Here is a 57,671-nt window from a genome sequence, read left to right as displayed (position 1 = left end):
AACCTTCCATATCGGTGTGCTGACCGCGCTGCCGAGCATTGCCGCGCTACTGGGCATGCTGTTTATCGGCGCCAGTTCGGACCGGCATCGGGAACGGCGCTGGCACATCATTGTGCCGTACCTGATTGGCGCGGCGGCCATGGCCGGCAGCACCTTTTTCACCCACGACGTAGTGGCAACCGTGCTGCTGTTCGCGATCGCCTCAGCAGGAATATTCGGCGCGTTGCCAGCGTTCTTCAGCCTGCCGGCGACCTTTCTCAAAGGCCGCGCCGCCGCAACCGGGTTTGCCCTGGCCTGCTCATTGGCGAACATCGCCGGCCTGGTGAGTAATTCACTGATGGGCATCGCCATGGACGTCACTGGCAGCAGCGCTGGTGTGATGTGGTTTTTCGCTGTGTGCCTGGTTCTGAGCAGCTTGCTGGTGGTGGCGTTGCCGGCGAAGGTGGTGAATCGCTAGAGGTTGTGGGAGCCAACAAATTGGCTCTCATCAACAACACACAACCGTCGAATTGAAATGCTCGTTGGAGCGAGGCTTGCCCGCGAAGAACGATAACGCGGTAGAACAGGGTCACCGAGGCGTCTGGTTCGCGGGCAAGCCTCGCTCCAACGGGTGCCGGACGATGGGGGTCTCCTACAGAGCATCTATGCGCCCACCAACGCAATCAACTGCTGCCGCTGGGCATCGGTCAGCATCGGGCCGAATCCGGCACCGGCGTTTTCCGCCATATAACGCGGATTGCCAGTGCCCGGAATGACGCAGGTAACCGCCAAATGGGCGAGCAGAAACTTGAGTGCCAACTGCGCCCAACTCGTCACTTCAACCTGCGCCGCCCAGCCCGGTAACGGTTTGTCCTTGAGTCGGCCCAGCAAACCTCCGCCGCCGAACGGCCGATTGCAGATCACCGCGACGCCGCGCTCCCGGCAAAGGGGCAATAGACGCGTCTCGGCGGCCCGGTCGTCCAGCGCGTAGTTGATCTGCAGAAAATCCAGTTGTTCAGCCTTGAGCACCGCTTCGACATCGGCATACGCCGACGACGTGTAATGGGTGATGCCGATGTAGCGAATGCGGCCTTCTTCTTTCCACTGACGCAGGGTCGGTAGATGGGTTTTCCAGTCGAGCAGGTTGTGAATCTGCATCAAGTCGATGCGCTCGGTGCGCAGCAACCTGAACGACTCCTCCATCTGCGCGATCCCCTCCTTGCGACCGCGCGTCCAGACCTTGGTGGCGAGAAATGCAGGCGAGCGAGGTTGATGAATGGACAATAGCTCGCCAGTGGACTGTTCTGCGCGACCGTACATGGGCGAGCTGTCGATCAGCGTGCCGCCAGCGGCGAACAGCGCATCAATCACGGCCGGCAGGCTTTTATAGGCCGCGCTCAAAGTGGCCACATCAAAACCGCGATACGTGCCCAAACCGACGATAGGCAGCGGCTCGTTGCTGGAGGGAATGGCTCGGGTCAGCATTTTTCTGGCTCCTGTCGGCAAGGTCGAAGGTGAAGTCGGCGAAGGCATGGTCGGTGGCCTGGACTCGCCAGCTGCCGTATCGAACGCGAAAGCCGCCGATAGGCCAGCCGCCAGCGTGAGAATTCTTCGGCGTGTGAAAACAGCAGGGTCGGACATGCGTTTCCCCTTATCTGTCGTTCGTCGTCGCCCGTTGCGCCTGTTGCTTTGCCAGCCTGAAACACAGCCAGGCCCAAAGCCCGACAAAGGGCACGATAACCAATAGCCCGAAACACGCACCCAGCGCCGTCAATCCAACGGACAGCCAGCCACTCGCGGCATCTCCGCCCCGGTACACCACGGTTTCGATGACATTCTTGGCCTTGTACTTTTCCTCCCGGCTCACGCAACGCCCAATAACACTGCACTGCCGCTTTGAGCAGTGCAAAGATCCGTGGATCGGCATCGCGACGCTCCTGCGCGGCTATTGATTGATCGACCGTGCCTGGCCGGGTCGGTTCAAAAGGCGTTCGTCCGGAACGGGCCAGGCGGTTTGAACGACTGCCGGACACACACGTCAGACCTGCATCAGTCATCAAGAGCCAATACCCTATGGGCACCGTCATTTCCCCCGAGCAACTGGCCACTGTTGATCTGCGCATGATCAACGAAATCTGGCTTTCGTCATCGCCAGCGCCGCTGGAAAACGATCCTCTGCAAGCCAGGCTGTGCCTGTGGCGCGGCGAGCAGCTGTTTACCCACGACATGATGAGCGAAGGCACCCATGGTCAGAACGTCAATCGTTTATGGCTGAGTGTGGACGATATCGAGGACCAGGCCACGATCCGCAGCGTCGAAGACGCCGTGCGCCAGCGCCTGGCGCAAATGGACATGCAGGGTGAGTTCTATCCAGCGGAGCAGACCGATACTCACCAGCTGCATAGCCCGCTCAGGTAAGGAAGGCCTGGCAGACGCGTATTGGCTAGGGCTTGTGCCCCAGCAGCGCCCACATTTTCCTGGTGATGCGCTGACGATTCTGGTAACCGGCCCACGGGTCGGACTTCAGGGTACTCAGACGTTCCTGCAGGTTGCTGACATTCCATAGCCCCAGCGATGCAGTTCGATCATGCCCATCTGCGCTGCGCCCACCAGAGCCTGCACCGTGTCGATTTCCATCAACTGCGCATGACCGGGGTCCAGCCCAGGCTTGAGCTGTTTGATATTCGGAATTTTCAGGCGCTCGGAGTGTTTCTGGAAAAACTGTTCACCCTCCACACCTTCGGGGCAGCGCAGCAAGGCCACCGGCCGCTTTTTCAAATGCAGCAGGATCCAGTCGGCGACGGTTTCGTAATAATAGGCCAGGTCCGCTTTGTGGATGCCGCTTTCGGCGTCGATCACCCGGTCTGGATGATTGATGCTGACGCCCGCCACATCGATGCGGTTTTTGCTGATTTAGCTGGTTTTGCATTGGCTGCCTTATTCGGCGAAGCAGTGGACGTTTTGCGCTTGGCTTTGGCTGGCTGTCCGGGTGGATGTTCGGCTGATTTTTCCGTGCCCACCAACGCGCCGCTCACCACACTTTGCGGCTGATCCTGAACGATGTCGTATTCATCACCAGAGCGGGCAACCCGATCCTTTTCCTTGATCAGCAGCCACTGCGGCTTGTCGCTGCTGCCCTTGAGCCGGGTGCGGACCAGCGTCCAGTCGCCGGTCAGCTTTTCCCCGATCAGCGTGAACTTGAGCTTGCCCTGCTTGTAGGTGTCACGAGGATCGCCGTGCGGTTGCCAGATCCCCCGATCCCAGACGATCACATCTCCTGCGCCGTATTGTCCTTCGGGAATGCGGCCTTCGAAACTGGCGTAACCCAACGGATGATCTTCAACCTGCACCGCCAGGCGCTTGTTGGCCGGATCGAGGCTCGGGCCTTTTCGGGACGGCCCAGCTTTTGAGCGTGCCGCCCAGCTCAAGGCGAAAATCGTAATGCAGACTGCGTGCATCGTGCTTGTGAATGACAAAGCTCAACGCCTTCGCGGCGTTCCTGCCCTTTTCCTTGCTATTGCCGCGGGCAGGCGACTCCCTTGGCTCGGAAGTGATGTCGAAGTCGCGCTTGCGTGCGTATTCACTCACCGGCTTGGCCATGGTCGATCCTCCAGCTTGCTGTCAGGAAGCCTTGGTGGTTTTCTTGCGCGCCGGGGCACGGCGCTTGGCGGGCGCCTCGGCGGCTGTTTTGGAGGTCGCTTTGCCGGCCGGTTTGGCGGCGCTTTTATTGCCCGCGCTTTTACCCGCCAGACTGCGCTTGAGCAGCTCGGTAAGATCGATGACGTCAGCGCTTTTGCGTTCGGTGTCTTCGGTATCGGTTTCCACGGTTTCGAGTTTGCCTTCGCGCGCCTTGGTTTCCACCAGATGCATGATCTGGTCCTGGAAGGTGTCGCGATAATCCTCTGGCTGCCAGTCAGCACTCATGTCTTCCACAAGACGCTTGGCCATGTTCAGCTCCGCCTTGCTGAGTTTGACGTCAGTCACCGCATCGGTCAGTTCGAGCGTGTCCAGGCCACGCACTTCCGAGGGCCAGCGCAGGATCACCAGAACCATCGCCGACTCAAGCGGCATCACTGCCGCCAGATGCTGACGGGTGTGCAGCACCACATTGGCCAGGGCGACTTTCTTGGTTTCATTCAGGGTTTCGCGAAGCAACGCATAGACCTTTTCGCCGCGCTTGTCCGGCGCGAGAAAATACGGGGTTTCGATGTGTTGCAGAGGGATCTGCTCGCTGTCGACGAAACCGAAGATTTCGATGGTCTGGGTCGACTTGGGATGCGCCGCGCGAATTTCTTCTTCGCTCAGGACCACGTATTGGCCCTTCTCGTACTGCACGCCCTTGACGATGTCTTCCTTGGTCATCTCCTTGCCGGTGACCTTGTTGATGCGTTTGTAGCCCACCGGCTCCATGCTGCGCTTGTCGAGCCAGTCAAAATCAACGCCTTGCGAAGAAGTCGCCGACACCAGCGCGACGGGAATATGCACCAGCCCAAAACTGATCGCGCCTTTCCAGATTGCCCTTGCCATCGCCTGATTCCCTGTCTGAGGTGTTTAAAAGTGACAGGAGCGGCGCGGCAAAAGTTTCGCAGGGACGACGGGCGTCGCAGACAAGAAAAAACCCGCCGGAGCGGGTTTGGTCTTTATAACTCGAATCGCTAGCCCTCACTCTTATCCAGCGTCCGCAACTTCGCTGGCAACCCCCACAGCAATAGCGCGGCGGCGAGCAGGCTGGAGACGCCGATGACGTAGAGCGCTGGCGTGGTGCTGCCGGTCAGGTCTTTGATGCGCCCGACCATCACCGGACTGACGATGCCGCCGAACTGGCCCAGGGTGTTGATCAGGGCGATGCCCCCGGCAGCACCGGCACCCGCGCCAGCCAGCAGTTTTGGAGGCAAGGTCCAGAACGCCGGGATCGAGGCGACGATGCCTGCGCCGAGCATAGCCAGGGAGATGATCAGGAACACCGTATGCTGGGCGAAAATGCCGGCGCTGAAGAAACCCACGGCACCGAGGACGACCAGCCCGCACACATATTTGCGCCGTTCGCCGCTGGAGTCGGACAGACGACCGACCACCACCATGCTGATCGCGCCGAAGATGTACGGAATTGCGGTCAGCAAGCCGATCACCACCGGGCTTTCCGTGCCTGCGCTGCGGATCAGCTGCGGTGCCCAGAAATTCAGGCCGTAGGACGCCACCTGAATCAGGAAGTAAATCAGCCCCAGCATGAGGAAGCCGGGCATCTTCAGCGCGCTCAGCAGCGAGCCGCCATGTTTGTGCGGTTCATGCTGGGCGATGCGGCTGGAGAGGTAGGTTTTTTCTGCAGAAGTCAGCCAATGGGCATCGGCGATTTTGTCCTTGAGCACCAGCAGTACCAACAAGCCCAGGCCGATGCACGGCAAGCCGCCCAACAGAAACAGCCAATGCCAGCCGCGCATGTCGAGCAGGCCGTCCATGTGCCCCAGTACCAGTCCGGAGACCGGCGCGCCGACCAATCCGGCGAACGCCGAAGCCAGGAACAGGATCGAGGTGATCCGCCCACGGTAGGTCTGCGGGAACCACAAGGTCAGGTAATACAAAACGCCGGGGGCGAAACCGGCTTCCATGGCGCCGATCACAAAACGCAGCGCGTAGAACTGCCATTCAGTGTTGACGAACACCATCAAGGCCGTCGCGACACCCCACGACATCATGATCCGGGCGATCCAGCGCCGCGCGCCGACCTTGTAGAGCATGATGTTGCTCGGCACTTCGAACAGCACATAACCGACCACGAACAGCCCGGCGCCCAGACCATAAGCGGTATCGCTGAGGCTGAGGTCCGCCTGCAACTGAAACTTGGCGAAGCTGATATTGATGCGATCGAAAAATGCGAACAGGTAGCACACCATGATCAGCGGCATCAGTCGCCATGCCACTTTGCGAACCAGCGATTTCTCGGCGTCGGCGATCTGCGCGGGCGTACTGCCCGCGTTCAAAACAGAAACGGTCATGTGCGTGTCTCCAGGCGGCCCCTTCAAAGGAGGCCGTTTGTTTTTGTTGTCTGGTAGGAAGGGGTATTAGCCCCGTTCAAGCGGTATTGCGTCGACTCAACCCGGCAGGTTGGTCGGCGCTGGATGCAGGTCGCTGTTGCGCCCTGCCTTGGCGACCTGACCGGGCATTTCATGGCCCAGCAGGTCCGGCAACTGCCGGGAAAGTTTCAAGAGGTGCGGCAAATCGATCCCGGTCTTGATACCCATTTCCTCACACATGTTCACCAGGTCCTCGGTGCATATATTTCCGGATGCACCGGGCGCGAACGGGCAACCGCCGAGGCCGCCGAGGGATGCATCGAATCGTCGCGCGCCAGTCTCATACGCGGCCAGGACATTGCTCAGGCCAAGACCTCGAGTGTTATGAAAGTGCAAGGTCAACGCCGCCGCCGGAACCCGGGTCAAAACCCGCTGGACCAGGCGATGGACCTGACGTGGATTGGCCATGCCGGTGGTGTCCGCCAGGCTGATGCCTTGCATGCCCAGTTCCAGGTACGCGTCGACGATTTGCAGCACCCGGTCTTCGTTGATCGGCCCTTCGAACGGGCAACCAAAGGTGGTGGCGATCGAGCCATTGAGGCTCAGCGCCGTACCGCGAGTTATCGCCACCACATCGCCAAATGCTGCAAGGGATTGCTCGCAACGCATCCGCATGTTCGCCAGGTTGTGCGTCTGGCTGGCGGACATCACCAGATTGAGCTCATCGGCGCCCGCATCCAGCGCACGTTGCGCGCCCTTGAGGTTGGGAATCAGCGCCACGTAGGTGACGCCCGCCTGACGACGAATGCCACGAAACACTTCATCGCCGTCGCGCAGGGCCGGAATCGCCTTGGGAGAAACGAAAGATCCTGCTTCGATCCGGGAAAACCCTGCCAGCGACAGCTGATCAATCAACGCGATCTTGTCGGCGGTTTCGACCCACTTCGGCTCAATCTGCAAGCCGTCCCGTGGGGCAACTTCCTGGACGATCAGACGCTCGGAAAAGTCAGTGATCATTGCACCACTCCTTCCTGCTTGAGACGTTGGATGTCGGCAGCGGTGATGCCCAGGCTGTCGAGCACGCTGTCGGTGTGCTGGCCCAGGCTCGGGCCTTGCCAATTCACTGCGCCGGGGGTTTCCGAAAGTTTGGGTACGATGCCGGGCATTTTCACTGCGGCACCGCCAGGCAACTCGGCGTCGAGGATCATGCCCCGCGCCTGATAATGCGGATCGGCCACGATGTCGGCGACGTTGTAGATCCGCCCGGCAGGCACTTCAGCCTGCTCCAACACGCGCAGCACCTCTTCAATGGGCAGGCTGGAAGACCAGACGCTGATTGCCTCGTCGAGCAGCGCACACTGTGCGGCACGCCCGTCGTTGTGGGCGAATTCCGGGTTTTCTCCCAAATCGCCGCGTCCGATAGCCAGCATCAGGCGCTTGAAGATCGGGTCGCTGTTGCCGGCGATGACCACATAAGCGCCATCGGCGGTGGGATAGGTGTTGGACGGCGCAATGCCAGGCAAGGCGCCGCCGCTGCGCTCCCGAATGTGACCGAGCATGTCGTACTCCGGCACCAGACTTTCCATCACGTTGAATACGCTTTCGGCCAGGGACACATCGACAATTTGCCCATCGCCCTGCCCGGTCTTGACCCGCAGCAAGGCCATCAATGCGCCCATCACCGCATGCATCGACGCCAGAGAATCGCCGAGGCTGACGCCGACCCGCGCCGGTGGCGTGCCCGGCGTGCCGGTGGTGTAGCGAATCCCGCCCATGGCCTCGCCGATTGCACCGAAGCCCGGGCGATCACGATAAGGGCCGGTCTGGCCGTAACCGGAAATACGCACCAGGGTCAGTTTGGGGTTCAGGGCATGCAGCACGTCCCAGCCCAGACCGAGCTTTTCCAGGGCACCGGGGCGCAGGTTCTCGATCAGCACGTCGGTGCTTTCGGCCAGCTGCTTGACGATGGCGATGCCTTCGGGGGATTTCAGGTTCAGCGCGAGGGATTTCTTGTTGCGCGACTGCAGGTACCACCACAAGGACGTGCCTTCATGGAGTTTTCGCCATTTGCGAAGAGGATCACCCTGCCCCATGGCCTCGATCTTGATTACCTCGGCACCGAATTCGGCCATCAGCCGCGCGGCAAACGGCGCGGCGATCAAGGTGCCGATTTCAATGACGCGGATGCCATTCAGAGGGGCAGTCATGGTAGTTACCTCTTTTGTTCTTGGAATATGGGCCCAGCGTAGAGGACCGGGCGCGGATAAATCCAACCTTCAGTTGGCAAAGGTCGTTCGCGAAACGCGAACGGCCAGCTCGGTTGACTGACATTGCGGCCTGAAATGCAATTCGTTGGAGCGAGGATTGGTGTAGGACCGGCTTTAGCCGGGAGGGCAATTGACGCTCTCGCGACTAAAGTCGCTCCTACGGTCGCTCCTACAGCCGATTCGCGGGCAAGCCTCGCTCCAACAGGACAGCAGCGGCACCATCAGTTTTCAAGACCACGCAAATGCTCAAACAGCATTCGGCTCACCGGGGCCAGCGCGTCATGCTCACGAGTGACCAAGACCAGCGTGCGCTCGGACCAGTCGTCGTTCAGCGCGACGGCTGTGAGGCCAAGTGCGCGACCAAACAATTCAAAAGCCTTGAGCGGCAGAATGCCGATGCCCATGTCGGCCTGAACCATGCGGCACACGGCGTCGAAACCGGGCACATGGATACGCAGGCGCAGCACACGACCCGCTGACCGGGCCGCTGCCTGGGTACGCATATGGATCGAACTGGCGGCGTGCAGGCCGATATGATCGCTGTCCAGGGTATCGACGAATGCCACTTGATCCAGCTGTGCCAACGGATGATCGGGCCGCATCACGACCACGAGTTTGTCGCGGCGATACGGCACGCTGTACAGGTCGTGAGTGTCGGTGTCGGCAGAACAGATGCCGATGTCTGCGATGCCATCGATCACACCCTGAACCACGCCGGTGCTGGGCCGCTCTTCCAGATCGACCTTGACCTGAGCGTGGCAGGCGATGAACTCATGCAGGTCCTCGGGCAGAAACTGAATAATCGCCGAGAGATTGGCCTGCATGCGCACGTAACCACGCAGCCCTTGCACGTGTTCGCCCAGTTCCATGCCCATCTTTTCCACGTCGAACAACATGCGGCGGGCGTGATGCAGCAAGGTTTCCCCGGCAGCCGTGAGGGTCATGCCCTTGGCGTTGCGCACAAACAATCCGATTCCCAGCGCATCCTCCAGCTCCATCAGACGCTTGCTCGCCGCCGAAACCGCAATCGCCTCCCGCGCCGCAGCTCGGGTCAAGGTGCCTTCTTCATGCACCGCGACAAACACTTGCAGGGTAATCAGGTCCAGACGGCGGATAAGGTTTTTGTGCAGCATGAGCGCAAGTCTCAAAAAGTAGATCGGAGTAGATCGAGCGAGGATATAGGCAAACAGCGGTGCACAGGGCCTTCAACCCGCAGCGCTCCAGGCCCGGCGGCCAACCGTTATACCTTTGAGGTCTAAAAATATGGATATACGTTATTTTGCGGAATAAACCAGGCCCTTTATAACTGGACCCCTACTGCTGCCTGAGCAACAGCTGTTCAACAGGTACAGCACCCGCCCGAACACTTGAAGGATTTGTCATGGATGTTTTCTGGTTTCTTCCAACCCACGGCGACGGCCACTACCTGGGCACCAGCAAAGGCGCGCGACCGGTCACGTTGAATTACCTGAAACAGGTGGCCCAAGCCGCTGACGACCTCGGTTACCACGGCGTGTTGATTCCCACCGGGCGCTCCTGCGAAGACTCGTGGGTGATCGCTTCGGCACTGGTGCCGCTGACCGAACGCTTGAAATACCTGGTGGCGATCCGCCCGGGGATCATTTCCCCAACGGTATCGGCGCGTATGGCGGCGACCCTGGATCGCTTGTCGGGCGGTCGTCTGTTGATCAACGTCGTGACCGGCGGTGATCCGGACGAAAACCGTGGCGACGGCAGCTTCCTCGATCACAGCGAGCGCTACGAAGTCACTGACGAATTCCTGCAGATCTGGCGTCGGGTGCTGCAAGGCGAAGCCGTGGATTTCGAAGGCAAGCACCTGCGCGTGCAGAACGCCAAGGCGCTGTATCCGCCGATCCAGAAACCCTACCCGCCGTTGTACTTCGGCGGTTCTTCCGAGGCCGCCCACGATCTGGCCGCCGAGCAAGTGGACGTTTACCTGACCTGGGGCGAACCGCCGGCTGCGGTTGCGGAAAAACTGGCCGATGTCCGTGAACGCGCGGCACGCAAAGGTCGCACCGTGAAGTTCGGCATTCGCCTGCACGTGATCGTACGCGAGACCAGCGCCGAAGCCTGGCAAGCCGCCAGCAAACTGATCGAGCACATCAGCGACGAAACCATCGCCGCTGCGCAGAAGTCTTTCTCGCGCTTTGATTCCGAAGGCCAACGGCGCATGGCGGCCTTGCACGACGGCCGTCGCGACAACCTGGAAATCGCCCCGAACCTGTGGGCCGGGGTCGGTCTGGTGCGTGGCGGTGCGGGCACGGCGTTGGTGGGCAACCCTCAGGAAGTGGCCGAGCGCATCAAGGAATACGCCGACCTGGGCATCGAGAGCTTCATTTTCTCGGGTTATCCGCATCTGGAAGAAGCCTATCGCTTCGCCGAACTGGTCTTCCCGTTGTTGCCGGAACCGTACCGCAGCCTGGCCGGACGCGGCATCACCAACCTGACTGGACCGTTCGGCGAAATGATCGCCAACGATCTGCCACCGCAGAAGTGAACCCTATGCAGTTACTGACGTTGCCCCCCAACCCGGCACTGGCCACCTCGATTCGCGCCACCGCGCAGGTGTTCGAAGACCCGAAATCCAAAGCCTTGCTCGCGCATTTGCAGCAAGTGGCGCCGAGTGATGCCAGCGTGTTGATCATTGGCGAAACCGGCACCGGCAAGGAATTGGTGGCGCGGCATATCCATAATCTGAGCGAGCGGCGCAATCAGCCTTTCGTTGCGGTGAATTGCGGGGCTTTTTCCGAATCGCTGGTCGAGGCCGAGCTGTTCGGCCATGAAAAAGGTGCCTTCACCGGCGCCCTCAGTGCCAAGGCGGGCTGGTTCGAAGAAGCCAATGGCGGCACCTTGTTCCTCGATGAAATCGGCGATTTGCCGATGCCGATCCAGGTCAAGTTGCTGCGCGTGCTGCAAGAACGCGAAGTGGTGCGTCTGGGGTCGCGCAAGAGCATTCCGATCAACGTTCGGGTGCTGGCCGCCACCAATGTGCAGTTGGAAAAGGCCATCAACGCCGGGCATTTCCGCGAGGACCTGTATTACCGGCTGGATGTGGTCAATCTGGAACTGCAACCGTTGCGCGAACGTCCCGGCGATATCCTGCCCCTGACCCGGCATTTCATCGAGGCTTACAGCCGCCGCCTTGGCTACGGTTCAATTCGTCTGAGCAGCGAAGCCGAGCAAAAACTCAAAAGCTACAGCTGGCCGGGCAACATTCGCGAACTGGAAAACGTCATCCATCACACTTTGCTGGTGTGTCGCGATGGCGTGATTCAGCGTGACGATCTGCGCTTGTCCAACCTGCGTATCGAACGTCAGGAAGACTCACCTACCTTTGACGACTCGGCTGACGCCCTGCTGAACCGGGCGTTCCAGAAGCTGTTCGAAGAACAGGCCGGCGCGCTGCATGAAAAGGTCGAGGACGCGTTACTGCGCGCGGCCTATCGTTTCAGCCACTGCAATCAGGTGCACACCGCCGCGTTGTTGGGCCTGAGCCGCAACGTCACCCGCACCCGCCTGATCAATATCGGCGAATTGGCCGTCAACAAACGCCGCCCCGGTGAAAACCTGCAGGGTGACCGGTTGATGCAGCTCTCGGTCTGACCCGCGCCCTGGCCTAGCGGGTCGGGGTGACACGGCCCAGCACTTGATAGGCGTTGAAGTTGACTGCGGTTACTCGGTGTTCGCGCAGGAACGCCGTGAAGTCCTGCTCGGCATTGCGCAGGGCTTCTTCACTGGCCGTCCTTGATTGCCACAACACCTGATTGAGCACGCGCTGGCCGTCGTCGCTGGCCTGAACAGTGGCGCTGATAAAACCCGGGTAGGTGCAGGTGAAACGCTCGACCTGATCGAGCAGCGCCGCGACCAACGCCGACTGCTGGCGCGAGTCGGTGGTGAACTCGATAAGCTGATTGACCAGGCGGTGACTCACAGGTTGCGTCATGTCATTTCTCCACTGTCTTGACCAAAGTCGATTGCGAACTCAGGCCTCGAAGGGTAAAACCTCTAGTTAACTAGAGGTCAAGCAGCAAATCGCCATGAACGATGCCAAACCGAAAAACCCGAATCGACAGCTCACCGTCGGCCAACTGGCGACCCGCAGCGGCGTGGCCGTGACTGCGTTGCACTTTTACGAAAGCAAGGGCCTGATCAGCAGTCAGCGCAACGCCGGCAACCAGCGGCGCTATCCCCGGGAAATGCTGCGGCGCGTGGCGTTGATCAAGGTGGCCCAGCGTTTGGGGCTGCCGTTGGCGAGCATCCACGCGGCCTTGCAAACCTTGCCCGAAGGCCGCACACCCACTGCCGCCGACTGGCAAAAGCTGTCCGCGCAATGGAAAACCGAACTGGATGACCGGATCAATCGACTCACCGCCCTGCGCGACCAGCTCACCGGGTGCATCGGTTGCGGTTGCCTGTCGATGGACGCCTGCCCGCTGCGCAACTGGGGGGATAAGCTGGGCGAGCAAGGGTCAGGGCCGCAGTTGCTTTAAATCTGTGGGAGCCAACCTGTTGGCGAAGGGTTAATCCTGCGTCCCGGTAAATATCGTCTCGCGAACGAGTTCGCTCCTTGTATGTTGCCAGCGCGAATCAGTCAGGCATCACTTGTTTTAGCGCCGCGCTTCGAATCGAGTGGCACCAACAGTATTTGCGGCGCGGCTTAATCAGGTTTCGCCCTGACGGTCGACCCCCTTTGTTTCGGCAAAGGGGGGAAACCATTTTGCGCTGACGTCCGGCCCCCGCTTCGCGGCGGTTCCTTCGCTCCGGTGCCGTGGTGGGGCGACGCGCCGACGGGCCATCCTTGGCCCAACGGCGCTCGCTCGGCATCCATGCCGAGCGCACCCCACCACGACACCTCCACTCAGCCTCCCGACGCGCGTTTGGCGGTGTCTGCCAAATCGCGGCACGGAAAAGCGAAAATCAACAGCTAAAGGCTCGGTTTCGTTGGAGCGAGGCTTGCCCGCGAAGGCGTCAACTCAGCCAGCGAAAATGTCGGCCGACAGACCCATTCGCGGGCAAGCCTCCAGCAGAACCGGGATAAATCCGGTTCACTGAATACCGCAGAACCCCTGTGGGAGCGGACTTGTCCGCGAATCAATGTTTCAGGCGCTAAATCTATTTTGGATGTACCGACCCTTCGCAAATCGATTCGTCCAAAAGGGTCGTGCTACTCCTAGGCTCCAATACCTTGCAACAGAGTATCTACAGAGCGATATTCGTCCCCACGTTAAAACCCCGCCAATCGCGCGGCCAGGGCTTTGGCTTGAAGGGCGACGTCGGTGACTGCGGTGCTTTCCCACCACATGCCGCGCAATGGCGGGCCCATGGCGAACAGCCGCGAGGAGATTCGCCCTTGCGCATCGAGCACCGCGCCACCCGGGTCCGCAGCGATGCCCAATGCCAGCGGCCCCGGCTGAATCAGCCCGCGCGCCAGCAACTGTCGGGGCAGCGGACGGTCGACGCGGCGCCAGTCGTATTCGATGCCCGTGGAGTTGATCAGCGCATCCCCGGTCACCAGCGACGTTTCCTGCTCACCGCGCCGACGAATGCGAATCTGCAGCTGGCCTGAAGGCAATGTTTCAAAGCCCTGCAACGAAGCAGCCTGGATGGTCACTCGCCCCTGTTTGATCAATTGGCTGAGCAATGCAGCGCCAGGCGGCGGTGAACGGTGATGATGGCTTTCCCACCATGGCCGCACATGGCGTACGAATTGGCGACGCTGCACGTCGGTAGCCTGATTCCAAAGCCGTCCGATATTGGCTCGCACCGTGTCCAGCGGCGCTTGCCAGTCGATACCGTTCTCGATGGCCAACTCACATTGCTCGCGCAACTTGCGAACCAGTTGCCGGGTACTGCGAATGCTCGGGTCCTCGGCGAGAAAATCCACCCAGATCGGCGGCTGACGGCGCACATGGGGCAGCAGCCCGTGGCGCGAAAAAATTTCGACAGGCCCACGATGGCCGGCCTGCTGCAACGACACCACCGCATCGACCATGGTCAGACCCGAACCGATGATCAATACCCGCGATTGAGGATCGAGCTGGCGCATGGCACTGACATCCCATGGGTCGACGGCCGCTGCGTTGAGCCCGCTGGATTGACGTTGCGGCGTGCGCGCGGCGGCATACATACCGGTCGCCAGCACGGCATGGCGACCGGAGAGTTGCTGACCGTCGGCGAGGTTGATTGTCACCCCGGTTTCACTGACGTGCAGATCCACCACTTCGCCGCGCACATGTTCCGCCGAAGAACCTCGGGTCGCGCCAAGCACGCGGGCCTCAGCCAGGCGCTGCTGCACATACAGGCCAAACACGCCCCGTGGCGGAAACAACTCGGCAATGGGCACGTGCTGCTGATCGGATTCAGGCCAACCACCACCAGCGATGAAATCGGTCAGCCATTGAGTCAAGTCATCGGCATTGTCCGGATCGACGCTCATCCGTGCCGCATTGCCGTTGAGCGTATGGCCCAGTTCCGTGGCGCTGTAGGCCTCGCCTCGGCCCAACTCTTCCCGTGGTTCGACAATCAGGATGCGTCGCGTACCGGGCAGGCGCAGCAGTTGCACGGCGAGCATGCTGCCGCTCAAGCCGCCGCCGACCACCAGAATGTCGGCACTGCGAGAAGGGTCAACGGCTTGCTGAATCGGGGAGATCATTGGGTTTCACCTTGAAAGGCCGCGCTCGGGCTGGCGTCGATCCAGATGACAGTGCACAGGCCGTGCCCGTCCCTGAAGCTGGAGTTGAACGCCGCTATTAACGCAAGAATCAACGCAAGAATAACCCCGCGTCAGGATTTGCAAAGTAGTCATTGGTACACAAACTGTTGATCTGCTGTAGCGGGGCAAACAGTTGATACATCTGGCTATAGCACGACGTTGCGCACAAAGCGCACGGTAACCTCGCCTTCATTTCGATAGCTGTGGGCCTGGTTGCTGGCAAACATGAAGAACTCACCCGGCCCGACTTGTCGCACCTCGTCGGTCAGATTGATGGTCAAGTGGCCATGCACGACATACACCTGTTCGCTCCAGCCATCCGGGTCCGCTTCGGACGCATAGACTTCGCCGGGCTCCAGGGAGAACTCCCACAGCTCCACTTCACGCCGGGCGGTGGCCTTGGCCAATAACACCGCACGACTGCCGGGAATCGAACCTGCCCAGGCGACTTCGTTGATGCGACTGGGATCACGTCCTTCCGGCGCCTGAATCAAATCGCTGAACGCGACATCCAGCGCTTCGGCGACCCGGTCCAGCGTCGCGAGGCTGACGTTTTTCTCTCCCGCTTCAATCGCCACCAACATGCGTCGACTGACGCCGGATTTTTCCGCCAGCGCGGTCTGGCTGAAGTCCAGGGCATTACGCAGGCGGCGCACATTCTGACTGACGTGTTGCAGCACGGGTGCGCGTTGGGAATGGTCGTCATTCACTATCATTTGCTCTCTTGACCTGATTGCGCAGTATACTGCGCACCTTTTGACGCATAATGCGTTGTGCCTTTGCGATACGCAAGGCGATCAAGCCCGGTGAAAGCATGAAGTCTACCCTGATGAAGCCACGATTCAGCAAAGCAGAACTGGTATTGGTGCTGATCACCTTGATCTGGGGCGGGACGTTCCTGCTCGTGCAACATGCCATGACTGTCAGTGGACCGATGTTTTTCGTCGGCCTGCGCTTTGCTGCTGCCGCCTTGATCGTCGCGGCGTTCTCATTGAATGTCATGCGCGAGCTGACCCTGGTCGAACTCAAGGCGGGCATCGCCATCGGTGCGGCGATCATGCTCGGTTACGGCTTGCAGACCATGGGCCTGCAGACCATTCCCAGCAGTCAATCCGCGTTCATCACGGCGCTGTACGTGCCATTCGTACCGCTGTTGCAGTGGCTGGTACTCGGGCGGCGACCGGGATTGATGCCCAGCATCGGCATCGCCCTGGCATTTGCCGGCCTGATGCTGCTGTCAGGCCCCGACGGTGCGTCGTTGCAGTTCAGCTCCGGCGAGATCGCCACGGTGGTGAGCGCCATCGCCATCGCAGCCGAGATTATTCTGATCAGCGCTTATGGCGGCAAGGTTGATGTACGCCGGGTCACCGTGGTGCAACTGGCTACCGCGTCGCTGCTGTCGTTTCTGATGGTGGTGCCCACCGGTGAACGCCTGCCGGATTTCTCCTGGCTGTTGGTGATCAGCGCCATAGGCCTGGGCGCGATGAGCGCGGTGATTCAAGTGGCGATGAACTGGGCGCAACGCACCGTCTCGCCAACCCGCGCGACGGTGATTTATGCAGGCGAACCGGTCTGGGCCGGCATCTTCGGCCGTCTGGCCGGTGAGCGTTTGCCAGGCATCGCCTTGCTCGGCGCGGCTTTGATCGTCGCAGGGGTAATCGTCAGCGAAATGAAAGGCCGTGGCAAACCGGCCATCCAGCAGCAACCCGACGAGGAACGTCTGAACGAAGCGGATTGATGGGATTACCGGCCTTCAGGACTTGCGAAAATGTTTAATTTATTCGCCACAATGAGTTGCAGCCTACAAAGCTTGTAGGATTCTGCGACACCTTGGCGGTTGGTGGCGCCGGGTCCAGCACTTATGATCCTTGACATTTCCCCGCAGATTAGAAGCCTATGTCCCTGATAGTTCTACTGCTTCTGCCGTTCATTGGCAGCTGTCTGGCGGCACTTTTGCCGCACAATGCGCGCAACGCTGAATCGATTCTTGCCGGAGTGGTTGCACTGACCGGCGCAATTCAGGTGGCCTTGTGGTACCCGCAAATCGTTGATGGCGGCGTAATACGCGAAGAATTTTTCTGGCTGCCAAGCCTGGGCCTGAATTTCGCCCTGCGCATGGACGGCTTCGCCTGGCTGTTCTCGATGCTGGTGCTGGGCATCGGTACGCTGGTTTCCCTGTACGCCCGTTACTACATGTCGCCGGATGATCCGGTGCCGCGCTTCTTCGCGTTTTTCCTGGCATTCATGGGCGCCATGCTCGGTCTGGTGATGTCGGGCAACCTGATTCAGATCGTGTTTTTCTGGGAGCTGACCAGCGTTTTCTCATTCCTGCTGATCGGTTACTGGCATCACCGCGCCGACGCACGCCGCGGCGCTTATATGGCGTTGATGGTCACCGGCGCCGGCGGCCTGGCGTTACTGGTCGGCATGATGCTGCTCGGTCATGTGGTGGGCAGCTACGACCTGGACCGGGTGCTGGCCTCCGGCGAAATGATTCGCGCCCATGCGTTGTATCCCGTACTGCTGACGCTGATCCTGATTGGCGCCTTGAGCAAGAGCGCGCAATTTCCGTTTCACTTCTGGCTGCCCCATGCCATGGCAGCGCCGACACCGGTTTCTGCATACCTACACTCGGCAACCATGGTCAAGGCCGGGGTCTTCCTGCTGGCACGGTTCTGGCCGGCGTTGTCCGGTAGCGAACAATGGTTCTGGATCGTCAGTGGCGCGGGTGCCTGCACGCTGATTCTTGGTGCGTATTCGGCGATCTTCCAGAACGACCTCAAGGGCTTGCTCGCCTATTCGACCATCAGTCATCTGGGTCTGATCACCTTACTGCTGGGTCTCAACAGCCCATTGGCCGCAGTGGCGGCGGTGTTCCACATTCTCAACCACGCCACGTTCAAGGCCTCGCTGTTCATGGCGGCGGGGATTATCGACCACGAAAGCGGCACCCGGGATATACGCCGCCTTAGCGGCCTGATCACACTGATTCCCTATACCGCGACGCTGGCGATGGTCGCCAGTGCGTCCATGGCAGGGGTTCCGCTACTCAACGGTTTTCTGTCCAAGGAGATGTTCTTCGCCGAAACCGTGTTCATTTCCTCTTCCGCCTGGGTCGAGATGGCGCTGCCAATAATCGCGACCATCGCGGGTGTGTTCAGTGTCGCGTACTCACTGCGCTTTACCGTGGATGTCTTTTTCGGCCCCAAGGCCACCGATTTGCCACATACGCCCCATGAGCCACCGCGCTGGATGCGGGCGCCGGTCGAGTTTCTGGTTCTGGCCTGCCTGATTGTCGGGATCTTTCCGACGCATTCTGTCGGCCCATTGCTGGCGGCAGCCGCGCAACCGGTAGTGGGCGGCACGCTGCCTGAATACAGCCTGGCGATCTGGCACGGCTGGAACGCACCGATGATCATGAGCCTGATCGCCATGGCTGGCGGTATCGCCTTGTATCTGCTGTTGCGGCCGTCATTCAAACAGCACCGCTTCGCCGGCCCGCCGCTGGTCAATCGCCTCAATGGCAAGCGCCTGTTCGAGCGTGCGCTGGTGATACTGACCCGCTGGGCACGGCGCTTCGAGCGGCAGATCAGCACCCGTCGCCTGCAACCGCAGCTTTTCCTGCTGGTATTGGCAGCCTTGGTCGGCGGCTTCATTCCCATGTATTTCAGCGGCCTGAGCTGGGGTGATCGACCAAGAATCCCCGGCTCCGGGGTGTTTGTCACGTTATGGCTGATCGCAATTGCCTGCGCCCTCGGCGCTGCATGGCAGGGTAAATATCACCGCCTGGCTGCGGTGATCATGGTCAGCGTCTGCGGCTTGATGACGTGCATTACGTTTGTCTGGTTCTCTGCGCCGGATCTGGCCCTGACCCAACTGGTGGTAGAAGTGGTCACCTCGGTGCTGATTCTGCTCGGCCTGCGCTGGCTGCCACGGCGTAACGAGGATGTGGCGCCACTGGTCAGCACGCGCACGCGAGCCAGAGCGCGTCGGGTTCGCGACCTGATTCTCTCGACCATGGTCGGCGGCGGCATGGCGCTGCTGTCCTACGCCATGCTGACCCGCGCCACGCCGAATGTGATTTCGTCGTTCTACCTCAGCCGGGCGATTCCGGAAGGCGGTGGCAGCAACGTGGTCAACGTGATGCTGGTGGATTTCCGCGGTTTCGACACCTTCGGCGAAATCACCGTGCTGGCCGCCGTGGCGCTGACTGTGTTTGCCCTGCTGCGCCGCTTCCGTCCGCCGAAAGAAAGCATTCCCTTGCCTGCCCAGCAGCGTCAGTTGGCGCGGGATGTGGTCACCGATCTGGTCAACCCGCGCAGCGCCAGCGATACCGCGCTGGGTTTCATGATGGTGCCCGCCGTGCTGGTGCGCCTGTTGCTGCCGATCGCCTTCGTGGTGTCGATGTACCTGTTCATGCGCGGGCACAATCAGCCAGGCGGCGGTTTTGTCGCCGGGCTGGTGATGTCGGTGGCGTTCATTCTGCAATACATGGTTGCCGGTACGCAGTGGGTCGAAGCGCAGATGCGCCTGCGCCCGTTGCGCTGGATGGGCACGGGTTTCCTGTTCGCAATCATGACCGGTCTGGGCTCGATGCTGCTGGGTTATCCATTCATGACCACCCACACGGCGCACCTGAGTCTGCCGTGGCTGGGCGATATTCACGTGGCCAGCGCGCTGTTTTTCGACATCGGGGTGTATGCCGTGGTGGTGGGCTCAACGCTGTTGATTCTGACCGCCCTGGCGCACCAATCGGTGCGTAGCCATCGCCCGACGTCGCTGCCCAAGCCCGTCCCATCCCCCGTCGCCGAACAAGGAACCGTCTGATGGAAGAAGTCATCGCAATTGCCATCGGCGTCCTGGTTGCCTCCGGCGTCTGGCTGATCCTGCGGCCCCGAACCTTTCAGGTGGTGATGGGCCTGTGTCTGCTGTCGTATGGCGTCAATCTGTTCATTTTCAGTATGGGCAGCCTGTTTATCGGCCGTGAGCCGATCATCAAGGACGGCGTGCCGCAAGACTTGTTGCATTACACCGATCCATTGCCGCAGGCGTTGGTGTTGACCGCCATCGTCATCAGCTTCGCCATGACCGCATTGTTCCTGGTGCTGCTGCTGGCGTCGCGCGGCTTGACCGGCACCGACCATGTGGACGGCCGGGAGCCTAAAGAATGACGTGGATGAATCAACTGATCGTCGCGCCGATCCTGCTGCCGTTGCTGACGGCGGCGATCATGCTCTGGCTCGGCGAAAAGCACCGTCCGCTCAAAGGCTGGATCAATCTGTTCTCCAGCGTGCTGGGCCTGGGCATCTCCATCGCGCTGTTCATCTGGGTCCAGAAAAGCGGCACCACCGGCTCAATCGGCGTGTACCTGCCGGGTAACTGGGAAGTACCGTTCGGCATCGTCCTGGTGGTGGATCACCTGTCGGCGCTGATGCTGGTCTTGACCGGCATCGTCGGTGTCTGCGCCCTGCTGTTTGCCCTCGCCCGCTGGGATCGGGCCGGCGCCAGCTTCCATGCGTTATTTCAGATCCAGTTGATGGGGCTGTACGGTGCGTTTCTGACCGCCGACCTGTTCAACCTGTTCGTATTCTTCGAGGTCTTGCTCGCTGCATCCTACGGTTTGATGTTGCATGGTTCGGGGCGCGCGCGGGTTTCGGCGGGCCTGCATTACATCGCGATCAACCTGCTGGCGTCGTCGTTGTTCCTGATTGGCGCCGCATTGATTTACGGCGTGACCGGGACGCTGAACATGGCTGACCTGGCCATGAAAATCCCGCAGGTTCCGGAAGCGGACCTTGGATTACTGCACGCTGGTGCGGCGATTCTTGCGGTGGCGTTTCTGGCCAAGGCGGGCATGTGGCCGCTCAATTTCTGGCTGGTTCCGGCCTACTCGGCGGCCAGCGCGCCGGTCGCAGCGATGTTCGCGATCATGACCAAGGTCGGCATCTATACCTTGCTGCGCCTGTGGACTCTGCTGTTTTCCGGGCAGGCCGGAGCCTCGGCCTTGTTCGGCGGTGACTGGCTGATCTACGGCGGCATGGCGACCATTTTCACCGCCGCCGTATCGATCATCGCTGCCCAGCGCTTGGAGCGCATGGCCGGTCTGAGCATTCTGGTGTCGGCGGGCATTCTGCTGGCGGCCATCGGCTTCGCCCAGCCAAGCCTGACCGCCGGGGCGCTGTTCTATCTGGTCAGCTCGACCCTGGCCTTGAGCGCGCTGTTCCTGCTGGCCGAATTGATCGAGCGTTCCCGCTCGGCCAACGAAATCCCGCTGGACGATGACGCCGACCAGTTGCCGCGAACCATGGAATCCCTACATCCGCCGCCAGGCACCAACCTGGATGACCAACAAAAGGCCGTGATCGGCCAGGTCATCCCCATGACCGTGGCGTTTCTGGGTTTGAGTTTCATCGTGTCGGCGCTGCTGATTATCGGCATGCCACCGCTGTCAGGCTTCATCGGCAAGCTGGCACTGCTCAGCGCCCTGCTCAATCCGTTCGGGCTCGATGTTGCCCAGAACGAAGCGATTGCCACGCGGACCTGGGTGTTCACCGGCCTGCTGATTTTCTCCGGGCTGGCATCGTTGCTGGCGTTTTCCCGGATCGGCATTCAGCGCTTCTGGACCCCGCAAGAGCAACCGGCACCGCTGCTGCGGCGCTTCGAATGCTTGCCTATCGTGATTTTGCTGGGCCTCTGCGTGGCCCTGACGTTCCAGGCCGAGCCGCTGCTGCGCTACACCCAGGACACGGCCGCGGCGCTGCATGAGCCCAAGCAATATATCCAGTCAGTCATGGCCACTCGCCCGCTGCCGGGTCCGGTCAGTGACTCGGCAATATCGGCGGTGCAACCATGAAGCGCCTGTTTCCGGCTCCGTTGTTTTCCGTGGCATTGGCCGTGTTGTGGCTGGTTCTGAGCCTGTCGATCAGCCCTGGCAATTTATTGCTGGCGATTCTGTTCGGCGTGCTTGCCCCACTATTGATGGCCCCGCTACGACCGCTGCCCGTGCGGGTTCGCAAGCCAGGCACAATCCTCAAGCTGATTGTTCTGGTGGGTCGTGATGTGCTGGTCTCCAACGTCCAGGTGGGCTGGACGGTCTGGAACGCCAAGCGCAGGCCGCCGCGTTCCGCCTTCGTCAAGGTGCCGCTGGACCTGCGCGATGCCAACGGGTTGGCTGCGTTGTCGATGATCACCACCGTGGTTCCCGGCACCGTGTGGTCCGAGTTGGCGCTGGACCGTAGCGTGCTACTGATGCACGTTTTCGACCTGGACGATGAAGCCCGCTTCATCGAGCATTTCAAGACCGCTTACGAGCGCCCGTTGATGGAGATTTTCCAATGAGTGCCGTGCTCGGCAATGCCATTCTGGCCAGCCTGCTGATCTTTGCGCTGGCCATGGTTCTGACGCTGGTTCGTCTGTTCAAAGGCCCGTCGGCGCAGGATCGGGTTCTGGCCCTGGACTACCTGTACATCATCGCCATGCTGATGATGCTGGTGCTGGGCATTCGCTACGCCAGCGACACCTATTTCGAAGCAGCGCTGTTGATTGCCCTGTTCGGCTTTGTCGGTTCGTTCGCCCTGGCGAAATTCCTGCTGCGCGGCGAGGTGATCGAATGAATTCCCCTGTGGTTCTACCGTTTTGGGTCGAAGTCCTGACCGCCGTGTTGTTGATCGTCAGCAGTCTGTTTGCGCTGACCGGCGCACTTGGGTTGCTGCGCATGAAGGACTTTTTCCAGCGCATGCACCCGCCCGCGCTGGCCTCGACGCTGGGCACCTGGTGCGTGGCGCTGGCCTCGATCGTCTATTTTTCGGCGCTCAACTCCGGGCCGGTGATCCATGCCTGGCTGATTCCGGTACTGCTGGCAATCACGGTGCCGGTGACGACCCTGCTGCTGGCGCGCACGGCACTGTTCCGCAAGCGCATGGCCAGGGAAGATGTGCCACCGGAAGTCAGCAGCGGTCAGTCAGGGGATTCGGGCGGTAGCTGAGCGGCCATCGAAGCGGCCGCCGTTTTTCCAGCCCTTCAGCGATTTACTCGCTTGCCTTGAAAACCAGTTCGCCCTTGCGCCATTTGGCGGCCTTGGAGACTGCGGCTTTCAGGGTCTTGGTGAGCGCGCCCTGCAACTGTTCGTTGGCGGCGAAAACCATCATCACACCATGACCTTCCTTGAACACGATGCCATGGCCTTCGGGGGTATCCACGTAGGCGTATTCACCCAGACCGTAGACGGTCAACTTGATGTCGCGGAACTTCAATTCAAACTTGCCGCCTTCGCGACTGGGCAATACCGCGGCACGGAAATGATCGCCGACCTTGAGTTCCAGGCGGGGTTTGTCATCCACCACCAGAGCGCTCTCGGTATCGATCTCGGCAATGTAAATCCCTTCAGCGGATTGCTCGGTGACATACACAAATCGAGATTGGAACTGCTTGACCAACTTCGCGCGTAGGTCACCCAGTACGAATAGAGCGTGCGTATCCAGACTAGTTACTGCCAATGTGTAAACCCCCAACATGAAAATGATCCCGCCCGAGCAGAATCGGGCGATCAAAAAAGTACTTCTTTTCCTTTCTACCGCATTGAGCGGGCAAGTCCTTTGCCTGGCGTAGAGCATTCGCAGCCACGGTGCGACGCAAGGAAGCCATCGCTGGCGCTATGGGTAGAAGGAAATCGACAATGCCGACGCGCTTTCAGCGCTGGCACGAAGGGGATTCTACCGGCTCCGGATGCCCGGCGGATATATCCCTTTCACCTGCAACAGCATCATGGGCGGTTTCCGACGCAATCAAGACCGAAATAACCCATCCGGTGAAGACAAATCCTACTTTTCATTCTCAATCCGCGACCGGTCATTCGTCATTGCCACTACTTAAAGACGCCCGCACGAGCCAACAACTGCCATACTCGCGCAAATCAAAAAAAATCAGACCTTGCGTCCATTCACCTTGGTCGCAAGCGACTCGTCATCCATGGGAAGGTAATAAGTGACTGAATTTGATATTGGCGAGTTCTTTATCTGGGGTGAATCCAGAGAAGTAGAAGGTGAGTTTCAGGCCGTCATTGTCATGCGCGCAAAAGAAGGCAAGCAGGCGATTACCTCGCACCAGGTTGAAAAGGACCGTTGGTTCAAGACGGCCGAGGTCGCCGCCATCGCCGCCAGGGAAGCAGCGCAAGAGCTGAAAACTGCTGTTGATCAAGGTGCCTTGAGCGTTTAGTCGCTATCTGCAGCAGCCCGGACTCGCCGCCTCATCGGTTCGAACTCTTGCGCCGCGTCAGCACTCTGATACATGACGAAGGCTCAAGAGAGCACTGACCAACAGGGTTTTGTACCCGCCGAGGAGATGACATGGAACTGACCACACCGACACTGGAGACACTTTTCGAACAACTGGGTCTGGATTCCGACCAGGCGAGTATCGACGCGTTCGTGCTAGCCCATCAGTTGCCCGAAGACGTGAAGCTGTCCGAGGCTGACTTCTGGACGCCGCAGCAGGCACGCTTCCTCAAGGAAGAGTTGCGTGAGGACGCTGACTGGGCGCCTGTCGTCGACGAGCTGAATGTGTTGCTGCACACACCCGCGTAACTACGCCGGACCCGTAGGACCGGCTTCAGCCGGGAGGGCGCAAGGTCTTACGGCACAACTGCTGCCAATGTACCGGCCTCCTCCCGGCTAAAGCCGGTCTTACGTTCCAATTCAGATGGTTGTGTGACAAGGATCGAGACGATGTTTGCAGATCCTTAACCCGGCATTTCGACATTGGGATGCAGCACCCGACCGCCCTGTGCCGGGGCATGCACGAATAACGCCTCGTTCAGTTGGCCGGTGCCGCGAATGGCTGCCTCCCAATGTGCTGAACGATGTATGTAGCGTCGACGCAATAACTGTTCCTCTCGTTTATCCAGCGTATAAATTCCGTCTTTTGCATAGTCCATCAGTTTTTGCGCAATGCGTTGCAGCTCCGGCGGCAGATTGAATGCATCGCTGACCGGAATCGGTTCCAGCGGAACACCCTCGGCGCAGGCCAGCCCGTGCATGAGGCGCAGATGCACCAGGGAAAGATGCCCGAATACCTTGCGCTGCAAACACACTGCGGCCATGACCGACTTGACGTTGAGCTTGTTGCAGGACCTCATCAGCGTCGTCTGCTCGCACACCACTGATAGCGAAGCCTCACTGTCCAGCGGATCGACCAGTTCGCTGGCGTCCAGTGCCTGCAGGTCCCTGTACGCCTTGCGCCAGGCGCCGGTCAATCCGGACGGCGGGTCACAGCCCACCACACTCCAGCGCGGGCGAGTCAGTAGCACTCGCTCCTGCATTTGCGAGTGATAACCACCACCAATATCTGAATGCGCTCCCGGCAGCAGAATCTCCCGTGGCCAATGAGGTGCGACGCTATTGAGGGCGAAATTACGCCGCAATTCATCGCGCGCCACCAGATGCACGACATGTTCCACAGAGCCCGGCGGCAGGTACAAATTGACGTTTCGATTGCTGGCATCCCTGACATTGCCCAGATCCTTGAAGCCGCCGATGGCCGCCACCGTGTCGAACAAGCCGACAAATCTTATTCTCACGCTGCCGCTGCTCCAGGAGAATTCCGGGTTCAGTGGAACCTTGCGCTGATTGAGCACCGGTTCAAGGCTGCCCTTGTCCCGTTTAAGTACCTCATTGATGAAGTGCCGGGCGGCCGCCGCGCCGCGACTGAAGCCAAATACATCGAATTCCAGTGCACCGATAACGCAGTCGGGGTTATCCCGGGAAAAACCCTTGAGCCGCTCACCTATTTTTTGCATGGCGCGAGCGACCTTTGCCACGACACCGGTCGGCCCGCGACCGAATGTCTGTCCCGGCCAGAAAGAATCGCGACCGCCGGAAACTGTCCCTGCGCCGCTGATATAGACCGGCCAATAAACATTCAGGCCTGCGCCGTTATTAATGGCTTTGGCCTGCAGGCGATAAAGCCCTGCAAGCCTGGCAATATTACTCAAATCATTGGCGTAACTACTGCCCGGCTCATCGTGACGCCCTTTACATTCGCGAATATGAACATTGTTGTTTATTTCAGCCATCGCCCGACAATCCGCGCCGACCTGGCTGTTTACCCGGTTATTACCTGTTCCATCAAAGAAAACCCCAATACGGACAGTGACACTGAGCATTGCTGTACCGGGCGTATCGGACGATTTATTTACATTCCATGTATTTATCATCGGAGCATCCGTTTCTAACGCGACTGAATCAAGCCGCATGAATCAATGACAAACATTGATACATTCAGCTTGCTCAGCGATACCCGCTCGTCAAGGCTTACACACAAACTCAGACTTATCCCACACACTCGATTGGTAAAGATAAACAACTTGAAGATATAAATCCGACATAAAAAAAGCCGCCTATTAGGCTAAGCGGCCTGTTTTTTAATCACATCAAACGAACAAGAGCAAGTTGAGTTGAGTTGAGAGACATGCCAGCCCGGTCAACATGCAACCGGGCAGTACATCCTGACTCAGGCGCTCAGGAATGACGCAGCGGCAAGCCCTCCGGCTTGTAACCCAGGCGCAAACCACCCCAATGCCGACCCTTGACCATGATCGGAACGGACAAATCGTGCATCAGTTCACCCGTGTCCCGGGTGTAGGTCTGCAGCAATACCGCCTGTTGATGGCTGCCACAGCGGATTCCCGTGCGGTCGTCGAATTTGCGTTTGCTGCGATTGCGCGCCGTGTCGACAGCAATATCCCCGGTCAGCGGCTGGTTGAACGCATTGTTATGGGTGGGAACGTAGCCTTGAGGCGTGCAGGCAATGGCGAACACCAGCCCATCGTGTCGCGTCAGCAGCGGTTCCTGAATCGCGGGTAGCACCTGATCGGTGTAACGATCGAAACGAGTCTGAAATTTCGCCGGTGCGGTTTTGGCAATAGGTTGGTAATTGCGATCGAACAAATCATCGAGGCTGACGCGGGCTTCATCGATATCCTGTTCGAACTTCAGCGCGATCTGACTGGCGCCCTCCTTCGCCAGGTCATAGATGCGCTGGTGATAATCATCCAGGCCCACTTCTGCCAGGCGCTCGCTGATGGTTTCGGCCTGGCCCTCCATCTGCACGGCGGCATCCGCCAGTTTGCGGGTCTGGTCATCGCTGATGGCCAGATCGCTGCGCATCTGTTGCACGGCGACGAACAGGCCGTCCAGTTGCTCTTGATTGGTTTGCGCGCCCAGGGCGATTTCGCTCACCTGCACCTCGACCCCGGCAGTCAGTCGCGCGATGTTTTCCAGATGCCGCCCCGTGAGTTCGACTTGCTCCACACCGCTGTCCAGATCGGTGGATAACTGGCGTATTTGCTCAACGACCTGGGCCGTGCGCTGCTGGATATCGGCCACCATCTGCCCAACTTCCTCGGTGGCGGTTGCGGTACGCCCGGCAAGGCCGCGCACTTCATCGGCAACCACGGCAAAGCCGCGACCGTGTTCGCCAGCGCGGGCGGCCTCGATGGCGGCATTCAAGGCCAGCAGATTGGTCTGACTGGCAATGGACTGGATAACCAGGGTCACGCGCTGGATCTCTTCACTGCGCTGACTCAAGGCCTCGATCAGTTCCCGGCTGCTGATGGCGCGTTTGCTCAGGAGGTGCATGCGGGTGATGGATTCGCCCAGCACGCTGCGGCCCGCGTCGCTGCTTTGCCGCGCCTCGCTCGACGCGCTCAAGGCCTGCTGGCTGAGCTGTGCGGTCTGGTGTTCCGTGGCGATCATCACGTCGGCGCTGGTGACGATTTTTTCCGCAGCAGACAGCTGCGACTGAACCTTGCCCGCCAGTTGCCTCACGGAAAAAGCCACGCCTGCTGCCGACAATGCGTTATGGCTGGTGGTGCGCGACAAGTCTCGGGTCAGGCGAGTGATATCGGCGTTCGGGTCATACGGCGTTTCAGCTGATGGCGTGCCCGTAAAGAACAGCGGCAGCCAGATAAATGCCAGGGCCAGCGGCAAGGCCGCGTAGACGGACAGTCCGGTATACGCCAGCGCCAGCAATAACAAGACGAACGCGATGCTTTGCAGACCGGGCACCAGCCAGCGGGCTGTCCGGGCCGATCGGGTCTCGGTTGGCTGGCGATCCAGCGGCGTGCCGGTCAAGGATCCATTTGCGGCCATAGCCTTTACCCCGTTTGAGCTTATCGTTATTTTGTCTGCATTAAACGCCAGATAGCGGCCACACGCCATGAGTCGTTAGTTGTAAACCATCCACGATAGAACTCTTCCTGCTCCTGCCCGGTCGTATCTGCATACACGCGGGACAACGGCAAGCGACACGCTCGGTACATCGATTTTTCTGATCAAGTTGAGGCATGTCTTGAGTTCTGCAACCACCCCGGTTTCGGCTGACATATTCATCGGCGACAGCACGATGGCGCAGCGCATGAGGGCTTGTGACTGGGCTGCGACTGCGTTGGGCCCTGCGGAGCATTGGCCGCAGTCACTGAAGATGGCGCTGCACATTCTGCTTACGTCGAAGTTCGAGATGTGGCTGGGCTGGGGCGAGCAAGTACATTTCTTTTATAACGACGCCTACCGCCCGACGCTCGGCCAGAAGGATGCCCATGCGCTGGGGATGCCACTGCGCGAGCTATGGCCGGAGATCTGGCTGGAAGTCAAACCGCGCATCGAGGCGGTGTATCAGCAAGGCGTTGCGACCTGGGATCAGTCACTGCTGCTGATCCTGCAGCGCCACGAATACCCGGAAGAAACCTACCACAGCTTTTCCTATAGCCCGCTGATCGGCGATAACGGCAAAATCCAGGGCCTGTTCTGTGCAGTCACCGAAGACACCGACCGCGTTCTGAATGAACGACGTCTGGCGCTGCTGCGCTCAGTGGCCAGCGGGATGGCCGGTACCCGGGATCGAAGCGGCATTTTTGCCAGCCTGCAAAGCACCCTCTCGCAGCAGCCCCGTGATTTGCCGTTTAGCCTGACTTTTGTTCTCGATGAGCATGGCGCGGCAACGCTGAGTGGCTGCAGCGGTTTCGACGAACGCCATGGCGATGCCGTCGAGCAGCTGACCAGGCTTGAACAATCGCACTGGGACAACACCGGGGCGCAGCGGCCGGACTGCCTGGCGCTGCTGGACGTGACGTCTATCGCGACGATTCTGCCCTGTGGCGCCTGGGATCAGCCGCCAGCCGTCATGGCCATGGCTCCCCTCAAAGGCACCGACCTGCTGCAGCTTAATGGCTTCATGCTGATTGGCCTGAACCCCTATCGGCCCCATGACCCGGATTACTTGAGCTTCATCGAGCTGATCGCCGGGCAAGTGGGTTCCAGCCTGACCCGTGTCGATGTCTATGAAGCCGAGCACCGTCGCGCCGAGGCGCTGGCTGATGCGTTGCAGATGCGTCAGGCCGCCGCCGAGCTGCTGCATCAAGCCAATCAGCAGCTGAGCGCCGAAGTCGAACAACGCAATCAAGCCCTCAGCGAAGCGTTGGCGCAGCTCAAGAAAGAGGCCAGCGAGCGTGAAGCCATCCAGGAAGCGTTGCGCCAGTCGCAGAAAATGGAAGCCCTGGGGCAACTCACCGGTGGCATAGCGCATGATTTCAATAATCTGCTGACGGGCATCATCGGTTCGCTGGAGATGATCAGCCGCCGCAGCAGCAGCGGTAAAGTAGCCGACACCCAGCGCTATATCGACGCAGCCACCCAGTCAGCCAATCGTGCCGCGACCCTCACTCATCGGCTGCTGGCGTTCTCCCGGCGCCAGCCATTGATCCCGCGCCCCACGGACATCAATCAGCTGATGCTGTCGATGGAGGACATCCTTCGACGCTCCCTGAAAGAAGACATTCGCATGCATCTGTTTGCCCATGACGAGCTGTGGCAAACCCTGTGCGATCCGCATCAACTGGAGAGCGCGCTGCTCAATCTGGTGATCAATGCCCGGGACGCCATGCCCGATGGCGGCCAACTGACCATCGACATCGGCAACGTCAGCCTGGCCCGCACCGCCATTGCCAGGCAGGTTGACGCGGTGCCGGGTGATTATGTTTGCATCTGCATCCGGGACACCGGTTTCGGCATGCCGCCGGATGTACTGGCCCATGCCTTTGAACCGTTCTACACCACCAAACCGCAAGGCCAGGGCACCGGCCTGGGTCTGTCCATGGTTTATGGCTTCGTGCGCCAGTCCGGCGGCTACGTACGCATTGATTCCACGCAGGGAGTAGGCACCGAAGTGCGGCTTTATCTGCCCCGCCACGATCCGGTCGAGTCGCCGCAAGCCGCGCCAATCCTGGATGAAAGCTCAGCCGCGGTCAGCGGATTTACGGTTTTGGTGGTGGAGGACGAACAGACGGTACGGGAGTTGGTGCTGGAGGTATTGCAGGACTTTGCCTGTGTGACGCTGCAAGCCGCAGACGGGTTGTCCGGCCTGGCGATTCTGGAAAGTGAGCAGACTGTGGACCTGCTGATCAGCGATATCGGGCTGCCGGGCCTGAATGGGCGACAGCTGGCTGACGCGGCACGGGTCAAGCGTCCGGCTTTGCCGATTCTGCTCATGACCGGCTACGCAGAAAATGCTTCGCAGGCCAGTGGATTTCTGGAGCAAGGCATGCAAATGCTGACCAAGCCATTCACCCTTGCTGATCTGACTGGACGGATTCACGCAATGCTCGATTACCGGCAGGCGCAAACGACCGAGAAGCCTTAAGGGTTAAACCTTGAGGGCTTCTCGGCGCCGTTGTGGTCAGGCTTGACGCTGATGTTTGTCGATCTGCTCGTGACGCTCTTGCGCTTCGATGCAGTATTTGGTGGTCGGACTGATCAGCAGGCGCTTGAGGCCAATAGCCTCGCCGCTGTCGTCGCACCAGCCAAAGCTGTCATCGGCAATGCGTGCCAGAGCCATTTCCAGCTGTGGCAGCATGCGCTGATCACGATCAATCACGTTTACCAGCCAGTGACGCTCTTCCTCGACCGAGGCGGCGTCCGCAGGATCGGCAGGCGTGTCCAGGCTTTCGATAGCGATGCGGCTCTGCTCGATGCGCTCGTGGATTTCGATCTTCATGCCCTGCAACAGCTCGACGAAGAAAGCGTGCTGCTCGGCATTCATGTAGTCATCGGCCGGCATGGCCAGCAACTTTTCCTTTGTCATTGATTTCTCTATAAAAAAAACGTGCATTAAGGCGAATTAAGGAGCGGCTCAGCGTTGCCGTAAAAGCGCCATAGTCTCCAAGCGCCACCTGGCACTCAATTTACGAGGGGCGGCAGTCTAAGGCCGGCTTGGGCAGTCGGCAACATAATTGACGCGAATTGGTGTAACAAGTCCCGCAACAACTTGTTGAATGCGGGCTGTAACGCCTGTCCGCTGGTCGCCGGGATCGACTTGGCCAGCCCATGACAGAAAGCATTCGCGGACAAAGCCACTTAATTAACCAGGTTCAAGGACCTGGAAAAGTGGTCGTGTCCGCGACTGAGTGATTCAAATTCCGCGACTTGCGCCTGCGACCCCATTCTGACTGCCTGCAAGCACATCGGTTCCGAATCGTTTCACAACAACAGCAGCCTTGGCCCGGCCGCTTTTGTACAACAATTAAAGTGGCATCTGGCCTTTAGTCCCGAATATACGCAGCAACAGCAGCAAAGGTAAAGCCACTGACCTTCCGGCGTTACAAAATCACGACGCGCCCCTCTTGGGCGCTCAGGCGTGCAGCGTCCAGTACCCGGGCAGCAGCGACTGCGTCATGGGGATCCACCGGGTTGGGTGCGTTGCCTGCAATGGCATCCTGCAATTGTCGATAGAACTCCAGCCAGCAGCCACGTTCGGATGCCACTTGTTTACGGGTATCGCCCTGCTCCAGCCAGCCCCTACGCCGGGTTGCTTCGACTCCCCAGCGCTCGCCTTCGGAAGCAGGCGTCAACCCTGCCAACGAAGCCGCCTCCTGCCCGTCAAGACCTTCGACGCTGTAGCAGCCGGATGTGCCGCTGACCCGGAAGCGTGGGCCGGGGTGATTCTGCAGGCAGCTGCCCCATAAATGCGAAACCACCCCGTTGCGATGGGTCAGGGCAACGAAAAACTGATGGTCGACAGACTCGTTCGGCGTGGCGAATTGCAGTTCGCCGTACACCCTGGCCACCGGGCCGAACAGCAGCAATGCCTGATCCACCAGATGGCTGCCGAGATCGCGCAACATGCCGCCGCCACTGGCTTTGCCGACCGATTTAGGGGAATAACGCTCGACGCGGGATTCAAATCGGCTGACGTCACCCAGAACGCCGTCATCTATCAATTTACGCAAGGTCAGGAAGTCAGAGTCCCAGCGGCGATTCTGATAAACACTGAGCAGCACGCCCTTGCGCTCGGCCGCATCCACCAACGCCTGCGCCTGCTCGGCATCTGCGGCGAATGGCTTGTCGCTGACCACCGCGACACCGAGTTCGATGGCCTCCAGAATCAGCGCCTGGCGAGTCGCCAGCGGCGTGGAAATCGCTACAGCATCGACCCCGGCGGCAACCAGATCAGCCAGGCTGGCAAACGCCCTGGTTTGAGGATAATCCTGCGCCAGTTCTTGTCGACGCTGAGCCGAACCGGTCACAACACCGACGAAGGTGGCGCCCGGCAGGCTGGCGATCAAAGGCGCATGAAAATACCGACCGCCTTTGCCATAGCCTACCAATCCGATTCGCATGGTCCTCTCCTTCTATTCATATCTGGTTGGCCGGGAGCTTACCTGCTTCAGACGCTCCATTGCATGGCCTGCGTATGACGTGTCGCACGGCGGCAAGACACTCAAACGAATCATTTTATTGTACAAATCCAATATTTTGTACAATTAATTGCGCATTCTTGTACAAGAATACTATGATGGCCTTATGCGATGGAACGCATCAGGGTCACTTCAAGACCCCGCCTGCCAAGGACCTGGGCGTCACGTTGTGCACCCAGACGAGCCATTCATCATGCTATTCAACTCCTCCAAGAAAGAACTACGCGACCTTCAGGAAATCATCGCCCGGCAAGCAAGCCTGTTGTAGGCCATCGACCGCTCGATGGCCACGGTCGAGTTCGATTTGAATGGCGTGCTAATCAGTGCCAATGACAATTTCCTCACGACCATGTGCTACCGGCGCGAAGACGTGATCGGCAAACCGCACAAACTGTTTTGCAGCTTCGAATATGCCCGTAGCGCCGAATACCAACAGCTGTGGTCGCGTCTGCGCGCCGGCGAGTTCGTGTCGGCGACCTTTCGCAGATTGGCGGGCGATGGGCGCAATGTCTGGCTGGAAGCCAGCTACAACCCGATCAAGGACAGTTCCGGCAACGTGGTCAAGATCGTCAAGTACGCTCTGGATGTGACTGAACGGATCCAGGCCGAAAGCGAGGCCGCCAGCAAACTCGCCGGGCTGGACCGCGCCATGGCGGTGATCGAGTTCGATATGGAAGGACGCATTCTGCGTGCCAACGATAATCTGACGCGGCTGCTGGGCTATAAAGAAGCTGAGTTGGTCGGCAAGAACCACCGCATGCTGTGCCCGCCCGAGCTTATTAATAGCAATGAATACCGGGATTTCTGGCAGCGCCTGAACAAGGGCGAATTCTTCAGCGGCCAGTTCAAACGCGTGAGCCGCCAGGGCGACACGCTGTGGCTGGAGGCCAGCTATAACCCGGTGTATGACGCCAACGGCGATCTGATCAAAGTGGTCAAGTTTGCCACCGACATCACCGCCCGCATCGAGCAGCATATCCGTGATACCGAGAGCGCTGCTCAGGCGTATCACATCTCAGTCGAAACCCAGAAAGTGGCCGAGCAAGGTACGCAGGTCATTCAGCTGGCCGCCAGCGAAATGCGCCAGATATCGTTGAACATCGATTCGTCGTCACGAATGATTGCGCAACTCGGCGAGCGCTCGGATCAAATCACCACCATCGTCAATACCATTCGCAGCATTGCCGACCAGACCAACCTGCTGGCGCTCAACGCTGCCATCGAAGCCGCTCGCGCTGGCGATCAGGGCCGTGGGTTTGCCGTGGTCGCTGACGAAGTTCGTCAACTGGCCGGACGCACCAGCCGCTCCACCGCAGAGATTTCGGAAATGATCGGGGTGATTCAATCGGAAACCCAGCAAGCAATCTTCAGCATGGACAACACCCGCGCCAATGCCAGCAAGGGCGTAGAACTGGCCGATCAGGCTGGGGCGGTCATCGTGCAGATCAGCGCAAGCACCAACAATGCAGTGGATGCGGTGAGGATGTTTGCCCAGGCTTCGAAGCGGTAATGACGCCTTTCCGGACGAATCCGGTCCTACCGACCTGCGCAAAACCGGTAGGAGGGGACTTGTCCCCGAAGAGGCCAGCCCGGCCAACCGAAATCTGCCGCATTATCGTTCTTCGCGGGCGAGCCTCGCTCAAACAGGCAACAGGCTAGAGCTTGGCCTGATTCCTCTCCCCCATCTTCTTGCTGCGTTTTTCCAGAATCAGATACACGACCACGGCAATCAGCAGCGGCATGAGGAAGTAGATGGCCCGATAGCCGATCAGCGCCGCGAGCAAGCTGCCCTTGGAAAACTCGTGCTGCATCAAGGTGATGAACACGGTTTCCAGCACGCCGAGCCCGGCCGGGATGTGGGTGATCACGCCAGCGATGCTGCTGATCAGCAACACGCCAAGAATCGCCGGATAAAACGCTTTGTCCGGCAGCAGGGTGTAGATCACCAAGGCCATCAGCGACCAGTTCAACGCGCCGAGGCTGGCCTGGGTCAGCGCCTGTTTCAAGGACGGCAGAGTGACTTCCTGCTCACGGATCGTCCAGGAACGACGTTTGGAAAAACGACACGCCAGCAGATAGCCAACAGCGACCACCAACAAGGCAACGCCGATCAGGCGCAATGAAGTCGTACCCACCGCCCAATCCTTGGGCAGTTCAAGAAAGCCCATGGAGAACACCACGCCCGCCACCAGCATGTAACCCAGCCAGTTGGTAATCAGGCTAAGGCTCAGGATGCGCGTAATAGTGGGCACATCCAGCCCGAGTCGCGAATAGAGCCGATAGCGCAAGGCGATGCCGCCAACCCATGAGCTGAGGTTAAGGTTGAACGCGTAGCACACAAATGCCACTGGGACGACTTGCTGGATCGACAGCTTGTGCCCGGTGTAAAACCGCGCCAGCACATCGAAACAGCAATAGGTCAGGTAGCTGCACAGGGCGATCCCGAAAGCGAGGGCCAAGGTGCTGATTTTGTAGGACAGCAACGCCTGTTTGACTTCCTGCCAGTCGAGATTCTTCACCAGCAGAAACAGCAACACCGGCACCGCAACGAAGAAAAATACGTTGAACGCGCGCTTGGCCCATTTCCATTTGTTGCTCTGCGGCTTGCTGCCCTGTTTTACGCTGGTGCGTTCGGAAGATGCATCGGACGCCTGAATCATGCGGATTTCTCCTGATCAGATTGCAGATTGACCCGCAAGTCATGGGGGACGCCATCTTTTTGCTCTTGCTCGATGACACTCGCCTCGGGAAGCACATCCGCCGCGCGCAGCGGTTTAAGCCGCAAACCATGAGCGGGAAACAGGCCGGCAATGGCCGGAAAGTGTCGCAGAAAGTGAAAGCTGAGGAAGATCATCGGGGCCCGCCACCACTGCCCGCGTGCAGCCCCCTTCAGGCTGATCTGCTGACTGTGCGCAGCAGCCAGGTCACGCAGATGTTCGTGCAAGTGCTGATTGAGCGCGGGGTCGCGAATAAACAGATTCACTTCCAGATTCAGCGCCAGGCTCAAGGGGTCGAGGTTGCTGGAACCCACGGTGGACCATTCGCGATCAATCAGCGCCACTTTGCCGTGCAGCGCCCGCTGTTTATATTCGTGGATCACCACGCCTTCACGCAGCAGAAAGGTGTAGGTCAGCCGCGAGCAGACGCGCACAAATGGCATATCCGGCTGCCCCTGGAGAATCAGCGTCACTTTGACGCCACGCCGCGCCGCGTTGCGCAACTCGCGCAGGAATCGATAACTGGGGAAGAAATACGCATTGGCAATCGTGATGCGATGGCTCGCGTTGCGCATCGCCAGCAAGTACTGCTCTTCGATATCGGTGGTGTGTTCCTTGTTGTCGCGCTCGCACAGCAACATGCGCGCGCTGCCCGCGTGATGCGGCTCGATGCGCAGCGGCTTGAATTTCGAGCGCACGGCTTCGCCAAGCATGCCCATGGCCGAAGCGTGAATATCCGCCACGATGGGACCACGCACCATCACCGCGTAGTCCTGCTTGGCGGTCACGCCGGTGTCGCTCATGTGATCGACGCTGTAATTAATGCCGCCGATGAACCCAATCTCGCCGTCCACCACCACAACCTTCCGATGCAGGCGCCGGAACAGGTTGGTGCGCATGCCCATTACCCGTGGCCGAGGGTCGAACAGTTGAATGTGAACCCCGGCGGCGATCATCCGTCCGACAAAAGAATTACTCAGGTCCGAAGTGCCGTAGTCATCCACCGTGACCACCACCCGCGCGCCATTGGCGGCGGCCTCAAGTAAGGCCTGTTGCAGCGCTTCGCCGACCCGGTCTTCGAAAATGATGAAGGTTTCCAGCAAGACTTCCTTGCGTGCCGCACGGATGCAATCGAAGACTCGGGTGAAATAATCTTCGCCATTGATCAGCAGCTCTACCGAGTTACCGTCGCGCCACTGTCCGTGGTGTTTCATGTGATCGTTCATAAGGTCACCTCCACTGCGAGTGGCGCATGATCGGAGAGATGCGACCATGGCCGGTTGGACAAGACTTTGGGCCTGTGGGTGGTGGCGTTGCGCACATAAATCCGGTCCAGCGCCAGCAACGGCCAGCGCGCCGGGAAGCTCTTGGCTGGCGCGCCGAATTTATCGACGAATGCCTCATGCAGACCGGTGCCGACCAGTTGCGCATCGGCCCGTTGTCGCCAGTCATTGAAATCCCCGGCGACAATCACCGGCGCCGACTCCGGCAGACGCGCCAACAACTCGGCGAGCAGCTTCAATTGCTGGCGACGGTGCCCTTCACGCAGCCCCAGATGCACGCAAATGGCGTGTACCTGACCAAACTGCGGGACGTCCAGAATGCAATGCAACAGCCCGCGCTCCTCGGTGCCATGAATCGACACATCCAGATTCTCATGATGGCTGATGGGGTATTTGGACAGCAGCGCATTGCCATGATCGCCATCGGGATACACCGCGTTACGGCCATAGGCGAAGTCGCTCCACATGCTGTCCGCCAGAAACTCGTACTGCGAGGTCGTCGGCCAGCCCTTTACCCGCTGGGCGTGACTTTGATGCTCGCCATGCACTTCCTGAAGAAACACCACATCGGCGGAAACGCTGCGCACGGCGTCACGCAGCTCCGGCAAAATGAAACGCCGATTGAAGATCCCGAAACCCATGTGCATGTTCATCGTCAGCACGTTCAGGGATACACCGGTCGAGGTGGGGGTACGTACGCCAGTCGGCGTAATGGCACTGCTCAAAACTTCACTCCTTGCATGTCACCCGGCGCCACTTCCAGTCCTTGAGTCAAGTCGAAGCGTTCCAGCAGTTGGCGGGCGTCATAAGGCGCCCGGACTTTGATGTCGTTGTCGAAATAGCAAAATATGTCCCGCGATTTTCGCTTCGGAACGGCCTTGGCCACGATCAGGTGCGCGTCGGCGGGTTGCGAACCCTCGCGCCACTCCTGAATCCGGTCGCCCCAGCGCTTGAGCGCCTTGGCGGTATAGCCACTGGCGTAGAGCTTTTCGTCGCCGTGCAGGCGCAGATAAACGAAGTCGTCGGGAACCTCGGCAAACCAACCGGCGTACAGCTTTGGCGTTTTCAGGGAGTAAAAGGAGCCATTGATCTCAATGCTGTTCACGGCACGGGAGGCAAATTTCAGCTCGTTTTTCTGCGTCAGTTCCTCGGGATAAAAATCGCCCCGCCATGGAACATAGCGCCACCCGGAAATGCCAATGCGGATATCACTCATGGAAGTGGTCTCGGTTTCGTGTGCGATGTGAGGCGACAGTCACGTCATATGAAGCCTGTCGCTCGCACAGGTTCCCTAACCCGCATGGTCAACTAGTGCAGCATCGCGCCTAGAGCGGGCGATCCGGGACGACATCATCGTCTTCATCAACAACACCCAGACTGCCGGGCAGGGTTTCCGGATCAGGCAGATCTACGTCATTGCCAATACCCGGCTCTGCTTCCGAGAAACCAGGATCAATTACATCGCCGTCGTCCAGGCCGGCATCTTCATCGTCAAGTAAATCAGGATTGGGCGGAATCGATTGTTGGGTTGTTAACCTGTCCATAACCACCTCTCGGGTATGACCTCCGACGGAGGCCTTAACGATTCGAATACGCCCAAGTTGCTCCGTTCAATGCATTTAGTGACCTTACGTCGGCAATAACTGACTCACCGCACCGTTTACTTACAAAACCGTTTATCTGCAACACGGAACCTTATGCAACTTTGCATCGATAGGCGGCCATGACCGCTCGTCGGTTTCGGCGCTATTTCAATAAACTTTCCACACCCGAGTTACTTCTCAAGAACACGAGGCAACTGTCTCGCCAGTGCCAACTTAAACAATATTCACAGGTGAAATGATCATGCCCAATACATCGAAACAAAAAGACGACGACAAATCGAAAAGTACCGGAAAAGGCTCGGGCAACTTTGCCGAGGACCCTCAAAAAGCGTCTGAGGCAGGCAAGAAAGGCGGCAAAGCCAGCTCCGGAAGTTCAAGTAAAAGTTCAAGCAAATAATACAATCCGTCCTATCAGGACGGGAACTCAGGTTCCCGTCCTTCGGCATTAACGTCTGGAGATCTGCCCATGAAGCAACTTAACGCATTGCTGCGCCCTACCCTGATGACCCTTGCCCTTGGGCTGACAACGATGAGCGCCTTCGCCGCGAGCCCGGCCGGATTCGTCGATGACGCGTCGGCCAAAGGCCTGGCCGAAATTCAGACAAGTGAGTTGGCCTTGCAGAAAAGCCAATCGGCCGATGTTAAAAAGTTCGCCCAGATGATGGTCGACGATCACACCGCTGCCAATAAAGAGCTGGCACAAGTCGCAACAGGTCTGAAACTTAAAGTGGCGGACGACGCGGAACTGATGGCCCGTGCCAAGAAAATGGTCCTTGAGTATCGTGACGAGTCGTTCGACAAGGCCTACGCCAACAATCAGGTCGTGGCCCACGAGCAAACCATCGAACTGTTTGAAGAAGAGATCAAATCTTCCAAGACGCCTGAGTTAACGGCCTTCGCCAAGAAGACGCTGCCTAAACTCCAGCATCACCTGCAAGAGGCCAAATCGCTTCAGGCCAAATACAAGTAACTCATACAGCACAGCCGTTTGCGTCTTCGGCGTAAATTGCCGGGACGCAAATTCGGCATCTTTTACATCGTCCATCCCGCGCTACTGCGTTTTCGCGCTTTTTCGCGACTGCCGCAGATATTCATCTGGCACCAGCGTCGCCCGCCATTTTTTGAACTGTCGATAAACAGCCAGTCGCAATCAGGCGTGGCGCAGACTTTCAGGCGCAGTTGATCCGGTCCGGTCAGCAGGCTCGCGGCTTGGGTCGCCAGGCGAGCCATGAAATTGTCGGTCATGTCATCCAGGCTATTGCCGATCTCCCACTGCCAGATTACGTTCGGCCCTTGCACGACGAGCCGGCGTTGCGCGGCCGTACTTCCCAAGACCTGATTCAGGTAATTCAGGGCGCGATCATCCAGTCGCCGCCCTTCTGCCATTGGCAGCAGCAATTGGTAAAGCTGCTCACGGAAGGCAATCAGGCGCTGGAAGGAGAAGGCAGCTGCCGGTTGCTCGACCAGCCCCAGATAATGGTCAAACTCCTGAGCACTGATCAGGCGGGCATGCTGGAACCAGCGCACCACATCCTCCAGCGTTGCCAGCTTGTCCACCACTTCCCCCAATGAGCTGCCCGGTCGGCGTCCATTGCAGGTATTCAGGTAATCGAGTACTGCCAAGCCACCCACCAGCCGCAGTGAGCTGATTTTGAGTTGACTGATAAACATGATCAGCCCCTTGTCTTGATCCGACACTTGAAGCATGGCAGATATCAGCAAAGAACCAAGTGCTATCGGACGGCCTACAACCTATCGTGAGCCGAGCGGTTTTCACGGCGTTTATCGATCTGCACCGCACATCGCTCAGGATTCAAAAGGAGGTGGCGTCCAGCGTCAGCGTCAATTACCGACATTGATCAAGGTTTTCACCGCGTTCTCCCTGAGCATACGAGGGATCGCGCAACCCGGTCCCGCAAGCTGAGCACCGGTGGTGACCTCGAAACTCGCCTGATTGTCGGTGGCCGAGCTACCTCCTACAAAAACCGTGAACTCGCCCGGCTCGACCCGGCGCAAAAAGAAGTGATCCAGCAGTGCCAGGTCATCCTGATCAAGCTGGAAAGCAAGTGTCCTGGTTTCGCCTGGGGCGAGTGTCACCCGTTCAAAACCACGCAATACGCGCACGGGTCGGGTGACACTGGCGGTGCTTTGGCGCAGATACAACTGCACGATTTCATCGCCCTCACGAGGCCCGGTATTACTGACATCGACGTTTATCGTCAGTGTCTCGTCTGGTGCAATCCGCCGGGCGCTTAGCCGGGGTGGCTGATAGGCGAACGTGGTGTAGCTCAAGCCATGACCAAAGGGATAAAGCGGCGTCCACGATCCGTCGATGTATTTGGAGGTGTACTCGGATTCTTTACTCGGTGGACGCCCGGTATTTTTCCGGGCGTAGTAAATGGGCAATTGCCCGACCGCCCGAGGAAACGTAATGGGGAGCTTGCCACTGGGGTTCACATCACCAAACAGGACATCGGCGACCGCGTGGCCCATTTCCGAACCGAGAAACCAGGACTCGAGGATCACCGGCACTTGATCACTCATCAAGGAAAGCGCCAACGGGCGACCGTTCATGAGCACGACCACCAAGGGTTTGCCTGTCTCGACCAGGCGAGCCAGCAGTGCTTCCTGACCGCCAGGCAAACCCAGCGACATCCTGCTTCGCGCCTCGCCGGTCATCCTTACGGTTTCACCCAGCACCGCGACGATGACATCGGCATCGTTACTGGCCCGCAGTGCGTCATCAATACCCGAGAGGTCCAGACTTTCAGGCGAGGCGCCCGGTACGTGAATGACCGCCGTCGTGGATGGCACAGCTTGTTGTATACCTTCCAACACCGTGACCGACTCTTCGCTACGCACTGGCCCGGACCAGGGTCCCAGGGTGGATTCGGCATCGGTAGCCAGTGCACCCACCACAACCAGCTTTTTGATGTCCTTGCGCAGCGGCAGCAATGCCTGGTCATTCTTGAGCAATACGATGGATTTCTGCGCCGCCTCTCGTGCCAGAGCCCGGGTCTCGGGTATCCGGGCAACAGCCTGCTCACGAGACGCATCACTGTAACGGTACGGGTCTTCAAAAAGACCCAGGCGTTGCTTGGCTTGCAGGACGCGTCGTACCGCATCATCCAGAGCGTCTTTACGCAGTTGGCCGCTTCGAACCAGTTCGGGCAACTGCTGTTGATAGAGGCCGCCGGCCATGTCGATGTCGACGCTCGCGTTGAAGGCCAACTGCGTGGCGCTGGATTCTGTCGCAGCCACGCCATGCTCGATCAGATTCTCCACACCGTTGAAATCGCTGATGACGAGACCGTTGAAGCCCCACTGCTTGCGCAAATAATCGTTCAGCAACCTATGGTTGGCATGCATCGGCGTGCCCGCGACTTCATTGAATCCCGGCATGATCGTGTCGGTCCCCGCCTCCACAGCGGCCTGAAACGGCGGGAGATAGACTTCACGCAGCGTGCGTTCCGAGAGGTCGGCAATGTTGTAGTCACGCCCTGCTTCCGCTGCGCCATAACCGGCGAAATGCTTGGCGGTTGTCATCATTGTCGAGAGATCAGGCGGCCCTGTCCCGTGAAAGCCCCGGACACGGGCAACCGCCAGGGCGGCCCCCAGAAACGGGTCTTCACCGGCACCTTCAACCACACGCCCCCAACGCGGATCACGGGCGATATCGACCATCGGCGCGAAGGTCCAGTGGATGCCGTAAGCAGAGGCCTCCACGGCCGCAGCCCTTGCAGTGCGCCGTGACAGTTCCGGATCCCAGGCCGAGGCTTCGGCCAGCGGAACAGGGAAAATGGTTCTGAACCCATGGATCACATCGAAAGCAAACAACAAGGGAATTCGTAGCCGGGACTCTTCGACCGCCACACGCTGAAGCTTGCGTGTGGCCTCGACGCCATAAGCATTCAGCAGCGAGCCCACGCGCCCGTTACGAATACTGTCATCACCACCGATTTCAACGATGGGGCCAGCGGACGTAGTCTGGACAGCCAACTGGCTGAGCTGGCCGGCCTTCTCTTCAAGGGTCATCCGGGAAAGCAGGCTGTCGATCAGATCATCGTTGTCGAAATCCGCGCCAGCACTCACATCAAGTGAAGTGACCGTGGCGAGCGCAATGAACATAAGCACGGGCAGGAGTCGAGAATGGGCCATGACATTCACACCGCCTTCACACTGCTGATCAGCCCCGAGCTTTCTTGCCCGGCAGACGCCAATGGTTCGGAAGTGAACGGGTGATATTGATAGAGCCACGTTTCTGACAGCGCTTCATCGCCCAGTTGCAGAAACAAGCGCAGCTCTACGGGCTCGCGGCCCTCCACGCTCAAATCGAACTGAGCCCGCCAATGCCCCTGCTTACCGTCAGGGACGGCCTCCGTGAATACATTCGATAATTTGCCTCTTGATGAGGAAAGTACCGCCAGCGGCCGGACCCCAAAGGGTATTTTTGCAAGGCCGTCACCCTGAAACTCCACGACGAACTTGCGATCACCTTCAGGTCGGTCCTGACCGGGCAGGCCACCGCGGCCCAGACGAGTCGCCACGCAACGAGCCAGCGGCGAAGGAAAGGGTTCGTCCGCTTGCCAGTGCAGGCGGTAACGCAGGCGGAAATTTTGACCTGTCTGGGCCGCAAGCTTGGGGACCCACATGGCGACAATATTGTCGTGAGTCTCGGCGTCGGTAGGATTTTCCACCAACTGCACACTGCCTTCGCCCCAGTCGCCCAAGGGTTCAACCCATAGGCTGGGGCGTCGTTCGTAATGCACGCCATCCAGGTAGTGGTCGAAATCCCGATCGCGCTGCAACAGGCCAAAGCCTTTGGGATTGTTGTCGATGAACGCCGATGCCATGGTGCGCGGGGCGTTGTTGAGTGGCCGCCAGATATGCTCGCCATTACCAGTCCAGATGGCCAGACCGTCAGAGTCGTGCACTTGCGGCCGCCAATCGATGGCAGTGGGCTTGGCGGTATTGGAGTACCAAAACATGGAGGTGAGCGGCGCAATCCCCAGACGCTCGATATCCCTGCGCAAAAACAGGGATGCATCGATATCCATGATGACCCCTTTGTCCCTGTGCAGGACAAACCGATAGGCTCCGCAAATACTCGGCCCTTCAAGTAACGCGTAAACAATCACCGCACTGCTGCGTGTGTCTGCGGCTGCTTCAAACCAGAAGTGGCTGAAGTCTGGAAACTCTTCCAGCTGGCTTGCCTGGGCCACATTGACCGCAATGCCGCGAGCGGAAATGCCGTACTGATATTGATCACCGATCGCGCGAAAGTAGGACGCGCCGAGAAAGGCGACCCAATCATTGGTGCGCCAATCCAGCTGACGCTGGTCGCCGGAGCGGCTCTCCTGGAAACGGAAGCCGGCGAAGTGATTGCCCGGGGGCAGCCGACGAGCGGGACTGTCCGCAGGCATATCGAAATAGGAATCGTCGAAGACAATCTCACGCGCCATGTCGTCGTGAACAACATGCATCGTCACGGGAAAACGAAAATAGGTGCCCAGGTGAGAGAAAACCACCGGGTACTGCCCTGGCCCCAGGGCAAACAGGGCGAGGGACGTGTCGAATTTTATTTTCCCGTGGGCATCGTAATTGATCTGCGACAGCACCTCGGCAGGGCCGGCGGTGGGAGCAAACCAGGGCATCCGCGACTTTGCTTCGGCCAGTTCAATCAAGCTCTCGAATGAAAAAGGTGATGCGTCCCCCAACCGGAGTTTTGCCTCTTCACCGGCTATCGCTGACGAAAGTTTGCCCATACCGGCGAGCGCCGCAGACAGGGTTGAAAGTGCGAGAAGCGATCGACGAGTGAGCATGATTTTCGTCCATGATTTTATTCCGATAAAAAGTGTGCAGCCCCTTTAGCCATGCGGCATTGGCGACATCATCGCTTGTAGAGATGTTGAGAAAATGCGTTGAAACTACAATCGGCAAGCTCCAGCCAGGCACATATTTCTTCCACCGACTCACCAATGCTCAGCACATCGCTGCGCAGATGCACTTCCGGGAAAACCGGCGTTTCATAAGGCGCATCGATGCCGGTGAAGTCTTGCAGCTCGCCGCTTCTGGCCTTGCGATACAAACCCTTGGGGTCTCGTTGTTCAGCGACCGCCAGCGGTACGTCGACGAAGACTTCAACGAAGCGCTCGCTGCCAACAATCGAACGCGCGTGATGCCGGGCCGTGCGGGTGGGTGAGATAAGCGCGACCATGACGGTCAGCCCGGCGTCTGCCATCAATGCTGCAACTTCGGCCACGCGGCGGACATTCTCTTCCCGGTCGGCCGCGCTGAAACCGAGGTCTCGACACAGTCCGTTGCGCAGCACATCCCCATCAAGAATGCAGGTCCTCAGGCCTCGGGAGCGCAATGCAAAATCCAGGGCATTGGCGATGGTCGATTTACCGGACGCGGACAACCCGGTAAACCACAGCACCGTGCCTTGGTCATGCACAGCCATAGCCGCTCGATTGAACGCATAGGCGCTGTGGCTATCGGGTTTTGGATAATCATCAACGACGCTTTCCATAGCGGGCTCTCTCCTGTTGGTAAATATTCAGTCGTCGGGGGGCTTGTCGGGCAGCAGGCCGACCACCATCAGTTGCACCAGCAATAACCCGGCGATGCACAGATACAGCGGCGCAAAGGAACCCAGCAGTTCCTTGCAGGTACCGCCGAGAAAATTGCCCAGCACGCCGCCCACGCCGATCAAGACATTGGCGATACCGAAGGCGCGTGTCAGGCAATCAAGAGGCACGATCTGCCCCAGATAGGTCGGGACCAGACCAAATACCGGATAGAACGCCAGCGCGAATAGAAAGCCGGCCAGATAAAACCCGCTGTCGCTGTCCAGGCCATAAACGCAAAGACTTGCCAGACATGCGCTGACAAAACACAGCATCAATGCCCGGCGCGAGCCCAGCCGGTCAGCCACCCAGCCCACAAGGAAGCCCGCAGCCATTCCCACCGCGCCGATCGTCGACCACACCATCCCCGTGGTTGCTACGGACATGGAAAGCTCTTCACGCATGAATGGCGCCAGGTACGTCTGAAACGGCAGCAGCGTCAGGCCGTTGAGAAAAGCCACCAGCCAGGTGAGCAGCTTTGCGTAGCGGTCTGTCGCGACGTGACCGAGTGAGATTGCAACGCGCCTGGCGACTGACGCAGCAAATACCAGGCCGCGACACACACCAGAATCGACACCAATCCAGCGATCAACCAGATGGCGCGCCACCCGCCATGCAGGGTCAATAGACTGACCAGCATGCCATTGATGAATACGCCGTAACTGGTGCCACTGGAGATCAGGCCCATCACTCGCGCCCGGGTTATTGCGGAGAAGTGGGTCGCGACAATTTCGGCCAGCGGAACGTAGGCCGACGCCGAACAGCCGCCGAGCAAAATCAGCAGCCCGCCGGATAACCAGATCGAATCGCTGACACTCAGCCCCAGCAGCGCCAGTGAGGTCGCCAGCGTCGAATACAGGCTGATTTTCCAGCCCGCGACAAAACGGCTGAGATAGCCGGCAAGAAACGAAAAGCCCAGAAACCCGATCTGCGCGCCGCCGGTAATCAGCCCGACGGTGGTGTAGTCAAAGCCGATATCGCGCCGCATGTCCACCAACAGGTTGGCGAACAGGTAGACACCGAAACCATAGGTACAGGCAACAAAGCCGGTCAGGACAATCGCCAGCACCACGCCGTTACCGGCGCGCGTGGAATCATCGGCAGCCGCCGTCAGCACGGGCTCGACTGGAGTGCTGACAGGCGACCGGTTCATTTGGCAATCGCCGTATGAATGATGAAATCACAATCCAGCGGATCATAAATGTGCCGGAAATCACCAAACGACTGAGGCCTGAAGAAGCCGGCTTCACTGATCTCGCCTTTGAGTTCCTCCGGCAAAATCGGATAGACCTGCAGCCGGTAGCAAGCGCCATCGCTGAAGGTATAGATGAACTCGCACAGTTGATCGCTGACCTGCCCCAGACTGACTTCGGCGTTATGCCCGCAATAGTAGTAACGACCGGAGGACTTGAAGTGGCCGGCACGTATCGCGCGGAAGTTGCGCTGATCCACCACCAGCAGCCCGCCCGGCTTGAGCAGCTGCCGGAACCGGCGCAATACCCAATGACGATCGTGCTTGTCGAACACATGGCACAGGGAGCTGCCCAGGCACAGTACGGCATCGAAAGTGCCCAGGCGGCGAGGGTCGAGTTCCAGCCAGTCGCGTTGCAGAATCGGGATATCCAGCCCTCTTGATTTAGCGTTGAAGCGCGCCCGCTCCACCATGGTCGGGCTGCCGTCGCACGCCAGTACGTTGAAACCGGCCTTGTGCAATTGCACCGCATGAAAGCCACTGCCCGTGGAAACATCGATAACTGTTTCGACGCCCAGCTTGCCCAGCAAATCGGCAAAGAAGCTGCCTTCGCCGGCGGCACGCTTGTCCCAGTCGATCAATTCATCCCAGCGGCTGACAAAGTCGCGGGTGTATTGAGTTGCGTAATCGGCAAAGCCGAGTCGTTTGCCGACCGAAGTTTGCCCCTTGCGGCCTTCAAGCCGGATGTAGGTCATGTCTGGCACTCCCTGTCAGTTCGATCCTGTGGGCGTAGGCCTGGTATTTGCGCCCCAGCTCTGCGGCCCTTTGATGCACGTCTTGCAGGGGCATACGCGACACGGAATAACCCAGCAGCGCTTCCATGATCGCCATCTGCTCCGGCTCGAAGGAAACGCAGCCATCGGCGTTTATCGCGTGAATGCCGTCCTGTTGCTGGCCGCGCTGGTTGATCGCAATGGCCTCGGTGCGTGCCACGCCGTAGGGCAAACTGAGCATTACCCGGCCCAGACCAACGCTGACCGGATAACCGCCCGGCAAGCCGCCCGGCGCAGGGGCGTGGGTCTGCACCTCGTAGTCGGCAAACAGGTTTTCGATGACTTTGGTTGCCGAGGTTGCGGTCAGGAACTGCCCATCGACGCCGCCCAGACGGCGAAACTGGGTGCGCACGCAAGCGAAGATCAGCGCGTCGTCAAATGCCCCGGTGCAATCCTTGCCGTTGACGCGATAGTGCAGCGAGTAATTGGCGTCCGCCGGCAGTCCGGCGCGAGGTACGTAGTGGCTGAAGAAATGCGAGGCGATCAGCCTGACCTGTACCGCTTCCGGAGAACATGTGGCCAGCCGCGCGACGGACATGCGTATGGCAGGAACCAGATTGGCGACATTGCCAATGCCCGTATCCGGCGCCATGCCCACCTTGTCCAGCACCACATTCACGGCGTCAGGAAAGGCGCAGTTGACCACAATGGCTCTGCTTCCTGAATGTTTGACAGCTCGCATCAACTCATAGGCTGGCGCCAGATGCATCGGTAACCATGGGCCCAACTGCGCCTGATCCAGCGCCTGAAAAGCGGCAGGCGGCAATTGGGTAATCACTCGCCAGGATTGCAGAGAGGCACAGTTAAGAATGATGTCCGGATGAATGCGGGTAATGATCGCGGAGTTTTCTTCGACATTGCCCTCGCCAAGATTCATCTCCATGGGATGAATCGTACACAGCGTATTCATCTGCAGGCAGCTCAGGCGTACGAGATTACAACTTCGAGTGGCTTTTTCCAGGTCACGACTGGCAACGTAGAAAGTAAAGCCGTTGCGTGGTGCCAGGATCTGGAGAATCTGCAGGCACAAATTGCCTCCACCCACGATTAGTATTTTTTTCTTGTCCATGGCATTTCTCCTTATCGACAGATTGAAGCCCCGCAGGCCGAAAGCTTTCTGGCTAACGTGGGTAAGCGCCGTTATCCACGGCAATAACCTGGCCGGTCAGATGCCGGCTTTTTTCTCCTAACAAGAAGACGATCACATCGGCAACCCCTGAAGGCTGGATCGGCTCTTTGAGGATTTCCTGGCGTTCGTACTCCCTGCGTCGATGCTCAGGAATGCGGTTGAAGATCGAGGTATTGCGCACCAGTGCAGGCGACACCGCGTTGACGCGGATCGAAGGTGCGAAATTCCATGCGTTGGCCTTGGTCAGGCCAATGACGCCCGCCTTGGTTGCCCCGTACAGTGCGTCGAGACTGCCCACCTCTCCGGCGACTGAAGTGACATTGACAATGCTGCAAGTGCCACCGCTCGACATTTCTCGCCGGGCAAAATCCCGGGACAGGTAAATCAACGATTTCAGATTTACCGTGTACATCTCATCAATCTGGGCATCGCTGTAATCAAAGACACTTTGCCCGTGATAAATACCGGCGTTGTTGACCAGACCCGAGAGCGACTCATGACGAGCATAAAGCTGCGGGATAAATGTCTTTAATGTCGACAAGTCCGCAAAATCGGCACCGATAACTTCGAGCCGATCACTGCCGGCTTCGGCCAGCAAAGACTCCAATCCTGCGACGTCCTTGTCGGCGGCAATGACATAAAAATCTTCTGCCAGGCAGGCCATCGCCGCAGCCCGGCCAATACCATTGGCCGCGCCGGTTATAACGACTTTCTTTTTCATGTTGACCCTGACGTGTTTGTGAATTGATTCATGCGTTCGAAATAGGGTCGGTGAAAACGGTAGTACTCAATCAGGCGGGAATTTTCGGCAAGTTGACTGTTGTCGAAATCCGAAGACACCCGCGAATTAATCTGCGTACTGTTTTCGGCGGCTTTATGCCAGCTGCGCCAAGGCAGCCATTGCTGCGGGCACTCCTTGTTCCAGCTGAGTGCATCGGGCAAAAACGGCAGTTGCAGATAATCACACAATTGCCGGATGGTATTTTGCGGATCACGGGCAAGTTCATCAGCGTTGATGACATAGGGAATGCGCCCCGTCAGCCGTGTCACCTCGCAGAAGATCTCGTACTGTGCCTTGTGTCCAATGGACATGAGCGGCATCTGCGGATAAATCGCGAAGTGGGAAAGGATGGAACTCGCGGGTTCGCGGATAATAAAGATATTCTCCTGTTCCAGAAGAAACTTTGAATCAGCTTTCAACTCAGGCAGGCAGTGATAACACATGTCCTTATGAAACACGGCGCGCCGCTGCCGCGCGTCACGCAGCAGCGCCTTGACCCCCTCGTAGGACGTTGGCAAGCCACAGTCCAGATTATCCGACGGGATCGGCGAATCCTGCCCGAAAGCCACATGGGCAAACGGCTCGTGGAAGACTTCGAAATCCTGACGTTCAATGAACACCCGCTCCAGTACGGTCGATCGCGAACGAGGATGAGCCCATAGCGCTATCATCCGATTCATGACCGTCCACCCGCGCAAGCCTGCAGGACGGGTACGTGCCTTTGCGGCAGAGCCATTCTCAGCGACTCGATGAAGCCGTCCAGCTCAGGACGTGCGCCACGGGCATACTCATGCGCCGTGACAAATGCCGGGTGCAGCGCAAACTCTTCAGGTTCGAGGCCGCCCAATTGGTAGGCTTCCCTGAAGTAATCGATGCGCAGCAGCTTGTCCAGAACCTGACTCGGGATTACCAGACTGCGGGCAGGCAATACCGGGCGGCCTGCGCGCTCGCGGCGCAGCAAAAACTCGATGATTGGCGCCGGCAAGGTGTAGAGAGTGGTTCGTTCGCCAGTGCGTTCAAGGTGCCAGCAATGCTCACCGTCCTGTCCCTCGCCATCAACCTTGATGCTGGCGATCAGCAGGCGAACCGGGCTTTGCGCAGCGGCCAGCAACGCCTGGATCGCATCGTAAACCGCCAGTTCAGCCCATCGTTTATCTTCAGTGGTCAATGCGATCCCGAGCGCCTGAGCCTGACGCTCAAACGCTTCGGGCGCCCCGAAACGACCGATCATGAAGGTAATGACATACCGCGCGTGGGCAATGTTCACGCCCAGACGACGCGCCTTTGCCCGCCCCCGCTCGACAGCCTCAAGGCCGGCGGCGAATTGCGAAACGGTAAAGCAGAATGTGTTGTTGATCGAACACCCCTGCGCGACAAGTTGTTCAATCGCCAGATAGCCCGCCTGACTACCGGGAATCTTGATCATGATGTTCGGTGCCAACCGGGACAATTCCAGGCCGTGTTTGACAATTGCCGAAGTATCTTCGCCAAGAAACGGATCAACTTGAGCGGACAACCAGCCCAAACGCCTACCAGAAGCATTCCACATTGTGTCTAATTGCCTGGCGGCATCCAGAACAAGCTGACTGTAGATATTACGGCGACGCTGCGTAACATCCAGCCGTTCATCCCAGCTATTATTTCGCTCCGTCCGGCAATAATGAGCGTGTAAAAAGGCCGCATTGATTAGCCGAGGATTAGTCGTGACACCCGTTATTCCGGAAAAACGGCCAGACAACGGGTCCGGCAATAGCGAATCGATAATACCTCTCAACTCATGATAGCGTTCCACCATTACCGACTTGAACACCCCATAGCAAGCAGGGGAACCATCCCACCAAACTTCCGAATCCGGATTTGCATTTTTCAGAATGCGAACATATCTCAAACCAGCCATTAGCGGCTCCAATGAGCAGTCAACTTAGACTTCTCGGTGCCGGTGCGCAGAGCACACCGAGAAAATGCATTATTAGAATTGGGCGCGAAGCTAACTTGGTATTGCCCTAAAGATGGATCCCATATTTACACCTGTCAAACGAGCAACGGTGGTTTACTGAGCATAATTGGGAATAAAAGCTAGAGGTTTAATGTCACTCGGGCGGATAACTTCACTGACGTGGACTAGAGCATCCGCAATCGGTCTGCCAAGGTCGCAAGTTAAAACGTCCAGATATAAGCGTCCGCCGGGAGCCGGCGTGCATCTGGCGCAGAAGACTGGCTGCGTTGCCCCGCTCCGGGGAAGTCTCCTATGCTAGAGCGGTTACGACACGCGATGTGAGTTTGCCGCATGCTTGCGTTGAGCCACCGCCATCCTGCGAGGCAGAACGAATAAACAACAGCCGCAGAGCCGATGCCTCTTCAAGAATCAAGGAAAACACCGTGAATACACCTTCCGACCGCTATACCTACAAGGCCCGCTGGTTTCACTGGGCAATGGCAATCCTGATCGTGCTGGCCTATGCGCTGATCCTGAGCCGCACGCAGTTCGAACGCGGCTCGCAGTTACGGACCTTCGTGGTGCAGACCCACTTCTGGGTGGGCATTGTGGTGCTGGTCATGGCGTTTTTCCGTATCGCCGAGCGTCGCCGGCATACACCGCCAGGCATCATGCCGCCCCTGGAGGGCTTCCTGCGCACCGCCGCCACGCTTTCCCATTACCTGTTGTATGCGTTTCTGTTCGTCCAGCCAGTGCTCGGGCTGCTCACTGTATTGATCGAAAAGGGTTCGCTGCCGATTCCCCTGACTCAGCTGCTGATCCCGTCGCCCTTCCCGGTATCCGAAGACCTCGCCGAATCTCTGGAAGACATCCACAAACTGCTGGGGACGATCTTCTATTACGTGATCGGCCTGCATGTGATCGCGGCTATCTGGCATCACTTTGTGCGCAAGGACAATACGGTTAAACGGATGGTCTGAGGTTCAGCCCAGGATAAATGTGGGGAATTCTATCTTTGGGATGAAGGCCGGGTGATCGTCGTTGGAGGCTTGCCCGCGAAGGCGTCGTTTCTGGTTTGAAGCTTCGGCGGATGTACCGGCCTCTTCGCGGGCAAGCCTCGCTCCAACAGAATCTGGATAAATCCAACCCCATTGCGGTCCGCACGACGCAAGCCCGGGCAGCACTGGATAAAATATTTTGTTACGCCCCCAGCGTCGTATCGGAGGCGGCGAGGTATGATCCCGGCGCTCGCCTCCGGGTCTCTGGATTAAGGATTTTCCATGCATAACCGCTTGCTGACTTCCCTGACATTTGTCGTGGGTGCCACCGTGTGTGTCCAGGCTCAGGCCAGCGGCGACGATTCGTGCTACCCGAGCTGGTCTATTTTCAATAACGATCTGGATGTCTGCAATAACCTGCCCTTTCTCAGCCCCGGTAACGACAGCTCGGTCAACCTGCGGCTGTTGCTGGCCAATGCCGGTCGCCTGGAGCTGACGCCGGCGGCACTGAACAAAGCGGATCTGGCCGAAGGCTACGGTGAAGTGCCGTTCGCCCTTTATCGTCTGGCGCCAGTCGCAGGCGGCACCGACGAAGAGCCGCCGGAGGGAGCTGCGGAAAATACAGACAGCAGCGTGGCCGGCTTGCAGGCAATGCTCGACACATTAGGCGTCAAGCGCGAAGCCTCGGAAGTGGCCGGTGATTCGCTGGTCGATGGCGAAGGCAGCCGTTGCCGCAGCAACAACGAAGACAGCGCCAGCGATTTCATTCGTCAGGTGGTCAGCACCCCTGAACTCAACCCGGCCGAACGCGCATCCCTGGCCAGCAGCCGCGTACAGATGCTGTCGGCCTGCGCCTGGGAATCGGAGCAACTGAGCAGCCTGCTGCCGGGAGATATCAAGTCGCCCATGGGCAAGGCTTTTCTCGGCTACCTCAACGCGGCGGCGGATTTCTACAGCGGACGCTTCATCGAGGCGACCAAGGGCTTCACCCTGCTCGCCGACAACCCGCAGGAATGGCTCAAAGACACCGCGCTGTACATGATCGGCCGCAGCGAGTTGAGCCTGGCTCAGGACAAGGCGTTCGAGTATGGGGAATTGAAGGTCGAGCGTGTCGATCAGACAGCCGCACAACGTGCCGAGAGCGCCTTCCTCAACTACATCGATGCCAACCCGTTTGGCCGCTACTCGACGAGTGCGACCGGCTTGTTGCGCCGCGTCCACTGGCTGATGAACGACAACGCCAGGCTCGCGGCCGACTACAACGCGCTGTTCTTCACCGACAGCGAGGATTTCAAACTTGAAGCGGCCGACTACGAGCCGCTGATTCGCGAAGCGGATCTGAAAATGGTGACAGTCAATACCAAGGCGCTGACGACGCCCTTGTTCGCGGCGGTCAACGATCTGATGTGGATGCGCGGCCAGTCGAGAAACAAACTGACCAAAGCCACCCTGCTCGCGCAAAAAGACACCTTCGCCCAGCAGCCCGAACTGTTTACCTATTTGCAGGCCGCCTTCGCGCTGTACGTTGAGAACAATGCGGTTAGCGCGCTGCAACTGCTGCCGAGCGCCATACCGGACGAATTGAACTACCTCGCGTTCAGCCAACAGATGCTGCGCGGCCTGGCCTTGCAAGCGGATCAGGAATGGAAAGAAGCGCAAACCCTGTGGTTGCAATTGATCCCGCTGGCAAAACTGCCGCTGCAACGCGAGCAGCTCGAACTGGCACTGGCGATGAGCTACGAGCGCGACCAGCAGTTGGCCAAAGTCTTCGCTGCGGACTCGCCGATCAAGTCGGAGAAAGTCCGTTACATCCTGCTCAGCCACACCGCCGACGCCAATCTGCTGCGCCAGCAGATCACCCAGGGCCAGAACGACACAGAGCGCAATACCGCGCTGTTCGTGTTGCTCTACAAGGACCTGCTGCGCAGTCAGTTTGCGATGTTTGCCGACGACCTCAAGCAACTGCCGCAAGCGCCTTCACCAGACAAACTGAGTTACAGCCTCAGCTACACCTATGACCAGGGCCAGTCGCTGGCATTGTTTCGCTGGACAGGCGACAAGGCCGAATCCGGCTATCTGTGCCCGAGCATTGCCGAGACCGCAGCCGCCCTGCACGGCGATGGCAAAAACCCGCAAGGCCTGAACTGCATGGGCGAGTTCATCCTGCGCAACAACCTCGACAACATGCCGCTGGATCAAGCGCGGCATGCCGACTTGCTCGGCGGAACAGCGCCGGGTTTTGCCGGCGAAGTGTTCGCCCGCCAGACCGGCTATCAGTCCGTCATCGCCAATCCGAAAGCGGGCCATGAAGACAAGGCCTATGCGCTGTTTCGCGCCATCAACTGCTATGCGCCTTCCGGCAACAACGGTTGCGGCGGCAAGGAAGTGACCCCGGCCGCACGCAAGGCCTGGTTCAAACAGCTCAAAAGCGGTTTCGCCGATACCCGCTGGGGTAAATCCCTGCAGTATTACTGGTAAAGCGCCATGCGATTCTGGCTGGCAATGATCTGCTTGCTGCAGATAACTGCGGCCAATGCTGCGGTAGACGCCGACGACTATGAGGCGTTCTGGCTGTGGGGCGGCGTGTCTTCCCAGCCAGTACTGAACAAGGCCAGGACGTTGTACGTGCTGCAAGGCCAGATCAGCAGCGCCCGAAGCGAGCAGCATCGACGGGTCAACTTCGTCGCCCAGGGCATGCCGATTGCGAAGCTGCCTCAGGCTGAGGTCTGGGTGGTCTATCGCGCCCACACGCTGCGCTGGCCCGAGCCGATCTACCGGCAGCTGTTGGGTCAGGTCAACCGCTGGCGTCATGCCGGCAACAATGTGGTGGGCATCCAGATCGACTTCGACGCACGCACCCGCTATCTCAACGAGTACGTCGATTTCCTGCGCGACCTGCGCCAACGCCTGCCCCAGGACTACCGCCTGAGCATCACCGGCCTGCTGGACTGGAGCAGCAACGCCGACGCCGAGGTCATCGGGCAGCTCAAAGGGGTGATCGACGAAGTGGTGGTGCAAACCTATCAAGGCCGCCAGAGCATTCCCGATTACGCCGCTTATCTGCCACGCATGAATCGTCTCGGGCTGCCGTTCAAGATCGGCCTGATCCAGGACGGCGAATGGCACGCACCGCAATATCTGCAGGACAGCCCGTGGTTCAGAGGTTATGTGGTGTTTCTGCAAAACCCTTGAGGATTTCGTCTGTGGCCAGCACCGTGGCGTATTCGCCGTGCAGATTGCCCAAGGACATGGCGTGGACCTCTTCCGCGCTGTGAGGCGTGCCGAAAAAATCCGCCTGATCGAAGGTAAAGCAGGCGTCATGGGCCACGATCACCTCGAAACCGAGGTTGCCACCGCTGCGTGCGGTGGACTCCACCGAGTTGTTGGTGGCGACCCCAACGATCACCAACTGACTGATTGAATCGGTTCGCAGCCACTCTTCCAGCAACGTCCCGCAAAAGGCGTCGGGCACCTGTTTCTGGATTTCCGCTTCACCATTGACCGGCAAAAATTTCGGCTGATATTTCACACCGGATTGCTCCGGCCAGAACACCGAAGTTGGCGTACGGGAAAAATGCCGCACGTGAATCACCGGCCGCTGGCTGCTGCGCCATGCCTGCAACAGCCTGAGCATGTTGGCATCGGCCTCGGGATTGTTGCGACGGCCGAGTTTCGGATGCCGAATGCCTTGTTGCATGTCGATAATGACCAATGTGGCATTGGCGAGAATGTCCATAAAAGACCTGGCTCCGTTTGATAGGGGTTAAATCGCGCTGAACACTTGGGCCAGATTCTGCCGGGCAAACTGTTCGATGACAAAGTCGACAAAGGCCCGGGTCTTGCCCGGCAGCAATTTGTGCTCGCTGTAGTACAACGAAATATTGCCGTCATCCACATACCAGTCAGGCAACACGCGCTGCAATGCGCCACTGCGCAGATAAGGCACAGCGAACGGCATGCTGACCAGCGCGATACCCAAGCCTTGCTCAGCCGCCGCACAGGCGGCTTCCGAGTCACTCATGGTCATGCGTGCCTTGAGGCTCAGCGGGCTGTGTTCCTGATTGCGATGGGTCAGCGGCCAACTGCGGATTCGGCCGGTCTGTGGCGAGCGAATCAAAATCCCCGCTTGGCCTTGCAGATCTTCCGGATGCTTGATGTCCGGGTGCTCAACAAGATAATCCGGCGACGCCACCAGGACGCGATGGGCTGGGGTCAGCTTGCGGGCGACGACCCCTTGGGGCAGATCAAAACCGCCACCAATGGCTGCATCGAAGCCCTGCCCGATCAGGTCCACCTGCCGGTTATCGAAATGCCAATCCGGCGTTATGGCCGGATAACGCCGCAAGAATTCACCCAATAACGGCAGGATATACAGGCGCCCAAACACCGTGCCCATGCTGACCTTGAGCGTACCGGTCGGTTGCCCTTCGGCGCTGGCCAGGTTGGCGACGGCGTTCTGGATGGTATTGAGGCTGGCACTGACCTCGCCGAGAAATCGCTGGCCGGCTTCGGTCAACGTCAGGCTGCGCGTACTACGCTGGAACAACCGCACGCCCAGGCGCGCTTCCAGCTTGGCGACGCTTTTGCCCACGGCTGCGGGCGTCAGGCTCAGGCGTCGCGCAGCCTCGGCAAAGCTGCCGACTTCGGCGCTGCGCACAAAGCATTCGATACTGCTGAAATTTTCCATGACAGGCGATTCTAAACTTTTGGTTTACACAGACTATCGCAATTACCCGCTACTCAGGATGCAATCGACGCCGGATACTGGCCCCCATCAACTCAACTCCCCAACGATCTGGAGAACGACATGACTCAGCAAACAGTCCTCAGCGGTAAAGTAGCACTCGTTCAAGGCGGCTCACGCGGTATCGGCGCAGCCATCGTCAAACGCCTGGCCGAACAAGGCGCGGCGGTTGCCTTCACTTTTGTCAGCTCCGAAGCCAAGGCCCGCGAACTGCAAGACAGCATCACCATCAACGGCGGCAAGGCCTTGGCAATTCACGCAGACAGCGCCGACGCCGACGCCATCCGTGCGGCTGTCGACAACACAGTGAAAACCTTTGGCCGCCTGGACATCCTCGTCAACAACGCAGGCGTGCTGGCCATCGGCCCGCTGGAAGAGTTCAGCCTGGAAGACTTCGACCGGACCCTGAGCATCAACGTACGCAGCGTATTCATCGCCACCCAGGAAGCCGCGCGGCACATGGGCGACGGCGGTCGTGTCATCAACATCGGCAGCACCAACGCCGACCGCATGCCCTTCGCCGGCGGCGGCGTGTATGCCATGAGCAAATCGGCACTGGTCGGCCTGACCAAAGGCCTGGCCCGCGACCTCGGCCCACGGGGCATCACCATCAACAACGTGCAACCCGGCCCGGTCGACACCGACATGAACCCGGCCAGCGGCGACTTCGCTGAATCGCTGATCCCGATGATGGCCGTTGGACGCTACGGACACGTCGAAGAAATTGCCAGCTTCGTCGCTTACCTGGCAGGCCCGGAAGCCGGCTACATCACCGGCGCCAGCCTGACCATCGACGGCGGCTTCGGCGCCTGATCCGCGCCGCCCGCAGCTTCAGGCGTTGGCCGCGCACCACACGGACGCGCGGCCAACGCCTGGCATTTGCTTAAGCACATGAAAATTCTGAAAAAAACCTTTGCGTTCGGCAAAGCCTTCGACTACATTAGCGCGCCTCGACAGACCAACGGTGTGACGAGATTCGGTGAGGTGTCCGAGAGGCTTAAGGAGCACGCCTGGAAAGTGTGTATACAAGAAATTGTATCGAGGGTTCGAATCCCTCCCTCACCGCCATATTAGAAACAACCCAAACCCTTG

General features: G+C 59.0%; 51 protein-coding genes, 1 tRNA gene and 4 pseudogenes (1 of these 56 only partly in view). 23 read left to right on the top strand and 33 right to left on the bottom strand.

Going from position 1 to position 57,671, the window contains the following annotated elements:
• Positions 1-457, top strand: partial view of an MFS transporter gene (locus tag AABC73_RS09735; protein ID WP_341523396.1) — the 3' portion only. It extends 857 nt beyond the left edge of the window; the window shows 457 of its 1,314 coding nt (coding positions 858-1,314); the start codon falls outside the window, past its left edge; it ends in the stop codon at positions 455-457.
• A gap of 185 nt (positions 458-642) precedes the next feature.
• Here AABC73_RS09735 and AABC73_RS09730 read toward each other — a convergent pair whose 3' ends face one another.
• Complete coding sequence (locus tag AABC73_RS09730; protein WP_341523395.1) at positions 643-1,620, bottom strand: aldo/keto reductase; 978 nt, start codon at positions 1,618-1,620, stop codon at positions 643-645.
• 10 nt (positions 1,621-1,630) lie between these two features.
• A pseudogene (locus AABC73_RS09725) lies at positions 1,631-1,889 on the bottom strand (MFS transporter); the annotation flags it as partial.
• A gap of 163 nt (positions 1,890-2,052) precedes the next feature.
• On the opposite strand from AABC73_RS09725, the gene AABC73_RS09720 reads away from it, so the two are divergent.
• The gene (locus AABC73_RS09720; protein ID WP_341523394.1) at positions 2,053-2,397 is read left to right on the top strand and encodes a hypothetical protein; all 345 of its coding nucleotides are present in this window, start codon (positions 2,053-2,055) and stop codon (positions 2,395-2,397) included.
• Positions 2,398-2,544: 147 nt separating this feature from the next.
• Here AABC73_RS09720 and AABC73_RS09715 read toward each other — a convergent pair.
• The 6 genes and pseudogenes from AABC73_RS09715 to AABC73_RS09690 all read right to left on the bottom strand — a co-directional run.
• Positions 2,545-3,579: pseudogene (locus AABC73_RS09715) on the bottom strand (DNA polymerase ligase N-terminal domain-containing protein); the annotation flags it as partial.
• 21 nt (positions 3,580-3,600) lie between these two features.
• Positions 3,601-4,506, bottom strand: a complete 906-nt coding sequence (locus tag AABC73_RS09710; RefSeq protein ID WP_341523393.1) for a Ku protein — start codon at positions 4,504-4,506, stop codon at positions 3,601-3,603.
• Positions 4,507-4,634: 128 nt separating this feature from the next.
• On the bottom strand, positions 4,635-5,972 hold the full coding sequence (locus AABC73_RS09705) for an MFS transporter (protein WP_331150154.1): 1,338 nt from the start codon (positions 5,970-5,972) through the stop codon (positions 4,635-4,637).
• Between the two features lie 96 nt (positions 5,973-6,068).
• Positions 6,069-7,007, bottom strand: a complete 939-nt coding sequence (locus tag AABC73_RS09700; RefSeq protein ID WP_341523392.1) for a hydroxymethylglutaryl-CoA lyase — start codon at positions 7,005-7,007, stop codon at positions 6,069-6,071.
• Positions 7,004-8,197, bottom strand: a complete 1,194-nt coding sequence (locus tag AABC73_RS09695) for a CaiB/BaiF CoA-transferase family protein (RefSeq protein WP_341523391.1) — start codon at positions 8,195-8,197, stop codon at positions 7,004-7,006. Before AABC73_RS09695 ends, AABC73_RS09700 begins: the two co-directional genes overlap by 4 nt.
• A 281-nt stretch (positions 8,198-8,478) precedes the next feature.
• Complete coding sequence (locus AABC73_RS09690) at positions 8,479-9,390, bottom strand: LysR substrate-binding domain-containing protein (protein WP_341523390.1); 912 nt, start codon at positions 9,388-9,390, stop codon at positions 8,479-8,481.
• A gap of 248 nt (positions 9,391-9,638) precedes the next feature.
• On the opposite strand from AABC73_RS09690, the gene ssuD reads away from it, so the two are divergent.
• Together ssuD and AABC73_RS09680 are read left to right on the top strand one after the other, a co-directional pair.
• Complete coding sequence (gene ssuD / locus AABC73_RS09685) at positions 9,639-10,775, top strand: FMNH2-dependent alkanesulfonate monooxygenase (protein WP_047573000.1); 1,137 nt, start codon at positions 9,639-9,641, stop codon at positions 10,773-10,775.
• A 5-nt stretch (positions 10,776-10,780) separates the two neighbouring features.
• Positions 10,781-11,881: a sigma-54 dependent transcriptional regulator gene (locus AABC73_RS09680; protein WP_341523389.1), complete on the top strand. Its 1,101-nt coding sequence runs from the start codon at positions 10,781-10,783 to the stop codon at positions 11,879-11,881.
• 13 nt (positions 11,882-11,894) lie between these two features.
• On the opposite strand, the gene AABC73_RS09675 is transcribed toward AABC73_RS09680, so the two are convergent.
• Positions 11,895-12,221, bottom strand: a complete 327-nt coding sequence (locus AABC73_RS09675) for an antibiotic biosynthesis monooxygenase (protein ID WP_341523388.1) — start codon at positions 12,219-12,221, stop codon at positions 11,895-11,897.
• A gap of 94 nt (positions 12,222-12,315) precedes the next feature.
• Between AABC73_RS09675 and soxR the strand changes: the two genes are divergently transcribed.
• Positions 12,316-12,768: a redox-sensitive transcriptional activator SoxR gene (gene soxR, locus AABC73_RS09670; RefSeq protein ID WP_341523387.1), complete on the top strand. Its 453-nt coding sequence runs from the start codon at positions 12,316-12,318 to the stop codon at positions 12,766-12,768.
• Positions 12,769-13,502: 734 nt separating this feature from the next.
• Here soxR and AABC73_RS09665 read toward each other — a convergent pair.
• Positions 13,503-14,930: an FAD/NAD(P)-binding protein gene (locus tag AABC73_RS09665; protein WP_341523386.1), complete on the bottom strand. Its 1,428-nt coding sequence runs from the start codon at positions 14,928-14,930 to the stop codon at positions 13,503-13,505.
• A gap of 206 nt (positions 14,931-15,136) precedes the next feature.
• A complete protein-coding gene (locus AABC73_RS09660; protein ID WP_341524203.1) occupies positions 15,137-15,700 on the bottom strand; it encodes an XRE family transcriptional regulator in 564 nt (187 codons plus the stop codon).
• A gap of 104 nt (positions 15,701-15,804) precedes the next feature.
• Between AABC73_RS09660 and AABC73_RS09655 the strand changes: the two genes are divergently transcribed.
• From AABC73_RS09655 to AABC73_RS09625, 7 genes are all read left to right on the top strand, one after another.
• Entirely contained in the window at positions 15,805-16,728 is a 924-nt protein-coding gene (locus AABC73_RS09655) for a DMT family transporter (RefSeq protein WP_341523385.1), read from the top strand.
• Positions 16,729-16,886: 158 nt separating this feature from the next.
• The gene (locus AABC73_RS09650; RefSeq protein WP_341523384.1) at positions 16,887-19,817 is read left to right on the top strand and encodes a monovalent cation/H+ antiporter subunit A; all 2,931 of its coding nucleotides are present in this window, start codon (positions 16,887-16,889) and stop codon (positions 19,815-19,817) included.
• Entirely contained in the window at positions 19,817-20,161 is a 345-nt protein-coding gene (locus AABC73_RS09645; RefSeq protein WP_020291552.1) for a Na+/H+ antiporter subunit C, read from the top strand. Before AABC73_RS09650 ends, AABC73_RS09645 begins: the two co-directional genes overlap by 1 nt.
• Positions 20,158-21,843 (top strand): monovalent cation/H+ antiporter subunit D, encoded by a 1,686-nt coding sequence (locus AABC73_RS09640; RefSeq protein WP_341523383.1) that lies wholly within the window; start codon positions 20,158-20,160, stop codon positions 21,841-21,843. Before AABC73_RS09645 ends, AABC73_RS09640 begins: the two co-directional genes overlap by 4 nt.
• Positions 21,840-22,328, top strand: coding sequence for a Na+/H+ antiporter subunit E (locus tag AABC73_RS09635; RefSeq protein WP_341523382.1), 489 nt, complete (start codon positions 21,840-21,842; stop codon positions 22,326-22,328). Before AABC73_RS09640 ends, AABC73_RS09635 begins: the two co-directional genes overlap by 4 nt.
• Positions 22,325-22,603: a K+/H+ antiporter subunit F gene (locus AABC73_RS09630; RefSeq protein WP_020291549.1), complete on the top strand. Its 279-nt coding sequence runs from the start codon at positions 22,325-22,327 to the stop codon at positions 22,601-22,603. The genes AABC73_RS09635 and AABC73_RS09630 overlap by 4 nt, the downstream gene beginning before the upstream one ends.
• The gene (locus tag AABC73_RS09625) at positions 22,600-22,974 is read left to right on the top strand and encodes a Na+/H+ antiporter subunit G (protein ID WP_341523381.1); all 375 of its coding nucleotides are present in this window, start codon (positions 22,600-22,602) and stop codon (positions 22,972-22,974) included. Before AABC73_RS09630 ends, AABC73_RS09625 begins: the two co-directional genes overlap by 4 nt.
• Before the next feature lie 43 nt (positions 22,975-23,017).
• Here the strand turns inward: AABC73_RS09625 and AABC73_RS09620 are convergent, their stop codons facing one another.
• Positions 23,018-23,485 (bottom strand): hypothetical protein, encoded by a 468-nt coding sequence (locus tag AABC73_RS09620; RefSeq protein WP_341524202.1) that lies wholly within the window; start codon positions 23,483-23,485, stop codon positions 23,018-23,020.
• A gap of 487 nt (positions 23,486-23,972) precedes the next feature.
• On the opposite strand from AABC73_RS09620, the gene AABC73_RS09615 reads away from it, so the two are divergent.
• Both AABC73_RS09615 and AABC73_RS09610 read left to right on the top strand, forming a co-directional pair.
• The gene (locus AABC73_RS09615) at positions 23,973-24,203 is read left to right on the top strand and encodes a hypothetical protein (RefSeq protein WP_331151001.1); all 231 of its coding nucleotides are present in this window, start codon (positions 23,973-23,975) and stop codon (positions 24,201-24,203) included.
• 131 nt (positions 24,204-24,334) lie between these two features.
• Positions 24,335-24,571 (top strand): DUF2789 domain-containing protein, encoded by a 237-nt coding sequence (locus AABC73_RS09610; protein WP_341523380.1) that lies wholly within the window; start codon positions 24,335-24,337, stop codon positions 24,569-24,571.
• A 155-nt stretch (positions 24,572-24,726) separates the two neighbouring features.
• Here the strand turns inward: AABC73_RS09610 and AABC73_RS09605 are convergent, their stop codons facing one another.
• Positions 24,727-26,199, bottom strand: a complete 1,473-nt coding sequence (locus AABC73_RS09605; RefSeq protein WP_341523379.1) for a DUF2235 domain-containing protein — start codon at positions 26,197-26,199, stop codon at positions 24,727-24,729.
• Between the two features lie 304 nt (positions 26,200-26,503).
• Entirely contained in the window at positions 26,504-28,135 is a 1,632-nt protein-coding gene (locus AABC73_RS09600) for a methyl-accepting chemotaxis protein (protein WP_341523378.1), read from the bottom strand.
• Positions 28,136-28,334: 199 nt separating this feature from the next.
• On the opposite strand from AABC73_RS09600, the gene AABC73_RS09595 reads away from it, so the two are divergent.
• Complete coding sequence (locus AABC73_RS09595) at positions 28,335-30,680, top strand: ATP-binding protein (protein WP_341523377.1); 2,346 nt, start codon at positions 28,335-28,337, stop codon at positions 30,678-30,680.
• A gap of 36 nt (positions 30,681-30,716) precedes the next feature.
• Here the strand turns inward: AABC73_RS09595 and AABC73_RS09590 are convergent, their stop codons facing one another.
• Positions 30,717-31,121 (bottom strand): TraR/DksA C4-type zinc finger protein, encoded by a 405-nt coding sequence (locus tag AABC73_RS09590; RefSeq protein ID WP_020291541.1) that lies wholly within the window; start codon positions 31,119-31,121, stop codon positions 30,717-30,719.
• 514 nt (positions 31,122-31,635) lie between these two features.
• The gene (locus AABC73_RS09585; RefSeq protein ID WP_341523376.1) at positions 31,636-32,655 is read right to left on the bottom strand and encodes a Gfo/Idh/MocA family oxidoreductase; all 1,020 of its coding nucleotides are present in this window, start codon (positions 32,653-32,655) and stop codon (positions 31,636-31,638) included.
• A gap of 271 nt (positions 32,656-32,926) precedes the next feature.
• Here AABC73_RS09585 and AABC73_RS09580 point away from each other — a divergent pair.
• Positions 32,927-34,243: pseudogene (locus tag AABC73_RS09580) on the top strand (PAS domain-containing methyl-accepting chemotaxis protein).
• 145 nt (positions 34,244-34,388) lie between these two features.
• Here AABC73_RS09580 and AABC73_RS09575 read toward each other — a convergent pair.
• The 5 genes from AABC73_RS09575 to AABC73_RS09555 all read right to left on the bottom strand — a co-directional run bounded on the left by AABC73_RS09575 (position 34,389) and on the right by AABC73_RS09555 (position 38,277).
• Positions 34,389-35,393 (bottom strand): lysylphosphatidylglycerol synthase domain-containing protein, encoded by a 1,005-nt coding sequence (locus AABC73_RS09575; RefSeq protein WP_341523375.1) that lies wholly within the window; start codon positions 35,391-35,393, stop codon positions 34,389-34,391.
• A complete protein-coding gene (gene clsB / locus AABC73_RS09570; RefSeq protein WP_341523374.1) occupies positions 35,390-36,676 on the bottom strand; it encodes a cardiolipin synthase ClsB in 1,287 nt (428 codons plus the stop codon). Before clsB ends, AABC73_RS09575 begins: the two co-directional genes overlap by 4 nt.
• On the bottom strand, positions 36,673-37,458 hold the full coding sequence (locus AABC73_RS09565) for an endonuclease/exonuclease/phosphatase family protein (protein WP_341523373.1): 786 nt from the start codon (positions 37,456-37,458) through the stop codon (positions 36,673-36,675). Before AABC73_RS09565 ends, clsB begins: the two co-directional genes overlap by 4 nt.
• Entirely contained in the window at positions 37,455-37,949 is a 495-nt protein-coding gene (locus AABC73_RS09560) for a DUF72 domain-containing protein (protein WP_341523372.1), read from the bottom strand. The genes AABC73_RS09565 and AABC73_RS09560 overlap by 4 nt, the downstream gene beginning before the upstream one ends.
• A 109-nt stretch (positions 37,950-38,058) precedes the next feature.
• Positions 38,059-38,277: a hypothetical protein gene (locus tag AABC73_RS09555; RefSeq protein WP_341523371.1), complete on the bottom strand. Its 219-nt coding sequence runs from the start codon at positions 38,275-38,277 to the stop codon at positions 38,059-38,061.
• A gap of 301 nt (positions 38,278-38,578) precedes the next feature.
• Here AABC73_RS09555 and AABC73_RS09550 point away from each other — a divergent pair, with 301 nt between their 5' ends.
• Together AABC73_RS09550 and AABC73_RS09545 are read left to right on the top strand one after the other, a co-directional pair.
• Complete coding sequence (locus AABC73_RS09550) at positions 38,579-38,734, top strand: KGG domain-containing protein (RefSeq protein WP_341523370.1); 156 nt, start codon at positions 38,579-38,581, stop codon at positions 38,732-38,734.
• 69 nt (positions 38,735-38,803) lie between these two features.
• A complete protein-coding gene (locus tag AABC73_RS09545) occupies positions 38,804-39,307 on the top strand; it encodes a DUF4142 domain-containing protein (RefSeq protein WP_341523369.1) in 504 nt (167 codons plus the stop codon).
• 62 nt (positions 39,308-39,369) lie between these two features.
• Here AABC73_RS09545 and AABC73_RS09540 read toward each other — a convergent pair whose 3' ends face one another.
• The 10 genes and pseudogenes from AABC73_RS09540 to AABC73_RS09495 form a co-directional block, all read right to left on the bottom strand.
• A complete protein-coding gene (locus tag AABC73_RS09540) occupies positions 39,370-40,008 on the bottom strand; it encodes an ABATE domain-containing protein (RefSeq protein WP_341523368.1) in 639 nt (212 codons plus the stop codon).
• Positions 40,009-40,179: 171 nt separating this feature from the next.
• On the bottom strand, positions 40,180-42,495 hold the full coding sequence (locus AABC73_RS09535) for a glycoside hydrolase family 3 N-terminal domain-containing protein (protein WP_341523367.1): 2,316 nt from the start codon (positions 42,493-42,495) through the stop codon (positions 40,180-40,182).
• Between the two features lie 5 nt (positions 42,496-42,500).
• On the bottom strand, positions 42,501-44,102 hold the full coding sequence (locus AABC73_RS09530; RefSeq protein WP_341524200.1) for a glucan biosynthesis protein D: 1,602 nt from the start codon (positions 44,100-44,102) through the stop codon (positions 42,501-42,503).
• A 125-nt stretch (positions 44,103-44,227) separates the two neighbouring features.
• Positions 44,228-44,800 (bottom strand): adenylyl-sulfate kinase, encoded by a 573-nt coding sequence (cysC, locus tag AABC73_RS09525; protein ID WP_341524199.1) that lies wholly within the window; start codon positions 44,798-44,800, stop codon positions 44,228-44,230.
• A gap of 162 nt (positions 44,801-44,962) precedes the next feature.
• Positions 44,963-45,954, bottom strand: a pseudogene (locus AABC73_RS09520) (MFS transporter); the annotation flags it as partial.
• A 161-nt stretch (positions 45,955-46,115) separates the two neighbouring features.
• Positions 46,116-46,913, bottom strand: a complete 798-nt coding sequence (locus AABC73_RS09515; RefSeq protein ID WP_341523366.1) for a class I SAM-dependent methyltransferase — start codon at positions 46,911-46,913, stop codon at positions 46,116-46,118.
• Positions 46,894-48,060 (bottom strand): hypothetical protein, encoded by a 1,167-nt coding sequence (locus AABC73_RS09510; RefSeq protein ID WP_341523365.1) that lies wholly within the window; start codon positions 48,058-48,060, stop codon positions 46,894-46,896. Before AABC73_RS09510 ends, AABC73_RS09515 begins: the two co-directional genes overlap by 20 nt.
• Positions 48,061-48,112: 52 nt before the next feature.
• Positions 48,113-48,841, bottom strand: a complete 729-nt coding sequence (locus tag AABC73_RS09505; protein ID WP_341523364.1) for an SDR family oxidoreductase — start codon at positions 48,839-48,841, stop codon at positions 48,113-48,115.
• Entirely contained in the window at positions 48,838-49,581 is a 744-nt protein-coding gene (locus AABC73_RS09500) for a sulfotransferase family protein (protein ID WP_341523363.1), read from the bottom strand. The genes AABC73_RS09505 and AABC73_RS09500 overlap by 4 nt, the downstream gene beginning before the upstream one ends.
• Positions 49,578-50,798, bottom strand: coding sequence for a transaldolase family protein (locus AABC73_RS09495; RefSeq protein WP_341523362.1), 1,221 nt, complete (start codon positions 50,796-50,798; stop codon positions 49,578-49,580). The genes AABC73_RS09500 and AABC73_RS09495 overlap by 4 nt, the downstream gene beginning before the upstream one ends.
• Before the next feature lie 482 nt (positions 50,799-51,280).
• On the opposite strand from AABC73_RS09495, the gene AABC73_RS09490 reads away from it, so the two are divergent.
• The 3 genes from AABC73_RS09490 to AABC73_RS09480 all read left to right on the top strand — a co-directional run bounded on the left by AABC73_RS09490 (position 51,281) and on the right by AABC73_RS09480 (position 55,027).
• A complete protein-coding gene (locus AABC73_RS09490; RefSeq protein WP_341523361.1) occupies positions 51,281-51,817 on the top strand; it encodes a cytochrome b in 537 nt (178 codons plus the stop codon).
• 300 nt (positions 51,818-52,117) lie between these two features.
• Positions 52,118-54,313 (top strand): outer membrane assembly lipoprotein YfiO, encoded by a 2,196-nt coding sequence (locus tag AABC73_RS09485; RefSeq protein ID WP_341523360.1) that lies wholly within the window; start codon positions 52,118-52,120, stop codon positions 54,311-54,313.
• Positions 54,314-54,319: 6 nt separating this feature from the next.
• Positions 54,320-55,027 (top strand): DUF3142 domain-containing protein, encoded by a 708-nt coding sequence (locus AABC73_RS09480; RefSeq protein WP_341523359.1) that lies wholly within the window; start codon positions 54,320-54,322, stop codon positions 55,025-55,027.
• On the opposite strand, the gene AABC73_RS09475 is transcribed toward AABC73_RS09480, so the two are convergent.
• Both AABC73_RS09475 and AABC73_RS09470 read right to left on the bottom strand, forming a co-directional pair.
• The gene (locus AABC73_RS09475) at positions 54,993-55,571 is read right to left on the bottom strand and encodes a cysteine hydrolase family protein (protein ID WP_341523358.1); all 579 of its coding nucleotides are present in this window, start codon (positions 55,569-55,571) and stop codon (positions 54,993-54,995) included. The two genes, AABC73_RS09480 and AABC73_RS09475, sit on opposite strands and share 35 nt — an antisense overlap.
• A 27-nt stretch (positions 55,572-55,598) precedes the next feature.
• A complete protein-coding gene (locus AABC73_RS09470; protein WP_341523357.1) occupies positions 55,599-56,522 on the bottom strand; it encodes a LysR family transcriptional regulator in 924 nt (307 codons plus the stop codon).
• Between the two features lie 120 nt (positions 56,523-56,642).
• Between AABC73_RS09470 and AABC73_RS09465 the strand changes: the two genes are divergently transcribed.
• The gene (locus AABC73_RS09465; protein ID WP_341523356.1) at positions 56,643-57,392 is read left to right on the top strand and encodes a 3-oxoacyl-ACP reductase family protein; all 750 of its coding nucleotides are present in this window, start codon (positions 56,643-56,645) and stop codon (positions 57,390-57,392) included.
• Positions 57,393-57,557: 165 nt separating this feature from the next.
• Positions 57,558-57,647 (top strand) — tRNA-Ser (locus AABC73_RS09460).
• The last annotated feature ends 24 nt before the right edge of the window (positions 57,648-57,671 follow it).

Source organism: Pseudomonas sp. G.S.17, from assembly GCF_038096165.1.
In the GTDB taxonomy this organism is placed as follows: domain Bacteria; phylum Pseudomonadota; class Gammaproteobacteria; order Pseudomonadales; family Pseudomonadaceae; genus Aquipseudomonas.
This window is presented reverse-complemented; position numbering and strand designations above follow the sequence as displayed.

Coding starts and splice junctions, on each gene's coding strand:
- AABC73_RS09675 (WP_341523388.1), bottom strand. CDS start 12,221: ATGACGCAACCTGTGAGTCACCGCCTGGTCAATCAGCTTATCGAGTTC.
- AABC73_RS09540 (WP_341523368.1), bottom strand. CDS start 40,008: ATGTTTATCAGTCAACTCAAAATCAGCTCACTGCGGCTGGTGGGTGGC.
- AABC73_RS09700 (WP_341523392.1), bottom strand. CDS start 7,007: ATGATCACTGACTTTTCCGAGCGTCTGATCGTCCAGGAAGTTGCCCCA.
- AABC73_RS09650 (WP_341523384.1), top strand. CDS start 16,887: ATGTCCCTGATAGTTCTACTGCTTCTGCCGTTCATTGGCAGCTGTCTG.
- AABC73_RS09625 (WP_341523381.1), top strand. CDS start 22,600: ATGAATTCCCCTGTGGTTCTACCGTTTTGGGTCGAAGTCCTGACCGCC.
- AABC73_RS09550 (WP_341523370.1), top strand. CDS start 38,579: ATGCCCAATACATCGAAACAAAAAGACGACGACAAATCGAAAAGTACC.
- AABC73_RS09465 (WP_341523356.1), top strand. CDS start 56,643: ATGACTCAGCAAACAGTCCTCAGCGGTAAAGTAGCACTCGTTCAAGGC.
- AABC73_RS09500 (WP_341523363.1), bottom strand. CDS start 49,581: ATGAATCGGATGATAGCGCTATGGGCTCATCCTCGTTCGCGATCGACC.
- AABC73_RS09690 (WP_341523390.1), bottom strand. CDS start 9,390: ATGCTGCACAAAAACCTTATCCGCCGTCTGGACCTGATTACCCTGCAA.
- AABC73_RS09645 (WP_020291552.1), top strand. CDS start 19,817: ATGGAAGAAGTCATCGCAATTGCCATCGGCGTCCTGGTTGCCTCCGGC.
- AABC73_RS09635 (WP_341523382.1), top strand. CDS start 21,840: ATGAAGCGCCTGTTTCCGGCTCCGTTGTTTTCCGTGGCATTGGCCGTG.
- AABC73_RS09655 (WP_341523385.1), top strand. CDS start 15,805: ATGAAGTCTACCCTGATGAAGCCACGATTCAGCAAAGCAGAACTGGTA.
- AABC73_RS09485 (WP_341523360.1), top strand. CDS start 52,118: ATGCATAACCGCTTGCTGACTTCCCTGACATTTGTCGTGGGTGCCACC.
- AABC73_RS09730 (WP_341523395.1), bottom strand. CDS start 1,620: ATGTCCGACCCTGCTGTTTTCACACGCCGAAGAATTCTCACGCTGGCG.
- ssuD (WP_047573000.1), top strand. CDS start 9,639: ATGGATGTTTTCTGGTTTCTTCCAACCCACGGCGACGGCCACTACCTG.
- AABC73_RS09610 (WP_341523380.1), top strand. CDS start 24,335: ATGGAACTGACCACACCGACACTGGAGACACTTTTCGAACAACTGGGT.
- AABC73_RS09475 (WP_341523358.1), bottom strand. CDS start 55,571: ATGGACATTCTCGCCAATGCCACATTGGTCATTATCGACATGCAACAA.
- AABC73_RS09505 (WP_341523364.1), bottom strand. CDS start 48,841: ATGAAAAAGAAAGTCGTTATAACCGGCGCGGCCAATGGTATTGGCCGG.
- AABC73_RS09510 (WP_341523365.1), bottom strand. CDS start 48,060: ATGGACAAGAAAAAAATACTAATCGTGGGTGGAGGCAATTTGTGCCTG.
- AABC73_RS09600 (WP_341523378.1), bottom strand. CDS start 28,135: ATGGCCGCAAATGGATCCTTGACCGGCACGCCGCTGGATCGCCAGCCA.
- AABC73_RS09545 (WP_341523369.1), top strand. CDS start 38,804: ATGAAGCAACTTAACGCATTGCTGCGCCCTACCCTGATGACCCTTGCC.
- AABC73_RS09680 (WP_341523389.1), top strand. CDS start 10,781: ATGCAGTTACTGACGTTGCCCCCCAACCCGGCACTGGCCACCTCGATT.
- AABC73_RS09710 (WP_341523393.1), bottom strand. CDS start 4,506: ATGGCAAGGGCAATCTGGAAAGGCGCGATCAGTTTTGGGCTGGTGCAT.
- clsB (WP_341523374.1), bottom strand. CDS start 36,676: ATGAACGATCACATGAAACACCACGGACAGTGGCGCGACGGTAACTCG.
- AABC73_RS09605 (WP_341523379.1), bottom strand. CDS start 26,199: ATGATAAATACATGGAATGTAAATAAATCGTCCGATACGCCCGGTACA.
- AABC73_RS09515 (WP_341523366.1), bottom strand. CDS start 46,913: ATGACCTACATCCGGCTTGAAGGCCGCAAGGGGCAAACTTCGGTCGGC.
- AABC73_RS09555 (WP_341523371.1), bottom strand. CDS start 38,277: ATGGACAGGTTAACAACCCAACAATCGATTCCGCCCAATCCTGATTTA.
- AABC73_RS09470 (WP_341523357.1), bottom strand. CDS start 56,522: ATGGAAAATTTCAGCAGTATCGAATGCTTTGTGCGCAGCGCCGAAGTC.
- AABC73_RS09630 (WP_020291549.1), top strand. CDS start 22,325: ATGAGTGCCGTGCTCGGCAATGCCATTCTGGCCAGCCTGCTGATCTTT.
- AABC73_RS09575 (WP_341523375.1), bottom strand. CDS start 35,393: ATGATTCAGGCGTCCGATGCATCTTCCGAACGCACCAGCGTAAAACAG.
- AABC73_RS09665 (WP_341523386.1), bottom strand. CDS start 14,930: ATGATCTCCCCGATTCAGCAAGCCGTTGACCCTTCTCGCAGTGCCGAC.
- AABC73_RS09480 (WP_341523359.1), top strand. CDS start 54,320: ATGCGATTCTGGCTGGCAATGATCTGCTTGCTGCAGATAACTGCGGCC.
- AABC73_RS09695 (WP_341523391.1), bottom strand. CDS start 8,197: ATGACTGCCCCTCTGAATGGCATCCGCGTCATTGAAATCGGCACCTTG.
- AABC73_RS09705 (WP_331150154.1), bottom strand. CDS start 5,972: ATGACCGTTTCTGTTTTGAACGCGGGCAGTACGCCCGCGCAGATCGCC.
- AABC73_RS09640 (WP_341523383.1), top strand. CDS start 20,158: ATGACGTGGATGAATCAACTGATCGTCGCGCCGATCCTGCTGCCGTTG.
- cysC (WP_341524199.1), bottom strand. CDS start 44,800: ATGGCTGTGCATGACCAAGGCACGGTGCTGTGGTTTACCGGGTTGTCC.
- AABC73_RS09530 (WP_341524200.1), bottom strand. CDS start 44,102: ATGGGCAAACTTTCGTCAGCGATAGCCGGTGAAGAGGCAAAACTCCGG.
- AABC73_RS09495 (WP_341523362.1), bottom strand. CDS start 50,798: ATGGCTGGTTTGAGATATGTTCGCATTCTGAAAAATGCAAATCCGGAT.
- soxR (WP_341523387.1), top strand. CDS start 12,316: ATGAACGATGCCAAACCGAAAAACCCGAATCGACAGCTCACCGTCGGC.
- AABC73_RS09720 (WP_341523394.1), top strand. CDS start 2,053: ATGGGCACCGTCATTTCCCCCGAGCAACTGGCCACTGTTGATCTGCGC.
- AABC73_RS09560 (WP_341523372.1), bottom strand. CDS start 37,949: ATGAGTGATATCCGCATTGGCATTTCCGGGTGGCGCTATGTTCCATGG.
- AABC73_RS09590 (WP_020291541.1), bottom strand. CDS start 31,121: ATGACAAAGGAAAAGTTGCTGGCCATGCCGGCCGATGACTACATGAAT.
- AABC73_RS09585 (WP_341523376.1), bottom strand. CDS start 32,655: ATGCGAATCGGATTGGTAGGCTATGGCAAAGGCGGTCGGTATTTTCAT.
- AABC73_RS09535 (WP_341523367.1), bottom strand. CDS start 42,495: ATGGCCCATTCTCGACTCCTGCCCGTGCTTATGTTCATTGCGCTCGCC.